Annotated in this window: 52 protein-coding genes and 1 pseudogene (1 of these 53 running past the window's edge); 28 read left to right on the top strand and 25 right to left on the bottom strand. The window is 63.2% G+C overall.

All coding sequences use genetic code 11. The annotated features are described in order from the left end of the window. Positions 1-247: the 3' portion of a DUF1491 family protein gene (locus FJ934_RS18925; protein WP_140611233.1), read on the top strand. The gene continues 101 nt to the left of window position 1, outside the view; 247 of the gene's 348 nt are visible here — the last part of the coding sequence; the start codon falls outside the window, past its left edge; the stop codon is at positions 245-247. Here the strand turns inward: FJ934_RS18925 and FJ934_RS18920 are convergent. Continuing rightward, complete coding sequence (locus FJ934_RS18920) at positions 225-1,253, bottom strand: hypothetical protein (protein WP_140611231.1); 1,029 nt, start codon at positions 1,251-1,253, stop codon at positions 225-227. The two genes, FJ934_RS18925 and FJ934_RS18920, sit on opposite strands and share 23 nt — an antisense overlap. Positions 1,254-1,465: 212 nt before the next feature. On the opposite strand from FJ934_RS18920, the gene FJ934_RS18915 reads away from it, so the two are divergent. After that, positions 1,466-1,651 carry a hypothetical protein gene (locus FJ934_RS18915; protein ID WP_140611229.1) on the top strand — a complete coding sequence of 62 codons (186 nt, stop codon included), beginning with the start codon at positions 1,466-1,468 and terminating at the stop codon, positions 1,649-1,651. 49 nt (positions 1,652-1,700) lie between these two features. Here the strand turns inward: FJ934_RS18915 and FJ934_RS18910 are convergent, their stop codons facing one another. From FJ934_RS18910 to FJ934_RS18890, 5 genes are all read right to left on the bottom strand, one after another. Further along, positions 1,701-2,270 (bottom strand): DUF1254 domain-containing protein, encoded by a 570-nt coding sequence (locus tag FJ934_RS18910; protein ID WP_140611227.1) that lies wholly within the window; start codon positions 2,268-2,270, stop codon positions 1,701-1,703. Then, positions 2,263-2,847, bottom strand: a complete 585-nt coding sequence (locus FJ934_RS18905) for a DUF1214 domain-containing protein (protein ID WP_140611225.1) — start codon at positions 2,845-2,847, stop codon at positions 2,263-2,265. Before FJ934_RS18905 ends, FJ934_RS18910 begins: the two co-directional genes overlap by 8 nt. A gap of 111 nt (positions 2,848-2,958) precedes the next feature. Beyond that, the gene (locus FJ934_RS18900; RefSeq protein ID WP_140611223.1) at positions 2,959-5,112 is read right to left on the bottom strand and encodes a penicillin-binding protein 1A; all 2,154 of its coding nucleotides are present in this window, start codon (positions 5,110-5,112) and stop codon (positions 2,959-2,961) included. A 225-nt stretch (positions 5,113-5,337) separates the two neighbouring features. Beyond that, entirely contained in the window at positions 5,338-6,270 is a 933-nt protein-coding gene (locus FJ934_RS18895; RefSeq protein ID WP_140611221.1) for a dimethylarginine dimethylaminohydrolase family protein, read from the bottom strand. Between the two features lie 36 nt (positions 6,271-6,306). Next, positions 6,307-7,896, bottom strand: coding sequence for an amidohydrolase (locus FJ934_RS18890; protein ID WP_181165680.1), 1,590 nt, complete (start codon positions 7,894-7,896; stop codon positions 6,307-6,309). A gap of 83 nt (positions 7,897-7,979) precedes the next feature. On the opposite strand from FJ934_RS18890, the gene FJ934_RS18885 reads away from it, so the two are divergent. From FJ934_RS18885 to FJ934_RS18795, 19 genes are all read left to right on the top strand, one after another. Then, complete coding sequence (locus tag FJ934_RS18885) at positions 7,980-8,876, top strand: LysR substrate-binding domain-containing protein (RefSeq protein WP_140611217.1); 897 nt, start codon at positions 7,980-7,982, stop codon at positions 8,874-8,876. 139 nt (positions 8,877-9,015) lie between these two features. Continuing rightward, on the top strand, positions 9,016-10,110 hold the full coding sequence (locus FJ934_RS18880; RefSeq protein ID WP_140611215.1) for an ABC transporter ATP-binding protein: 1,095 nt from the start codon (positions 9,016-9,018) through the stop codon (positions 10,108-10,110). Positions 10,111-10,177: 67 nt separating this feature from the next. Further along, entirely contained in the window at positions 10,178-11,293 is a 1,116-nt protein-coding gene (locus FJ934_RS18875) for an ABC transporter substrate-binding protein (RefSeq protein ID WP_140611213.1), read from the top strand. A gap of 11 nt (positions 11,294-11,304) precedes the next feature. Beyond that, positions 11,305-12,138 carry an ABC transporter permease gene (locus FJ934_RS18870; protein WP_140611211.1) on the top strand — a complete coding sequence of 278 codons (834 nt, stop codon included), beginning with the start codon at positions 11,305-11,307 and terminating at the stop codon, positions 12,136-12,138. A 5-nt stretch (positions 12,139-12,143) separates the two neighbouring features. After that, positions 12,144-12,947 (top strand): ABC transporter permease, encoded by an 804-nt coding sequence (locus FJ934_RS18865; protein WP_140611209.1) that lies wholly within the window; start codon positions 12,144-12,146, stop codon positions 12,945-12,947. 167 nt (positions 12,948-13,114) lie between these two features. Beyond that, positions 13,115-13,522 (top strand): DUF3168 domain-containing protein, encoded by a 408-nt coding sequence (locus FJ934_RS18860; protein ID WP_140611207.1) that lies wholly within the window; start codon positions 13,115-13,117, stop codon positions 13,520-13,522. 173 nt (positions 13,523-13,695) lie between these two features. Next, positions 13,696-13,995, top strand: coding sequence for a hypothetical protein (locus tag FJ934_RS18855; protein WP_140611204.1), 300 nt, complete (start codon positions 13,696-13,698; stop codon positions 13,993-13,995). Between the two features lie 72 nt (positions 13,996-14,067). Continuing rightward, on the top strand, positions 14,068-14,733 hold the full coding sequence (locus tag FJ934_RS18850; protein ID WP_056563567.1) for a response regulator transcription factor: 666 nt from the start codon (positions 14,068-14,070) through the stop codon (positions 14,731-14,733). Beyond that, a complete protein-coding gene (locus FJ934_RS18845; protein ID WP_140611202.1) occupies positions 14,717-16,144 on the top strand; it encodes an ATP-binding protein in 1,428 nt (475 codons plus the stop codon). Before FJ934_RS18850 ends, FJ934_RS18845 begins: the two co-directional genes overlap by 17 nt. A gap of 187 nt (positions 16,145-16,331) precedes the next feature. Then, complete coding sequence (locus tag FJ934_RS18840; RefSeq protein WP_140611200.1) at positions 16,332-16,769, top strand: hypothetical protein; 438 nt, start codon at positions 16,332-16,334, stop codon at positions 16,767-16,769. 126 nt (positions 16,770-16,895) lie between these two features. Next, the gene (gene ccmI, locus FJ934_RS18835; RefSeq protein ID WP_140611198.1) at positions 16,896-18,035 is read left to right on the top strand and encodes a c-type cytochrome biogenesis protein CcmI; all 1,140 of its coding nucleotides are present in this window, start codon (positions 16,896-16,898) and stop codon (positions 18,033-18,035) included. A gap of 8 nt (positions 18,036-18,043) precedes the next feature. Continuing rightward, positions 18,044-18,487, top strand: a complete 444-nt coding sequence (gene ccmE / locus FJ934_RS18830; RefSeq protein WP_140611196.1) for a cytochrome c maturation protein CcmE — start codon at positions 18,044-18,046, stop codon at positions 18,485-18,487. 32 nt (positions 18,488-18,519) lie between these two features. Next, positions 18,520-20,505, top strand: coding sequence for a heme lyase CcmF/NrfE family subunit (locus FJ934_RS18825; protein WP_140611194.1), 1,986 nt, complete (start codon positions 18,520-18,522; stop codon positions 20,503-20,505). Beyond that, a complete protein-coding gene (locus FJ934_RS18820) occupies positions 20,502-20,969 on the top strand; it encodes a cytochrome c-type biogenesis protein (RefSeq protein WP_140611192.1) in 468 nt (155 codons plus the stop codon). The genes FJ934_RS18825 and FJ934_RS18820 overlap by 4 nt, the downstream gene beginning before the upstream one ends. Positions 20,970-21,116: 147 nt before the next feature. Next, a complete protein-coding gene (locus tag FJ934_RS18815) occupies positions 21,117-22,661 on the top strand; it encodes a Do family serine endopeptidase (protein WP_140611190.1) in 1,545 nt (514 codons plus the stop codon). Positions 22,662-23,027: 366 nt separating this feature from the next. Beyond that, a complete protein-coding gene (locus tag FJ934_RS18810; RefSeq protein ID WP_027046649.1) occupies positions 23,028-23,702 on the top strand; it encodes a response regulator transcription factor in 675 nt (224 codons plus the stop codon). Between the two features lie 8 nt (positions 23,703-23,710). Next, positions 23,711-25,192 carry an ATP-binding protein gene (locus tag FJ934_RS18805; RefSeq protein ID WP_140611186.1) on the top strand — a complete coding sequence of 494 codons (1,482 nt, stop codon included), beginning with the start codon at positions 23,711-23,713 and terminating at the stop codon, positions 25,190-25,192. After that, on the top strand, positions 25,192-28,152 hold the full coding sequence (locus tag FJ934_RS18800; RefSeq protein ID WP_140611184.1) for a bifunctional [glutamine synthetase] adenylyltransferase/[glutamine synthetase]-adenylyl-L-tyrosine phosphorylase: 2,961 nt from the start codon (positions 25,192-25,194) through the stop codon (positions 28,150-28,152). Before FJ934_RS18805 ends, FJ934_RS18800 begins: the two co-directional genes overlap by 1 nt. 51 nt (positions 28,153-28,203) lie before the next feature. Further along, entirely contained in the window at positions 28,204-28,680 is a 477-nt protein-coding gene (locus FJ934_RS18795) for a hypothetical protein (protein WP_140611182.1), read from the top strand. Positions 28,681-28,725: 45 nt separating this feature from the next. Here FJ934_RS18795 and FJ934_RS18790 read toward each other — a convergent pair whose 3' ends face one another. After that, positions 28,726-31,047: a PAS domain-containing sensor histidine kinase gene (locus FJ934_RS18790; RefSeq protein WP_140611180.1), complete on the bottom strand. Its 2,322-nt coding sequence runs from the start codon at positions 31,045-31,047 to the stop codon at positions 28,726-28,728. A gap of 206 nt (positions 31,048-31,253) precedes the next feature. After that, the gene (pepN, locus tag FJ934_RS18785; RefSeq protein WP_140611178.1) at positions 31,254-33,899 is read right to left on the bottom strand and encodes an aminopeptidase N; all 2,646 of its coding nucleotides are present in this window, start codon (positions 33,897-33,899) and stop codon (positions 31,254-31,256) included. Positions 33,900-34,129: 230 nt separating this feature from the next. On the opposite strand from pepN, the gene FJ934_RS18780 reads away from it, so the two are divergent. Continuing rightward, a complete protein-coding gene (locus FJ934_RS18780) occupies positions 34,130-35,095 on the top strand; it encodes a DMT family transporter (protein ID WP_140611176.1) in 966 nt (321 codons plus the stop codon). Here the strand turns inward: FJ934_RS18780 and FJ934_RS18775 are convergent, their stop codons facing one another. From FJ934_RS18775 to FJ934_RS18765, 3 genes are all read right to left on the bottom strand, one after another. Continuing rightward, on the bottom strand, positions 35,096-35,908 hold the full coding sequence (locus FJ934_RS18775; RefSeq protein WP_140611174.1) for a helix-turn-helix transcriptional regulator: 813 nt from the start codon (positions 35,906-35,908) through the stop codon (positions 35,096-35,098). It lies immediately after the preceding gene. 118 nt (positions 35,909-36,026) lie between these two features. Continuing rightward, positions 36,027-36,947 carry a uracil-DNA glycosylase gene (locus FJ934_RS18770; protein ID WP_140611172.1) on the bottom strand — a complete coding sequence of 307 codons (921 nt, stop codon included), beginning with the start codon at positions 36,945-36,947 and terminating at the stop codon, positions 36,027-36,029. Positions 36,948-36,997: 50 nt separating this feature from the next. Beyond that, on the bottom strand, positions 36,998-37,642 hold the full coding sequence (locus FJ934_RS18765) for a hypothetical protein (RefSeq protein ID WP_140611170.1): 645 nt from the start codon (positions 37,640-37,642) through the stop codon (positions 36,998-37,000). Positions 37,643-37,863: 221 nt separating this feature from the next. On the opposite strand from FJ934_RS18765, the gene FJ934_RS18760 reads away from it, so the two are divergent. Then, positions 37,864-39,543: an electron transfer flavoprotein-ubiquinone oxidoreductase gene (locus FJ934_RS18760; RefSeq protein ID WP_140611167.1), complete on the top strand. Its 1,680-nt coding sequence runs from the start codon at positions 37,864-37,866 to the stop codon at positions 39,541-39,543. 107 nt (positions 39,544-39,650) lie between these two features. Next, the gene (locus FJ934_RS18755) at positions 39,651-40,247 is read left to right on the top strand and encodes a DUF922 domain-containing protein (protein ID WP_140611165.1); all 597 of its coding nucleotides are present in this window, start codon (positions 39,651-39,653) and stop codon (positions 40,245-40,247) included. Positions 40,248-40,288: 41 nt separating this feature from the next. Here FJ934_RS18755 and FJ934_RS18750 read toward each other — a convergent pair whose 3' ends face one another. The 5 genes from FJ934_RS18750 to FJ934_RS18735 form a co-directional block, all read right to left on the bottom strand. Then, a complete protein-coding gene (locus tag FJ934_RS18750; protein ID WP_181165679.1) occupies positions 40,289-41,299 on the bottom strand; it encodes an endonuclease/exonuclease/phosphatase family protein in 1,011 nt (336 codons plus the stop codon). Between the two features lie 131 nt (positions 41,300-41,430). Beyond that, a complete protein-coding gene (locus FJ934_RS18745) occupies positions 41,431-42,891 on the bottom strand; it encodes an AMP nucleosidase (protein ID WP_246671561.1) in 1,461 nt (486 codons plus the stop codon). A gap of 116 nt (positions 42,892-43,007) precedes the next feature. After that, a complete protein-coding gene (locus FJ934_RS18740) occupies positions 43,008-43,202 on the bottom strand; it encodes a hypothetical protein (protein WP_140611161.1) in 195 nt (64 codons plus the stop codon). Positions 43,203-43,243: 41 nt separating this feature from the next. Further along, a complete protein-coding gene (locus tag FJ934_RS28055; RefSeq protein WP_181165678.1) occupies positions 43,244-43,399 on the bottom strand; it encodes a hypothetical protein in 156 nt (51 codons plus the stop codon). 219 nt (positions 43,400-43,618) lie between these two features. Beyond that, positions 43,619-43,960 (bottom strand): DUF2147 domain-containing protein, encoded by a 342-nt coding sequence (locus tag FJ934_RS18735; RefSeq protein WP_140611159.1) that lies wholly within the window; start codon positions 43,958-43,960, stop codon positions 43,619-43,621. Between the two features lie 439 nt (positions 43,961-44,399). Between FJ934_RS18735 and FJ934_RS18730 the strand changes: the two genes are divergently transcribed. Together FJ934_RS18730 and FJ934_RS18725 are read left to right on the top strand one after the other, a co-directional pair. Beyond that, the gene (locus FJ934_RS18730) at positions 44,400-44,666 is read left to right on the top strand and encodes a sel1 repeat family protein (protein WP_140611157.1); all 267 of its coding nucleotides are present in this window, start codon (positions 44,400-44,402) and stop codon (positions 44,664-44,666) included. A 428-nt stretch (positions 44,667-45,094) separates the two neighbouring features. After that, positions 45,095-46,216, top strand: coding sequence for a branched-chain amino acid ABC transporter substrate-binding protein (locus FJ934_RS18725; protein WP_140611154.1), 1,122 nt, complete (start codon positions 45,095-45,097; stop codon positions 46,214-46,216). 68 nt (positions 46,217-46,284) lie between these two features. Here the strand turns inward: FJ934_RS18725 and FJ934_RS18720 are convergent, their stop codons facing one another. The 8 genes from FJ934_RS18720 to FJ934_RS18685 form a co-directional block, all read right to left on the bottom strand. Then, positions 46,285-48,249 carry an acetyl/propionyl/methylcrotonyl-CoA carboxylase subunit alpha gene (locus tag FJ934_RS18720; RefSeq protein WP_140611152.1) on the bottom strand — a complete coding sequence of 655 codons (1,965 nt, stop codon included), beginning with the start codon at positions 48,247-48,249 and terminating at the stop codon, positions 46,285-46,287. A 49-nt stretch (positions 48,250-48,298) separates the two neighbouring features. Further along, entirely contained in the window at positions 48,299-48,673 is a 375-nt protein-coding gene (locus FJ934_RS18715) for a hypothetical protein (protein WP_181165677.1), read from the bottom strand. A 120-nt stretch (positions 48,674-48,793) separates the two neighbouring features. Then, the gene (locus tag FJ934_RS18710; RefSeq protein WP_140611150.1) at positions 48,794-49,324 is read right to left on the bottom strand and encodes an O-acetyl-ADP-ribose deacetylase; all 531 of its coding nucleotides are present in this window, start codon (positions 49,322-49,324) and stop codon (positions 48,794-48,796) included. A gap of 1 nt (position 49,325) precedes the next feature. Next, entirely contained in the window at positions 49,326-50,933 is a 1,608-nt protein-coding gene (locus tag FJ934_RS18705) for a carboxyl transferase domain-containing protein (RefSeq protein ID WP_140611148.1), read from the bottom strand. Between the two features lies 1 nt (position 50,934). After that, positions 50,935-52,098: an isovaleryl-CoA dehydrogenase gene (locus tag FJ934_RS18700; RefSeq protein ID WP_140611146.1), complete on the bottom strand. Its 1,164-nt coding sequence runs from the start codon at positions 52,096-52,098 to the stop codon at positions 50,935-50,937. Further along, positions 52,067-52,711: a TetR/AcrR family transcriptional regulator gene (locus FJ934_RS18695; RefSeq protein ID WP_140611144.1), complete on the bottom strand. Its 645-nt coding sequence runs from the start codon at positions 52,709-52,711 to the stop codon at positions 52,067-52,069. Before FJ934_RS18695 ends, FJ934_RS18700 begins: the two co-directional genes overlap by 32 nt. Positions 52,712-52,778: 67 nt before the next feature. Further along, entirely contained in the window at positions 52,779-53,063 is a 285-nt protein-coding gene (locus FJ934_RS18690; protein WP_140611142.1) for an acylphosphatase, read from the bottom strand. A gap of 192 nt (positions 53,064-53,255) precedes the next feature. Further along, positions 53,256-54,368, bottom strand: coding sequence for a pyridoxal phosphate-dependent aminotransferase (locus FJ934_RS18685; protein ID WP_140611140.1), 1,113 nt, complete (start codon positions 54,366-54,368; stop codon positions 53,256-53,258). 277 nt (positions 54,369-54,645) lie between these two features. Here FJ934_RS18685 and FJ934_RS18680 point away from each other — a divergent pair, with 277 nt between their 5' ends. Together FJ934_RS18680 and FJ934_RS18675 are read left to right on the top strand one after the other, a co-directional pair. Next, on the top strand, positions 54,646-56,325 hold the full coding sequence (locus tag FJ934_RS18680; protein WP_140611138.1) for a sulfotransferase: 1,680 nt from the start codon (positions 54,646-54,648) through the stop codon (positions 56,323-56,325). Between the two features lie 77 nt (positions 56,326-56,402). Beyond that, a pseudogene (locus tag FJ934_RS18675) lies at positions 56,403-56,921 on the top strand (transposase); the annotation flags it as partial. Between the two features lie 396 nt (positions 56,922-57,317). Here the strand turns inward: FJ934_RS18675 and FJ934_RS18670 are convergent. After that, positions 57,318-57,671 (bottom strand): porin (locus FJ934_RS18670; protein ID WP_181165676.1); only part of this gene is annotated, 354 nt, incomplete at its 5' end.

The raw sequence follows: 57,671 nt of genomic DNA, 5'->3' as shown, positions 1-57,671 counted from the left end.
CGCTGTTTTCGTGCTGGCGCGGGGCCGGCTGGGTGAAATGGCCCTCTACGGGCCGGCGCCACAGACAAGTTACGATTCGGCCAAGCCGGACGACCGCTTCTTCAGCCTCCTTGCCGCGGGTGATGATCCAGCCGTGCTCGATACCCGTCTTGAAAGGGAAAAGAAATTCGATCCCGACATCTGGGTGGTCGAGATCGAGGCCGGCACTGTTCCCGTCGAGGAGCTTATTTCCGTGAAGACGCCCTGAGGCCGGGAGCCTCGGCTTTGTCGCTGTTCGAGGCCTTGCGGCGGTCGCTGTTTGCCGGCGCGCCTTCGCGCACCATCTTGGACACCGCTTCGGCTTTCCATGCCCGCACCCTGTCCAGAGCCACGTCACGATGCAGCAGACGGTAGCGGTCGAGATAGGTGCGGATGGCCTGCGGATGCGGGAACAGGCTGGGATAGACGGCGACCGTGATCAGAAATGCCCGGTCTTCGCTCAGATCGAGCGAGCGCAGCGCCTCAAGCAGCGGGGCATAGTTCTGGTTGGCAGTCAGCGATCGCGCGGTCGAGAAATCCATATCGAGGGCATCGGCGAGCGCCGTCTGGAAGAACGCGGCGTTTCCCGTCAGCGCGGTTTCGCGCAGCTTGACATAGGTATCCGAGCCGGGAAACGCATCGACCTTCGCCGCCAATGCTTCGTCGCCGGTGCGCATCATGGAGCGCAGCCTGCGCCGCGCATTCTCTGCGGCAATGCCGGGGGACTGTTTCGCGTGGTGTTCGGCCGCTTCCGCATTCACGGCTGCGACGGTTGGCGGCGTAGGGATATGCGCCTCCGGATCCCGCACCCGCACCAATGTCGGCCTTTCGAGCGCCCTGATCAGATCGGCGATGGTCGGGTTCAGGTCCCTGCGGCGCGCGATGGCCCGGGCGTGCGGCAGCCCATGCCGGCCGATCAGCGCGATCAGGTCGATATCGCTGACGGCACGCGAGCGGATGAGCAACGGCGCGGCGATGTCGACCGGCTCCTCGCACAGGCGACGCACCAGCGCGGCCGGCGCATATTCGCATTCGGAGAGGGCGGCTGCCACATAGCGTCGCGATTCGACCGACACCTCGTCGAACAAAGGCAGCGTCAAATCCTCGAGCTGGCCGATCTCGCGGCGCGACGGACGGGTAAGCGAGCAGAACGCCGACACCGCGGCGCGGAACAGCCTCTCGGCCTTTCCCGATTCCGTTCGTATCGCGATTTGCCTGGAGTCCGAAGATGACACGAAGGATACGCCTGATAACAGATACACAGTCTTGATTATGCTCAACCGGGAACGCGTCGGTTTAGCGATTGCCTCGGTCAGAACTTTCTGACCTGCGAACAAAGATCAAGTTAGCGGCGATCCGTTAGCGCTCCGTTAACCCTCTGCCGGCCTTAATGATATTTGGAGGCGTTGCGTTGTGCTCCGGGGAAACCGAGAGGAATGCGCGAACCATGGGCATGGTACTGTGTTTCGTGCCGCGTGCGGCACCAACCAATCGAGCCAAGCGAACCACCGAAATACCGGCGGCGGTGATCATCTTTCCCGGCATCCGTTATGAACGGTCCAATGCCGGGGAAGCGCGGCCAGCCGGGCCCGACAAGCCGGGGACGCCACGGACGCCGGCGCCGCATCACTGAGCTTTGCGAAAGCTGCGGCCTCGCCTGTCACGCTGGCCACGATCATGGCCTAGAAATCCTGCAGCTCGCAGGAACTCTGATCGAGAAAGCGTGACACGATCGGCTTCCAGCTGGCGTCCGGCACGAAGCTGCGGATGACGAAGATGCCTTCGTCTATGGGCGCTTCGACGAAGATCGCACCCTGCAGATTTTCGGGCAGGTCCCTGCGCACGTCGATCATCTGCGCCGGCGTCAGCACGACGGCATCCAGCTTGCCGCCCGTCGCCGTATGGTCGTTGAAGGAATAGACATTGTGGCCATTGCGGTCATAGACCGACACCGACCAGAAGGGCACGTTTCCCGGCGCCTTGATCCGGACCATGCCTTCCTCGAGGTCGAAACGGCAGGCCGCGGCATAAAACAGCGGATCGACCGATTTCACCACCGGCGCGCCGCCCGCCTCCGCATCGAGCCGGTTCATCCTGTAGAGGTCCGAGGCCATCGACAGTCGCGACCAGGCGTCGCGTTCGGAAAACTCGGGCACCAGAAGCAGCACGACGATGTGCACGATGCCGGCGCCGACGAGGCCGAGCAGGACGGCATGGAAAAGACGGCGTAGTGCGGCCCGGAAATTACGCATCACAGCCGGCCTTCACGATCCTGGGCAGCGAAACGTCCGACAAGCCGGTGCTGCTGGCGATCGGTGTGTCGTAGAAGGTCAGGACGAAATACATCCTTCCGGAACCGTTGGTCAAAAGCCAGTTGCCGGGCATCGGGTGATGGCCGACCGAAATGATCACCGAATTGTCGGGCTTGCGCAGCACCTCATAGGACTGAAGCGCGGCAAGTCTCGGTTTGCCGGTCTCGACGACGCCGAGCGATTGATCGGCGGCATAGAGTGTCCAGAACCGGGCGGTCGGAAATCCGCCCTCGATCTTGTAGGCGCATTCCCGCTTGAGCTGGTTGCCGGCGGCATCATCCTCCGCGACGAAGGACAGGCCCTCGGCGCGGCCGAGCGCAAGCACGCCCTCGCGCGCCACGCGCGCCTTGGAGTAGGGATCGGCGGCCGGGGTGCCGATGTCGGGGAAGGCGGTCCATTGGCCGATCCTGATCGCGCCGACGCCGTCCTGGACCTTCAGCGCATACCATACGCTGGCGCCCCCGCCGCCAATGGCTATGGCAAGCGAAAGCAGCATCAGGAAGGCGTTCTTGAGCATGAAGAGCCGGGTGCATGAAGGATTGCCGTTCGGGGATATCGCGACGCGGGGCCTCGTGGCAAGCGGGCGTGATGGATTTGCCAGTTCGCCTCGCCGGCGCTCGAGTCGATGTCACAGCGCCGAAAGCGTTTCGGGCGCGGGGGGTGCGTCGAGCTTGGGTGCCGCCTGGAACAGCTGCGTCATGTCCCTCAGCGTCTGCGTGGTCCGGCTGGACAGCACTGGCGGCCTCTCGGCGGCGTCGTCGGCCGCGGCCTGGTCCTCGCTCTTCTTCTGCGCTTCTGCCGCCTTGGCCGCGGTCTCCTCGTCGACGAATGGTTTGTCGATGCCGGGTATCGGCTTCAGGTCGATGTTCTGGTGCGCGTAGACCATCAGGCGCTGCCACACCATCGCCGGCAGCGAGCCGCCGGTCATGTTCTTGGTCGGGGTGAAATCGTCGTTGCCCAGCCACACCGCCGCCGTGTAATTGCCGGTGAAGCCGACAAACCAGGCGTCGCGATAGGATTGCGTGGTGCCGGTCTTGCCGGCGACGACGATGTTGGGAATTTGCGCGCGCCGCGCCGTGCCCATCACCGGCACGGCCGCCAGCATGGTATTCATGGATTTCAGCGCCTGCTCCGAGAGCACCCGGTGCGGCGGTGGCGCGTCCTTGGTCCAGTCATACACCACTTCGCCGGTGCGGGTGACGAGCTGGGTGATGCCGTGCCGGGAACCGACGAAGCCGTTCTGGGCGAACACGCTGTAGCCTGTCGCCTGGTCCATCACGGTCATGCCCGAGGTGCCGAGCACCATCGTCTTGTGCCCCTCGAGAGGGGACTCTACCCCCATGGCCTCGGCCATCGCCTTGATCGGAGCGATGCCGAGATGGTCCTTGGCCAGCCGCACCGGCACCGTGTTGATCGACTTGGCCATCGCCATCAGCAGCGTGATGTTGCCCGCCGACTCGCCGCTGTAATTGTGCGGCGACCAGTTGCCCCAGCTGATCGGGCCACCTGAGATGACGGAGTTGGGCGTGAAGCCATGCTCCATCGCCGTGGCGTAGACATAGGGCTTGAACGACGAGCCGGTCTGGCGCAGCGCCTTGGTGGCCCGGTTGAACTGGCTGGCGCCGTAGTCGCGGCCACCCACTATGGCGCGGACCGCGCCATTGGTCTCGATGACCACCACGGCGCCCTCGGTGACGTTATACTCCTTGCCGAACTGGCGTAGGTGGAACTCGACCGACTCTTCCGCCGCCTTCTGGATGTTGGCATCGAAGGTGGTGTGCGCCACCAGCGAGTGCTGGCCGGGCTTGGCGATCTTCTTGACCTCGTCAAAGGCCCAGTCGAGGAAATAGTCGGGGCTCTTCTGTTCGCCGCGGTCGACGACGTCGGCCGGATGCAGCCTTGCCTGCAGCACCTGGCCCTCGGTCATGAAGCCGGAATCGACGAGGTTGGACAGAACCACATTGGCGCGGGCGCGCGCTGCCGGCAGGTTGATGTGCGGCGCGTATTTGGTCGGCGCCTTGAACAGGCCGGCCAGCATCGCCGCCTCGGCGAGGTTCAGGTCCTTGACGCTCTTGCCGAAATAGAAGTCCGCCGCCGCCTCGATGCCGAATGTGCCGCCGCCCATATAGGCGCGGTCGAGGTAGAGCTGCAGGATTTCCTTCTTCGACAGATTGGCCTCGAGCCACAGCGACAGGAAGGCTTCCTTGATCTTGCGCTCGAACGTGCGCTCATTGGTCAGGAACAGGTTCTTGGCCAATTGCTGGGTAATGCTGGAACCGCCCTGGACGACAGAGTTCGCCCGCACGTTCTCGAAGATCGCGCGCGACAGGCCGAGCACGTCGATGCCGTAATGGTCGAAGAAGCGACGATCCTCGGTGGCAAGCACCGCCTTGATGACATGATCGGGCATCTCGTCGACCGGTACGGAATCGCGCTGGATGATGCCGCGCTGGCCGATCTCGTTGCCGTAACGGTCGAGAAAGGTGACGGCGAAGTCGCCCTGGGCGCGCCAGTCGCCGGCCGTATCCTGGAAAGCCGGAATGGCCAGCGCCAGCATCACCACCATGCCGCCGGCGCCAAGCGTGAAGCCCTCGCTCAAAAGTTCGATGATGCCGCGGCGCCAGCCCTTCAGCCGGAAGCGCCGCGAGAAGATCGTCGCTGCTTCCCAGAACTGGCGCGCCTTGAAGCCGATCTCATAGAGGGAGGAATCGAGCCATGCGTCCAGCGCCAGAAGGCGGGAGGCGATCGGACCTCTTCTCTTGCGCGGTTCAGGACGGACCATTCAAAAACCCGGCTCGGCTGTGACGCGACCTGAAAACCGCAAGCGGGCAATTTCAGGGCGGCGCCCTGTCCCGACTATTCGTCCATTTTGCGCACGCTCACAAGGGCGGCGAGGACACAGCTGCAAGGTTTATCGATGGAAAGGGCAGGGCAGCTGCCAAGCGGAGCGCCCGCCCGCCAGATTCTCGATCCGGCGGGCGGGCGTGGTTCTGCCGTTGCCGGGCTGTCAGGCCGCTTCGCGCTTCAGCGCCTGTGCCATGCAATGGATGCCGCCGCCAGTCTTGGAGATTTCGCTCATGTCGACGGCCGCGACCTCGAAGCCACGCGCCTTGAGCTGGGCGATCAACGTCTTGCTGGAGGTCGGCGCGATCACCCGGTCCTTGCCGAGTGACATGAAGTTGCAGCCGAGCGCCATCGTGTCCTGGAAGGGAACGTCGATGATCTCGTGGCCCTTGCCCTTCAGCCAGTCGACAATGCCGGGCTCGGTGCAGGCCAGGCACACCGCGGTGAGCTTCTCGGCGATCGGCACCACCATCAGGTCGATATGGACGTAGTATTCGTCGATGAAGGCGATGCGCGTCTCCCAGCCTTCCCTGTCGAACCAGGCCTGCACCTGGCGCGCGCCTTCCTCCTGGGTGCGGGCGCCGCCGCAGCCGATCAGCACCACGCCGTCCTCGATGACGTTGAAGTCGCCGCCCTCGAAGGTGCCGGCGGTGACCATGTCGTAGATCGGGATGCCGAGCTTTTCATAGGTGCGGATGGCGGCGTAGTTCTCGCCGCGCCGCCACCAATTGGCCATGGCGGTGATGATCGCGCCATAGGGCGTCATGACGCTGGAATCACGGGAATAGACCTGCATCGGCAGCTCCGGCGTCGGCTCGTGCCAGTGGATGTTGACGCCGAAATGCTCATAGGCGGCAACCAGATCCTTGTGCTGGGCCTGCGCGATCTGGATGTTGCACGGCGCTTCGCGCAAATGCTTGCGCGACAGCGAGCTGGTCGACAGATGACGCAGGAAATTCGGCGAGCCGAGCAGAACGTCGGTCAGCACATCGGTTTCGTTGGCGAAGCCCCAGACGGTCAACGGCTTGGTGCCGCCGGCCGGATTGCGGCGCTGCAGCGAAAACGGTTCGGCGACGATGCGGTCATGAACGGTCATGGGGTTCTCCTCGTGCGTTCTCAAGAGTGGATCGGGTCATGCATTGCTTGGGATCCACCAGTCGCGGCCGCGCGCCGTGGTGACATATTCCGGCCAGCGGAAATTGGTCGGCGGTTCGTAGTCGCAGAGCGGCGCGATCCAGTTCGCGCCACCAACACCGCCGCCGGTGCGGGTGGTAAATTCGTTCATCGCCTTGTCGCGGGCGGCTTTGTCCTCGAGCAGGCGGAGCGCCGCCAAAGCCACCGTCTTGGCCGCGCAGGTGACCATGGGGTCGATCGTCGCCGGAATGCCGCCCAGCGCATTCATCACCCAGGCCGGATAGGGGTGGCCATCTGCCGAACGCAGGGCCGGTCGGGCGACGTAGAACCGCGCTGTCGGCGCATGCCAGCTCATGTCCGTGTAGTCGTCGGAGGTCGAATTGACCTGTGATGGCGGCAGGTCGCGGCGCAGGATTGCCTCGGCTTGCCTGGGGTCGACCAAGCGCTCCAGCTCATCGATGAACGGATTCTCGGTCGCGGTGCCGCCGGCATTGACCTGGATCTCGCGCGCGATCGCCCTGGCGGCCTCGTCCCAGCGTGGCGGACCGACCGTCGACAACGCATCATAGGCGATCTCGGCCATGGCGTGATTAGCCAGCCCTGGGCGCGACTTCGACACCCAATGCCGCTCGTAGCGGCAGCCGCTGATCGCGGCCGCAGCCTGCGCATTGCGGTCGAGCACGGCGGTGACCTGTTCGGCCATGCCGATGGTCGGCACGCGGATCATGTACTGGATCTCGGCCAGCCCCGCCGGCAGATTGTCGGCGGTGGCCTGGCCCGCGGTCAGGATCGCCTCGCTGATCGACCAGCCACCCTGGTGCGGCAGCATGGAGTCGCGCAGTGCCTTGGAGGCCATGTACATCGTCATCAGCGCGTCGTTGGCGCCGGGGGCGCGGACCGCCGAATGCGCCTGCGGGATCGGTGCGCCGTCGCCTGCGGCGCGTGCCCAATTCTGAGGCTCGTCGCAGATGAAACGGTAGATCATGGCGTAGGCCGCGCCGCAATGCGTGTCCCAGCGGGCCGTGTTGCAGAGCGGCAGCATGTAGAAGGGATGGAAGGATATCATGCCGGCAAGGCCATCATAGTAGCCCCTGGCTGCGTGGATCGGCTTCGACCCTCGCACTTTCTCGGCCGGCTCGCCGGTGAAGCGCAGCGTGCCTGGAATGCCGTGTCGCTGCATGGCGGCCTTGGTGGCAAGCAGGCCACCGAGGTTTGCCATGCCGAGCCCTGAATGCGGGTCGGTGTGCCCGCCGGCCTCGACGCCAAGGCCGGGCCGGGGCTGCTTGACCGTCATCGCATCCTGGCAGTTGCCGGGCACGGCGTCATATTCGGCATACATGCCGATCGTCGGTCCGGCGCCGTTCGTCCAATGGGCGCAGAACGCGGTCGGCATGCCGCCCGAGCCTTCCTCGACGGAAAAGCCCTCATGCTTCAGCCGCGCCACATACCAGGCGGCCGACTGGTATTCGCGCCAGGCGGTTTCGCCGAAATCGAAGATCGTGCGCGTCCAGGCCGACAGCAGCGGCTGGATGCTGTCGATGCAAACGAGCGCGGTTTCTTGTGGTGACGTCGTCACGGATTTCTCCATGGGGCCAAGAAAGCAGTGAAGCGGCTTATCAAAAAGTGATATGTTTTCCCGGCTCGTGCAAATTCGGTTCACCTGAGGTCCCTTTGCGAATACCTTCGACGCAGGCGCTACGCGCCTTGGACAGCTTCGCCCGTCACGGCAGCATGTGGCGCGCCGCCGACGAACTCTGTTTGACCCGCAGCGCCGTCTCGCATCAGCTTCGGCTGCTGGAACGCGACCTCGGCTTCGATCTGCTGCAGCGCATCGGCAAGGGCGTGGCGTTGACGCCGCGCGGCCAGCGCTACGCCGCCGACGTGCGCAAGGCGCTGACAGTGCTCGGCGACGCGGGCACGCAAAACAGCGGCGCAGGCGTCGGCGGCTCCTTCGCCATCTCCTGCCCGCCGGGCTTCGCCTCGATGTTCCTGTGCTCCCATATCGGCGAGTTCCAGCAGATGTATCCCGACGTTGCGCTCTCGGTGCTGACGCCGCGGCGGCTCGACGACGTCAGCAATGCGGAAGCGGACGCCTTCATCGCCTTCGGCGTCGGCAACTGGCCGAACCGATCGGTGGAGCTGCTGTGCGAAGTCTTCTTCACGCCGCTCTGCAGCCCGACGCTGCTCAACAAGGTCGGCGGCTTTTCCAAACCCGCCGACGTGCTGCGCGCCAACCTGCTCCATCTCGGCGACACCGAGGACTGGGCGCGCTGGTTGGCGTTGTCCAAGGTGGAAAACCCCGACACCGAAGGCGGCATCTTCTTTTCCGACATGAACCTCGTGTTCTCGGCGGCGGTTGCCGGCCAAGGTATTGCCATGGGTGACGAACTGACCGGCCGCCGGGCACTGAGCGAAGGCCGGCTGGTCAAGCCGTTCGAGGCGTCGGTCCCCTCGCCGCGGTCCTACTATCTGGTCTTCGAGCACGCCAAGGCCGGCCATCCGGTGCTCAATGCCTTCAGCGACTGGCTCAGGGCGAAGCTGTCGGAAAACAGACTGGCGAAATATTGAGGCGGGGCGTTGAAACCGCCGACCGCCACCCGCCCATCTACCAGACGTGAATCAAATTTGCCGATCAGGCGAAAACTATTCGGTTGCGGTGAGCCGCGCGCCTGCCTACGATTTCATCCGGGACTGAGGAAGAGGCAGGATGCAGCAACCCGGCCGGGCGGCGGAAATCAAGGCGAACGGGATCGGCAAGAGCTTCGGCTCGTTCCGGGCGCTGGACAATTTGACGCTCGATATCGGTCGCGGCGAGTTCCTGACGTTGCTCGGCCCCTCCGGCTCGGGCAAGACCACCTTCCTGATGATCCTGGCCGGCTTCGTGCAGCCGACCGAGGGCAGGCTTTTCAGCGACGGCACCGACATCACCGATCGTCCGGCCGAACAGCGCGCCGCCGGCATGGTGTTCCAGGGCTACGCGCTGTTCCCGCACATGAGCGTGGAGCAGAACATCGCTTTCCCGCTCAAGGTTCGCAAGAAATCAGCTGCCGAGATCAAGAAGCGCGTCGGGGAGATGATCGAGCGCGTCGGTCTGGTCGGTCACGAGAAGAAATTGCCCGCGCAGCTCTCCGGCGGCCAGCAGCAGCGCGTGGCGCTTGCCCGCGCACTGGTGTTCGAGCCGGGCGTGCTCCTGCTCGACGAGCCGTTTTCCGCCCTGGACAAGAGCTTGCGCGGCCAGATGCAGGCCGAGATGAAGCGCCTGCATCAGGAAACCGGCACCACGTTCGTTTTCGTCACCCACGACCAGAGCGAGGCGCTGGCGCTGTCGTCGCGCGTCGCCATCTTCAACCACGGTAAATTGCTGCAGGTCGGCGCGCCGGACGAGGTCTATGACCGGCCGGCCAACCGCTTCGTCGCCGAATTCCTCGGCGAGATCAATATGTTGCCGCTGAAAGGCGTGCGCCGAGCCGACAACGGCGCCACCGGCCTGTGCGAGGACCGCGCCGTCAGCCTGCGCGGCAACCCCGGTTCCGTCGGTGGGAACGCCATACTGGCGATCCGGCCTGAATACATGTCCATCGCCTGCGAGGCTTCGGCCGGTGAGAACGGCGTCGCCGCGACAGCAACCAACTCGACCTATCTCGGCGCCGCGACGCGGCTCGATCTGACGACAAGGCAAGGCGCCAAGGTCACGGTGTCGGTACCCAATGAAGTCGCCGCCGCCGCGCTCAGCAAAGGCAATTCCGTGTGGCTGACCTGGCCGGCGGAAAAGGGTTTCCTCCTTCCGGACGGAGGGCAATGACGATCGGTGTGGCGAGACGTTCGCACACCACTTTCCGGTACTATCAACGACAATAAGGGGAACTGACATGACCAACGACACCAAGAAACAAGCTATCGCGAGCCTGTCCGCCAGGGCAGGGCGCGGCGAGATCTCGCGCCGGCAGTTCACGCAGCTTGCAGCACTCGTGCTGGCCGGCACGCCGATGCTGCTGCGTTCGGGCGGCGCATTCGCCGCGGCGAAGGAACTGGTGCTGGTGAACTGGGGCGGCGACGCCATCACCGCCTATGACGCCGCCTATGGCCAGGCCTTTACCAAGGAAACCGGCATCGTCGTCAAGATGGACGGCTCGGGCCCGACCGAGGGCGCTATCGCGGCGCAGTTCAAGAGCGGCGCGCCGACCTGGGATCTCGTCGATGTCGATCCGTTCTCGGCCATCACGCTCGGCGGCCAGGGCATGCTCGAGCCGATCGACTACACCGTCGTCGACAAGAAGAAGATGCGGCCGGGTTTCGGCTGGGACTATGCCGCCTCGACCTACTTCTTCTCCTACATCATCGCCTATGATTCCGAGAAATACGGCAAGGACGCGCCGACCGGCATGGCCGATTTCTTCGACGTGAAGAAGTTCCCCGGCAAGCGCTCGCTCTACAAATGGGGTGTTTCGAGCTGGGAGGCTGCCCTTCTCGCCGACGGCCTCGCGCCGGCCTCGCTGTATCCGCTCGACCTCAAGCGCGCGCATGACAAGATCGCCGCTTTCAAGGAAAACGTCGTCGCCTATTGGGGCGGTGGCGCCGAGAGCCAGAGCGTGCTGCTCAACGGCGAGGCCTCGATGGCTATCGTGTGGTCGACACGCGCCTCGCTGATCGAGCAGGACTCCGGCGGCAAGATCAAGTTCATCTGGGACCAGGGCTTGATCTCGCCCGGCGCGCTTGCCGTCCTCAAGGGCAATCCGGGCGGCAAGGACGCGGCCATGAAGTTCATCGCCAGCGCCCAGGATCCGCAAAAGCAGCTGATCATGTTCGACAAGCTCGGCCAGGGTCCGGCTAATCCGGCCACCGACGCTCTGATCCCCGCCGACAAGAAGCGCATCAACCCTGTCGACCCGGAAAACATGAAGAAGCAGATTCCGCTCGACATGGACTGGTACGCCAAGAATTACGGGGCGGCCCTCGACGAATACACCAAGATCATCTCCGCCTGATCAGGGCAGGGATGCGGTCCTCTCTTTCCGACAGGACGGGCGCGGCGCTGTTGATGGCGCCGCTGCTCCTGTTCCTCGTGCTGGCCTATGCTTGGCCTTTCCTTGGCGTCGTCAAATGGAGCTTCACGCTGCCGACGCCGGGGCTTGGGCAATATGACGCGCTGCTGACCGACGATCTGGTGCAATCGGTATTCGTCAGGACGCTGCGCATCGCGGCAATCGTCACGGTCGCCTCGGTGGCCGCCGCCTATGCCATCACCCTTATCTGGGTGCGCGGCACGCCGGCGCAGCGCCTTATCGCCGAGTTCTGCATTCTCGTTCCCTTCTGGATTTCCGTGCTGACCCGCGCCTTCGGCTGGGTGGCGCTGCTCTCCAATCGCGGGCTGATCAACACCTGGCTGCAGGCGATCGGCTTCATCTCCGAACCGCTGACCCTGGTGCGCAATGAATTCGGCGTCATCGTCGGCATGACGCATTTCCTCATCCCCTTCGCCGTCTTTCCGCTGGCATCGGCCATGCGCAGCCTCGACGACCGCGTGCTGCTGGCGGCGCGCGGTCTCGGCTCCAGCCGCATGCGCACCTTCTGGTCGGTCTTCGTGCCGATGACCCGCTCCGGAATCATCGGCTCGGCCCTCATCGTTTTCGTCTTTTCGCTGGGCTTCTTCGTCACGCCGGCGATCCTCGGCGGCGGCCGCAGCGTCATGGTGGCCGAACTCATCTATCTCAGGATTTTCCAGAGCCCGGATTGGGGGCTGGGCGCTGCGATCAGTGTCGTGCTCGTGCTGTTCGTCGGCGCGCTGATGGCGCTGCTGTTCCGCTATATCAGGCCGAAGCAATTGGTGTAGCCGAGATGCCGACCTATCGTCCCGGACCCGTCTCGCTCGTCATCGCCGCCTTCGTGGCGCTGTTTCTGCTGATGCCGCTGCTGGCTGTCATCCCGGTGTCGCTGACGCCAAGCCGCATGCTGGCGATGCCGACGGGTGAACTGTCGCTGCGTCACTACCGCTCGCTGATCGAGGATCCGCGCTGGATCGACTCGATCCTGCTCTCTATCCGGATCGGCGTGGTCAGCAGCGCTTTCTCCACCGTGTTGGCGCTATGCTTCAGTCTCGGCGTCTGGATGTTCCAGCCGCGCTTCACGGCAGCGCTCGTCGGCTTCGTGCTGCTGCCCATGGTGGTGCCGCCAGTGGTCTCGGCGATCACGCTCTACTTCCTGTTGACCTCGATCTCCGGTTTCAGCTCGTTCTTCGGCTATGATACCTGGCTTGGCGTCGCCATGGCGCACTCGGTGATGACGGTGCCTTTCGCCACCGTGCTGATGCTGGTGTCGCTCAGTCAACTGGACAGGCGCATCGACTTAGCCGCTCGGGGCCTCGGTGCCACCGTGTGGGAGCGCGCCACCCGCGTCATCATGCCCAACATCAAGTTCGGCATCATCACCGCGGCGTTGCTGTCCTTCGTGCTCTCCTGGGAAGAGATCGGCGTCACCTTGTTCATCACTTCGGTCAACGCCATAACGCTGCCGAGGCTGATGTGGATGGGCCTGCGCGACAATATCGACCCGGCGATCGCTGCATTGTCCGTGATCCTGATCATCATCACCGTGCTGGTGCTTGCGGTGCGCAGCTTCATCGTCAGGCTACGCACGCGCTGACGGGTGTGCCGGCGAAGTCGTATTTTCGAGATCATCGGCATTCATGATCACGGTGACGAATCGCCATCGCCTTCGCGTGGCGAACCGCTATATCTGGCAAGGCATGCAGACATGGACGGGCTTCGGAAAAGCATTGTCGATGGCGCAACGATTTGAGGAAAAGGACGATGACCGCGCCCGGCGATTTGCAGCAGGCCCTGTTTCTGAGACTGAAAAGCGATGCATCCCTGTCGGCGTTGCTGGGCGGTGCCGGTCTGCTCGAACGGGCGGCCGACAACGCCGCTTTCCCGTATGTGACCTGTGGCCAGACCAGTGCCTTCGACTGGGATACCGGGGTCGAAGACAACGACGATCAGTTGATCACGCTGCATGTCTGGTCGAAAGCTCATGGCGATGCCGAAACGCTTGCCATCATGGACGCCATCAAGGCACGCCTTGCCGACGCGGTGCTGGTGATAGGCCCTCGCGGCCAGACACGGCTGTCGCTTGAGTTCACCGAAGCCCGCTATGACGAGGAACTCCTTGTGCACCACGGGCTGCTGCGGTTTCGGGCGCTGACGCAGGAAAATGCCTGAGGCGCTTTCAATATGACTGAAACGGAGTCTAGACTGGCGTTTCCGTGATTTTGTCGGGTTGGGGCGTCCAAATCGCGATCGGTCGTCGCGCGTTTCAGGGGTGTAGCGGACATGGTTTTTGTATCGATCACCGTTCATTTCACGTTCAGCACCGAAGCGTTACAACGCCGGTCATGAAAACGCTCCGCTCCCATTTCCGAACCGCGACCCTGGCGTTTTGTACCGCCGGGATATTTGCGTCGCAGGCGATGGCGGTGCCGGCCATCGCGCCCGACCAGGCCACCCCGATCGTCCTGGCAGCGTCGGATTGCTACGCGATCGGCCTGCAGGTGGCCTCGCAGAATGGCGGAACGCTGGCCAAGGCCTCGCAGTCGACACGTGGTGGCCAACCGGTCTGCGTCATCGTCGTGCTGGTGCCTGGCAAGGACGGACAGCGACCGCGCCGTTCCGAGATTGTCGTTCCGCAGAACTGACCCCGCCGTTTCCCAGGCCGCGGGAATCGGCCTATATCTGAGCCGAATACTTCAACAGGTATCGATCTCCGCATGCGCGTACTGGTCGTCGAGGATGACAAGGATCTCAACCGGCAGATAGCGGACGCGCTGGTCGACGCCGGCTATGTCGTCGACCGTGCCTTCGACGGCGAGGAAGGTCATTTCCTCGGCGATACCGAACCTTACGACGCCGTCGTACTCGATATCGGCCTGCCGCAGATGGACGGCATCAGCGTCGTCGAGCGCTGGCGCCGCGGCGGCCGCAAGATGCCGGTGCTGATCCTGACCGCGCGCGACCGCTGGAGCGACAAGGTCTCCGGCATCGACGCCGGCGCCGACGACTATGTCACCAAGCCGTTCCATATCGAGGAGGTGCTGGCGAGGGTCAGGGCGTTGATCCGCCGCGCCGCGGGCCACGCTTCGTCCGAACTGACATGCGGACCGCTGCGCCTCGACACAAAGGCCTCGAAGGCCGATGTCGACGGCGTGCCGCTTAAGCTGACCTCGCATGAATTCCGCCTGCTCGCCTATCTGATGCACCATATGGGCGAAGTCGTGTCGCGGACCGAACTGGTCGAACATCTCTATGATCAGGATTTCGACCGCGATTCCAACACCATCGAAGTCTTTGTCGGGCGGCTGCGCAAGAAGATGGGCATCGACATGATCGAAACCGTACGCGGCATGGGCTACCGCATGCGTGAGCCGGAGGCGTAACTCGGAACCGCTCAAACCAACCGCAAGGACGCCGCTTTCGCTGCGTTTGTGGCCGCGTTCGCTGACGTTCCGCGTGATCGCCTTTTCCACCGTGTGGGCGATCCTGACCCTTGTCGTCATCTTCACCCTGATCACCACGCTCTATCGCCAGGCCAGCGAACGCGGTTTTGACAGCCTGCTTTCGGCGCATCTGTTCAACCTGATCGGCTCCGTCGGCGTTTCCGACACCGGCGCTCTCACCGGCGCTCCCGACCTCGGCGACCTCAGGTTTTCGGAGCCGAATTCGGGCTGGTACTGGTCGGTCGAGCCCGCTTCGGAAGGTGTGCATGGCGACCTCCATTCGTCGTCGATGACCACATCGATCCCGTCGCCAAGCGTTGCTGAAGTGCCGTTCAATGCCAGCTTCCAGCGCAGCTATGCGGCCGAAGGCATCGCCGGCGAGCAACTGGTGGTGTTCGAGAGCGAGTTCGTCCTCGATGCGAAGAACCGCGCCGCGCGCTTCCGCGTCATGGGCAACAAGACCGAGCTGGAGCAGGAGATAAGCACCTTTCAGCGCCGCTTGCTGACCTATCTCAGCCTGTTCGGTATCGGCATGATCGCCATCAACGCGATCGCCATCCTGCTCGGCCTGCAGCCGCTGCGCAGGGTCCGCAACGCCCTTGCCATGGTGCGCGAGGGCACCGCGCAGAGGCTTGACGGCCGCTTCCCGGCCGAGATCGAACCATTAGCCAACGAAACCAATGCCTTGATCGAAAACAACAAACGCATCGTCGAGCGTTCGCGGACGCAGGTCGGAAATCTCGCCCACTCGCTGAAGACACCGCTCGCGGTGCTGCTCAACGAAGGCCGCGCGCTTGGCGGTGCCAAGGGACAATTGATCGCCGAGCAGGCCGCTTCCATGCAGATGCAGGTCGACCATTACCTGCAGCGCGCCCGCGTCGCGGCGCAACGCGACAGCGTCGTCTACCGCACGCCGGTAGCGCCGCTGGTGCAGCGCATGGTGCGGGTTCTGCAGAAGCTCCACCCGAGGACCAGCCTGTCACTATCGCTGCCAGCCACCGAGATCGTCTTTGCCGGCGAGCGCGAGGATCTCGAGGAGTTGCTCGGCAATCTTCTCGAAAATGCGATGAAATGGGCGAAGAGTGCCGTCGTGGTGTCGGTCGTGCCCTTGGTCAGCAAGGATGAGAGCCTGTTCGAGATCAGCATCGAGGATGACGGGCCGGGCATTCCCGAGGACAAGGCGCGCGAAGCCCTGAAGCGGGGACGCCGCCTCGATGAGACAAAGCCCGGGACAGGTCTAGGCCTCGCCATTGTCGCCGACCTCGTGAACGAGTATGGCGGCATCCTGGCGCTGGAACGGTCCGGCATGGGCGGATTGAAGGCGGCGGTGCGATTGCGGAGCCTTCAGTGATGCTTTCCATGGCCAATCGACACCGATGGGCGACGCATGGTATGGCGGCGTATCGATTGATCCCGGAGTGGCCGGCAGTGGCCAAATTTCCGACAAATATCAACATTATGGCCACGCCCACTTCTCCGATGACGCGGCCTCCGGCGCATCCATGGCAGGCTCCAACTCAAGAGAACCGGTTGTTGGCATGAAGATTCGCGTCGCGCTTGTTTCCGCACTGCTGGCCGTATCCGGCTGCACCACCTTGAGCGGCAAGGGTCCCACTGTCGCGCCGACACCAGCCTCGACGCCTCCGTCGGCCGGCAAGGTCACCAAGTCGATCATTTCGGCGATGGGCGGCGGCCTCGTCGGCGGGTCGATCGGCAATGGCCTCAGCGACGCGGAGAAGCGCAGCGCGCTGGAGGCAGAATACAAGGCGCTCGAATACACGACGAGCGGTCAGAAGGTGACCTGGAAGGGTGATCAGGCTTCGCATTATGGGGAGGTGGTTCCAGCCCAACCCTATCGGGTCGGTTCGCAGGACTGCCGCCAGTACACGCAGACCGTCTTCACCGGCGGAGCGGGCCTCACGGCCCGCGGAACAGCGTGCCGCAATGCCGACGGCAGCTGGACACCGCTGACCTGATCCTGATCGGCTCCGGTGGGAAGCCGGCCGGTTGATGTCGATCAAGGACTTTCGGCGCGCTTGCCGTCAAAGCGTCGCAGGATGTCTGTGTTGGCAGGGCACGGCTCTGCCGTTATTGGAAGAACCATGCTGTTCTGGGTCATAGCCGCAATACTGACGCTGGGTGCGAGCCTGGCGGTGCTGCTGCCGCTGGCCGGCGGGTCCAGGGGGGCGTCGTCGAGCGGCGATCACGATCTGGAAGTCTATCGCGATCAATTGTCCGAGCTTGACCGCGATGCCGCGCGTGGCTTGATCCAGCCGGCGGAAGCGGCCGAAGCGCGCGCCGAGATCGCGCGCCGCATCCTTCGCCTCGACAGTGCGGATCGAGCCGGCAAGACACCGGCCAGGCAGACGTCCGTCACGGCAAGGCTGATCGCGACCATGACCGTGCTGGCGGTGCCGCTGGTCAGCTGGGGTCTTTACAGCCAGATCGGTTCGCCCGACCTGCCGTCACAGCCGCTCAGCGAACGGCTGGCCAAGAATCCGGCCGACAGTTCGGTCGACGAATTGGTGGCGCGGGCCGAAGCCCACCTTGCCGCCAATCCTTCCGATGGGAGGGGATGGGAGGTTCTGGCCCCGGTCTATCTGCGCATGCAGCGCTTTTCCGATGCTGTGGCCGCCTACCGCAACGCCATCCGCCTCGACGGCGACAGCGCCGTCCGCCAGGCCGGCCTTGGCGAGGCAGTCGCCGGTGCAGCCGGTGGCGTTGTTTCCGCCGATGCCCAGGATGCCTTCGAGGCGGCGCTGAAGCTCGATCCGGCCAACATGAAGGCCCGCTTCTATCTCGCCATGGCTTTGGCGCAGGAAGGGCGCAACAAGGAGGCGATCACGGCCTGGCAGGCGATGCTGGGCACGTTGCCACCGGATTCGCCGTGGCGCGGCGCGGTCGAACAGGCACTGGCCAAATCCGGCACGCCCGAAGTCGCCTCCAGCGCCGCCGCAAAAGGCCCTGATACCGCGGAGATCGACGCCGCGTCCTCCATGTCGCCGCAGGATCGGGAAGCGATGATCAACACGATGGTCGCAAGCCTCGACGAGAAATTGCGTCAAAATCCGCGTGACGCGGAAGGATGGATGCGGCTCGTTCGTTCCTACGTTGTGCTGGGCAAGGCCGATCAGGCGCGCGATGCTCTGGGGCGCGCCATCGCCGTCTTTGGCGCCGGCAGTGACGAGGCCAAGAAATTCACCGCCTTTGCCGCCTCGCTCGGCCTGACGGCGACGGAGTAGAACGTGTCATGACACGCAAGCAGAAACGATTGTCGGTCATCTTGGGAGGATTGGCTTTCCTGGGCGCCGCCACGGGGCTGACCTTCTACGCGCTTGGCCAGAAGGCCTCCTATTTCTACATGCCGGCTGACCTCACCACCGCCAGCATCCAGCCCGGCCAGCGCATCAGGCTGGGGGGGCTGGTCGAAAAAGGCACGATCCAGCGCGGGCAGGGCGCGACCGTCGCCTTTTCAGTCACCGACACGCTTAAATCGGTCAAGGTCACCTATACCGGCATCCTGCCCGACCTCTTCCGTGAACAGCAGGGCGTCATCACCGAGGGCACCTTCGGTCCGGATGGCATATTCGTTGCCGATAGCGTTCTGGCCAAGCATGATGAGCGTTACATGCCCAAGGAAGTGGCCGACGGCCTCAAGGCCAAAGGTGTGTGGCAGGAGAGCAAGAGTGAGTAGCTCTGGCAGGACAGCAAAAGTGAACTGCACGCATGGTTGAAATCGGACATTTCGCCCTGGTCCTGGCGTTTGCGCTTTCCATGGTGCAGACGATCGTGCCGCTCTTTGGCGCGCACCTGAACAACCAGCGCCTGATGGCCGTCGGCGGCCCCGTCGCGGTGACCGGCTTTGCGCTGACGGCGCTGTCCTTCGCAGCACTTGCGAGTGCCTACGCGAACTCCGATTTCTCGGTGGCGAACGTCTGGGAAAACTCGCATTCGCTGCAGCCGCTGATCTACAAGATCACCGGAACCTGGGGCAATCATGAAGGCTCGATGCTGCTCTGGGTGCTGATCCTGACCTTCTTCGGCGCGCTTGTCGCAGCTTTCGGCTCGAATCTGCCAGCCACGCTGCGCGCCAACGTGCTTGCCGTTCAGGGCGCGATCGGTGCCGCCTTCTTCCTCTTCATCCTGGCCACGTCCAATCCTTTCATCCGGCTCAATCCAGCGCCGATCGAGGGTCGCGACCTCAACCCGGTCCTGCAGGATCTCGGCCTCGCCATCCATCCGCCGCTGCTCTATCTCGGCTATGTTGGCTTCTCGATCTGCTTTTCCTTCTCGGTCGCTGCCCTCATCGAGGGCCGCATCGACGCCTCCTGGGCGCGCTGGGTGCGGCCGTGGACGCTGGTCGCCTGGATGTTCCTGACCGGCGGCATCGCCATGGGATCATACTGGGCCTATTACGAACTCGGCTGGGGCGGCTTCTGGTTCTGGGATCCGGTCGAGAACGCCTCTTTCATGCCGTGGCTGGCGGGCACCGCGCTTTTGCATTCGGCCATCGTCATGGAAAAGCGCTCGGCCTTGAAGATCTGGACGCTGCTGCTCGCCATCCTCACCTTCTCGCTGTCGCTGCTCGGCACGTTCCTGGTACGTTCGGGCGTGCTCACTTCAGTGCATGCCTTTGCCACCGATCCGACGCGCGGCGTCTTCATCCTGTGTATCCTGACGCTGTTCATCGGCGGCTCGCTGGCGCTGTTTGCGCTGCGTGCCTCGAGGTTGACGGCCGGCGGCCTGTTCCATCCGATCTCGCGCGAAGGCGCGCTCGTGCTCAACAATCTCTTTCTGACCACGGCGACCGCCACCGTGCTGGTCGGCACGCTCTATCCGCTGGCATTGGAGGCACTCACAGGCGACAAGATCTCGGTCGGTGCGCCGTTCTTCGATCTGACTTTCGGCCCATTGATGCTGCCGCTTCTAGTCCTCGTGCCGCTCGGGCCGCTGCTGGCCTGGAAGCGCGGCGACGTCATCGCCGTGTCGCAGCGCCTGATGGCCGCCTTCGCCCTGGCGCTGGCGGCGATGCTGGTCACCGGTCTGTTCATCGACGGGGCGTCGGTATTCGCCGCACTCGGCATCGGTCTTGCCGTCTGGCTGGTCGCCGGCGCGCTCACCGACCTTGCCGTCAAGTCGGGCGTTGGATCGGTTGCCCCGGCCGTTATGGTCAGGCGCCTCGCCGGCCTGCCGCGCTCGGTGTTCGGCACGGCATTGGCCCATTTCGGCCTCGGCCTGACTTTGCTCGGCATCGTCGCCACGCTCTCCTTCGGTACCGAGAAGATCCTGACGATGCGCGCCGGCGAGACCGTGGAATTGTCAGGCCATACGCTGCGTTTCGTCGGGCTTTATCCGGCGCAGGGGCCAAACTACAGCGAGGATCGCGGCCGTTTCGAACTGATCGGCATCAGTGGCAGCGCTGTCGGCGAAATCAGTTCCGCCAAGCGTTTCTACCCGGTCCGGCAGACGACGACGACCGAGTCCGGCATCAAGACGCTCGGTCTTTCCCAGCTCTACATCTCGCTCGGCGACGAAGGCAAGGACGGTTCGGTCGTGGTGCGCCTGTGGTGGAAACCGCTGGTGACGCTGATCTGGGGCGGCGGCCTGATGATGATGGCGGGTGCGGGCATGTCGCTGATGGATAGACGCCTGCGCGTCGGCGCGCCCTCGCGGCGTCGCAAGCAGGCGGTGGCGCCGGCGGGCCTGCCGTGAAGCCCAGGCTTTCCCTGACCTCGATTGTCCTGCTGCTGGCACTCCTCTTCGCCGGTGCCGCGCACGCGGTGAAGCCCGACGAGATGCTGGCCGATCCGGCGCTCGAGACGAGGGCCCGGGCTCTGTCGGAAGGCCTGCGCTGCATGGTCTGCCAGAACCAGTCGATCGATGAGTCCGATGCAGACCTTGCCCGCGACCTGCGCATCCTGGTGCGCCAGCGCCTCGTCGCCGGCGATAGCGACCAGCAGGTGATGGACTATGTGGTTTCGCGCTACGGCGAGTTCGTGCTGTTGAAGCCTCGCTTCGACCTGCGCAACGCGCTGCTTTGGGGCACGCCTGTTCTTTTGCTCCTGGTGGGCGGCATGTTTATCGCGCTGAACGCCCGCTCGCGTCGGAAGCTGGCGACAAAATCCCTCTCGGCCGACGAACAGGCAGCGCTGGACGCGATCCTGCGCCGCGACTGACAGGCAAGGTCGTCTGGCCGCCAGGCAGCCCGCCAACATTACCAAAGTTTCATGCGTCGGAAATGGCGTTGTAATGTGCGCCGCTCTAATTCTCCTTCTTGAGGATGCCGATCAAGGCGCGTCCCTTTGAAAGAGGATGAAAGACCCATGAATATTGCCCCCAATTCATATTCCCGCACCCGCAAGCGTCTTCTGGCTGCCGTCGCGTCCGTTGCGGTTGCCGGCGCGATCGGCGTTGGCGCGCTGACCAGCGGAACGAGCCCCGTTCTGGCCGACGCGGTGCGCGTCGAGGCCCCGCAGGTTCCGAGCTTCGCCGATGTCGTGGAGCGCGTTTCGCCCGCCGTGGTCAGCGTCAAGGTCAAGGCGAAGGTGCAGTCGACCGCGGACGACGGCTCCGACGGTCAGGACGGTTTCGACAATCTTCCCAACAATCCGCAACTGCGCCGCTTCTTCAAGGAGTTCCGCGGCTTTGGCGACCAGGGTGGTCAGAACGACGAAGGGCACCGCCGCTTCGGGCACCGCAACAATGACCAACCGCGTCCGGTGGCTCAGGGTTCCGGCTTCTTCATCTCCGAGGACGGCTATCTCGTCACCAACAACCACGTCGTCGAAGAGGGCACCGCTTTCACCGTGGTGACCAATGACGGCAAGGAACTCGACGCCAGGCTGATCGGCACCGATCCGCGCACCGATCTCGCAGTGCTCAAGGTCGAAGGCGGCGGCAAGTTCACCTATGTCGACTTCGCAGACGATGCCAAGGTTCGCGTCGGCGACTGGGTCGTGGCCGTCGGCAATCCGTTCGGTCTCGGTGGCACCGTCACCGCCGGCATCGTGTCGGCGCGCGGCCGTGACATCGGCGCCGGCCCCTACGACGATTTCCTCCAGATCGATGCCTCGGTCAACCGCGGCAATTCGGGTGGTCCGACCTTCAATCTCAACGGCCAGGTGGTCGGCATCAACACGGCTATCTTCTCGCCCTCCGGCGGCAGCGTCGGCATCGCCTTCGACATTCCCGCCTCGACCGCCAAGCAGGTCGTCGACGATCTGATGAAGAGCGGCACCGTGCAACGCGGCTGGCTTGGCGTCGAGATCCAGCCGGTCACGTCGGACATCGCCGAATCGCTCGGCCTGAAATCCAACAATGGCGCCTTGGTGTCCAGCGCCCAGGACAATAGCCCCGGCAAGAAGGCCGGCATTGCCGCTGGTGACGTCATCACCCAGGTCGACGGCAAGGACGTTGCGTCGCCGAAGGAACTGGCCCGCCTGATCGGTGCCTATTCGCCGGGCAAGTCTGTCGATGTCACCGTGTGGCGCGACGGCAAGAGCCAGACGGTCAAGGTCGATCTCGGCAAGCTGCCGGCCACCGACAAGCAAGCTTCGAACGACCAGCAGCAGCAGCCCGCCGCTCCGGCAAAGCCCGACACGCTGGCCGATCTCGGCCTGACCGTCACCAAGTCGGAAAACGGCAAGGGTTTGGTGGTGACCGATGTCGATCCAAACAGCGATGCCGCTGACCGCGGCATCCAGCCTGGCGACGTCATCACCGCGGTCAACTCGACCGAAGTGAACGGTACCGAGGACGTCAGCAAGGCGATGACCGAAGCGGTGAAATCCGGACGCAAGGCGGTGCTGATGCAGATCACCCGTGACGACAACAACCGCTTCGTCGCGCTGCCGGTCGCCAAGGGCTGAAAACGACTTTTCCAATGCGGCGGTTTCAACACCCCCGAGCCACCGCATGGGAAAGCATGGAGCCGGGTACGTAGTCAGTCATCGTGCTCTCCTCCAGCGGCAGCGGGCTTCCCATCGCCCGCTGCCGCGGCCATTGTCAGCTTTTCGGAAGCGTGCCGTCGCGCCCGATCCGCTAGCGCGCGACTTTGGAGCAAGACGTCCGGGATTTGGCATATCGGGGGAGTTGGCATGTCCGGCGTATCGACGCCGGAGAACAAGGATTTCATTGCGCCCCCCCGGATCATCTAGATCTCGATGCGCTTACGCAAAGGCTGAATGCACATGCCGGCTACTCAACCTTCCAGCGAAATCGCGTATAACGATCCTATGAAGATTCTCGTCATAGAAGATGATCGGGAGGCTGCGGATTATCTGCAGAAAGCCTTTACCGAAGCCGGTCATACCGCGCATGTCGCCGGTGACGGCGAGACCGGCTTCGCGCTTGCCGACGCCGGCGATTATGACGTGATGGTCATCGACCGGATGATGCCGCGCCGTGACGGCCTTTCGGTCATCGCAGGGCTGCGCTCAAGGGGCAACACCACGCCGGTGCTGATCCTGTCGGCGCTGGGAGAGGTCGATGACAGGGTCACCGGCTTGCGCGCCGGCGGCGACGATTATCTGACCAAGCCCTATGCATTCTCCGAACTTCTGGCCCGCGTCGAGGTGCTGAACCGCCGCGCCAGCGCCAAGGAGGCCGAAACTGTCTACCGGGTGGGCGACCTTGAACTCGACCGGCTGTCGCATTCGGTCCGCCGGGCGGCGCGCGAGATCACGCTGCAGCCGCGCGAATTCCGCCTGCTCGAATATCTGATGCGCCATGCCGGCCAGGTGGTGACGCGCACCATGCTGCTCGAAAATGTCTGGGATTACCATTTCGATCCGCAGACCAATGTCATCGACGTTCATGTGTCGCGGCTACGGGGCAAGATTGAAAAAGGCTTCGACAAGCCCATCCTGCATACGGTTCGCGGCGCAGGCTACATGCTGAAGGGCGGCTAGGCGGCAGCATGGCCCTTTCCGTGCCCGCCATCATGAAGACGACGGCTGCGCGGCTTTCGGCGCTCTATCTTCTGCTGTTCGCGCTCTGCGCCGTGCTGCTCGTCTTCTACATGACCTCACTGTCGGCACGCATGCTGACGACGCAGACGCAGGAGACCATCAACGACGAAGTGCTTGGTCTCGCCCGCGCATATCAGCGCGGTGGTCTGCCGGTACTGGTGCGCGTGGTCGAGGCACGCTCCCGACAGCCTGGCGCCAACCTCTATCTAATTGCCGACGCCAATGGCCAGATACTGACCGGCAATGTGCAGAGCCTGGAACCGGGGGTGATCGACACCGAAGGCTGGACAACCCAGCCCTTCTCCTACAAGCGCTTCGGCGAAGGCGAGCTCGACCGCCTGCGCAGCGGAACGTCCGATCAGACGACGTCTCCTTCAACCGGCGAGAACGCGGCGCCGCAGACCGAAGGCGAGAAAGGTCATAACGCCATCGCGCTGGTGCTGCGGCTGCCCAATCAGATGATCATGCTGGTTGGCCGCGATCTTGGCGAACCGGAGCGCTTTCGCGCCGTCATCCGCCGCGCGCTGACGTTGGCGCTTGGCATGATGGGCCTGGGCGGCATCTTGATCTGGTTCTTTGTCGGCCGCACCGCGCTGAAGCGCATCGACGGTGTTTCGGAGGCCAGCCGCCGCATCATGGGCGGTGATCTCTCCGGCCGGCTGCCGGTGACCGGGGCCGGCGACGAGTTCGACAGGCTTTCGGAAAACCTCAACGCCATGCTGGCCAGGATCGCCACGCTCAACGAGGGCCTGAAGCAGGTATCCGATAATATCGCGCATGATTTGAAGACGCCGCTGACCCGGCTGCGCAACAGGGCCGAAGCAACACTTTCCAGCAAGAACAAGCCTGCCGATTATCGCCAGGCGCTGGAAGGCACCATCACCGAGTCCGACCAACTCATAAAGACCTTCAATGCCATCCTGATGATCTCCAGGCTTGAGGCGGGATATTCCTCGGAGCACACCAACCGCGTCGATCTGGCGGCGGCGGTGCGCGATGTCGTCGAACTCTACGAACCGGTGGCGGAGGAGGCTGGCGTTTCCCTCGAAGCCGAGGTGAACGGCGCCTTTGTCGTCAACGGCAATCGCGAACTGATCGGCCAGGCGCTGTCCAACATCGTCGACAACGCGATCAAATATTCGACCGATTCGACGTCCAAGCCGGCGGTTCGCGTGACGCTCGGTCGCACGCATGGCGAAATCAGGCTTTCCGTTACCGACAACGGGCAGGGCATTCCGGATGACGCCGATCGGGCCCGGGCGACCGAGCGGTTCGTTCGGCTGGAGAAGAGCCGCTCGCAGCCCGGCTCAGGCCTTGGACTGAGCCTCGCCAAGGCGGTCATGACGTTCCACTATGGAAGGCTTGATCTCTTGCCTGGCAATCCGGGACTATCCGTGGTCATGAGTTTCCCCGCACGGGAGGATCACTGATGGCTGCGACCGCGAAACGGACGGTCATGGACTGGCTGCTGAAGCCGGCGGTTGCGCTTGCCCCTCTCGACGAGGGCCGGGCTCGACAGGAACTGGCCGAAATTGCCGCCGTGGCACGCGAAGAAGGGCTGGCGCGGCTGGCCGCGTTCCTGGGCGGCATCGGGGAGGGCCAGGCTTTCCTGGCCGCTGTCTTCGACCTCTCGCCATTCCTGCGCGATACGGCGCGACGCCGGCCGCAGATCCTGGACGGTCTGTTCGACCAGCCGATCGAGGCTCGCCTGAAAGCGATCACCACGGCGATCGACCAGGCGCCGCTGGCCGAGGCGGTTTCCGAATCCAGCCTGATGATGGCGCTGCGCCAATGCAAGGCTGAGGCGCATTTCCTGATCGCGCTCGCCGATCTCTCAGGTGACGCCGAAACGTCGCTGACGGTGCGGCGGCTGAGCGACCTTGCCGAAGCTTGCACCCGTGCGGCGGTGGACTTCCTGCTGCGGGACGCGCATGCCCAGGGCAAGCTCAAGCTGCCGGACCTCGGCAACCCGTCGCGGCAGTCCGGCTGGATCCTGCTCGGCATGGGCAAGCTCGGCGCGCATGAGCTGAATTTCTCCTCCGATATCGATCTCGTCGTTTTCTTCGATCCTGAAGCGGCCGCCATGGTCGATCCGCTCGACGCCACGGAGCTGTTTTCGCGCCTGACGCGACGGCTGGTGCGCATTCTGCAGGACCGCACAGAGCACGGCTATGTTTTCCGCACCGATCTCAGGTTGCGTCCGGATCCAGGTTCGACGCCGCTCGCGATTCCGGTCGAGGCGGCACTGCGCTACTACGAAGCGCGCGGCCAGAACTGGGAGCGTGCGGCGATGATCAAGGCCCGTCCGGTGGCCGGCGATCTGGCCGCGGGCGCTGCCTTTCTCAAGGAGTTGCAGCCCTACATCTGGCGCAAATACATGGACTATGCCGCGATTGCCGACGTCCATTCGATCAAGCGCCAGATCCACGCCCACAAGGGCCACGGCGAGATCGCCGTGAAGGGTCACAACGTCAAGCTCGGCCGCGGTGGCATCCGCGAGATCGAGTTCTTCGTCCAGACCCAGCAGCTCATCGCCGGCGGCCGGTTCCAGGAACTGCGTGGCCGTGAGACCGTGCCGATGCTCGGCCAGCTTGCCGCGCGCAGCTGGATCACCGCCGATGCGCGTGACGCGCTTGCCCGCCAATACTGGTTCCTGCGCCGCGTCGAGCACGCCGTCCAGATGGTGGCGGACGAGCAGACGCACACGCTGCCCGAAGACGAGGAAGGGCTGGAGCGGATCGCCCGCATGCTGGGCTTTGCCGATGCGGCCGGGTTTGCCGGCGCGTTCCGAGCCTCGCTGCAGCAGGTCGAACGCCACTATGCGGCGCTGTTCGAGACCGCGCCGGAGCTTTCGGCGGGCATCGGCAATCTGGTCTTCACCGGCGATGTCGACGATCCCGACACGCTGCGGACCTTGCACGGCCTCGGCTTCCAGCGGCCGAGCGACATCTGCCGTGTCATCCGCGGCTGGCATTTCGGGCGCTATCGCGTCACCCAGTCGGCCGAGGCGCGTGAGCGGCTGACGGAACTGACGCCGGCCTTGCTCAAGGCCTTCGGCCAGACGCGCCGGGCGGACGAGGCATTGGTCCGCTTCGACGAGTTCCTTGCCGGCTTGCCAGCCGGCATCCAGCTGTTCTCTCTGCTGCAGTCCAATCCGGCCTTGCTCAAGCTGATGGCGACGATCATGGGCGCCGCGCCCCGGCTGGCGGCGATCATCACGCGCCGCCCCCACGTCTTCGACGGCCTGCTCGACCCCGCCCTCCTGACCGAGCTCCCCGATCGTGCCTATCTTTCGGCGCGGCTGTCCGCCTTCCTCGAAGGTGACAGGGCCTATGAGGAGGTGCTCGACCGGCTGCGCATCTTTGCCTCGGAGCAAAAGTTCCTGATCGGTGTGCGGCTGCTTGCCGGCTCGATTGACCCGGCCCGGGCCGGCCGCGCCTTTTCCGATCTCGCCGACCTCACCATCAAGGCAGCCCTGCGGGCGGTCATCGCCGAATTCGCGGTGCACCACGGCACGATCGCCGGCGGCGTGGTTGCGCTGCTCGGCATGGGCAAGCTCGGCAGCCGCGAATTGACCGCGGGATCGGATGTCGACCTCATCCTGCTTTATGACCACGATGCAGATGCTGACGAATCGGACGGGGAAAGGCCGCTGGCCCCCTCGCACTACTACACCCGAATGACGCAGAGGCTCATTTCCGCCGTCTCAGCGCCGACGGCCGAAGGGGTGCTCTACGAACTCGACCTGCGGCTGCGGCCGTCGGGCAACAAGGGGCCCGTAGCCACCCATATCGATTCCTTCAAGAAATACCAGCGCCAGGAAGCCTGGACCTGGGAGCACATGGCGCTATCGCGGGCGCGCGCCATTGCCGGCGATGCCGGCCTGTGCGCCGAGCTCGAAGCGGAAGTTGCCGCGGTGCTTGGCCAGCCGCGCGACGCGGCAAAGGTGAAGGCAGAGGCCTGGGATATGCGGGCCATGATCGAGACGGAGAAGCCGCCGCGCGACCTCTGGGACATCAAGCTGATCCCCGGAGGACTGATCGATCTCGAATTCATCGCCCAGGTGGCTGTCATCACCGGGCAGGTCGAGGCCGGGCCGCGTGCGACCGGCACAGCCGAGATACTGGCCCGGTTGGCACCTCGCTTCGCCGACGCCGGGGTCAGGCAAGAACTCGGCGATGCGTACAGCCTCTACCTGGCGCTGACCCAGATGACCCGGCTGTGCCTCACCGGAGCCTTCGAGCGCGACGACGTTCCGCCGGGGCTTTCCGATCTGCTTCTGGCTGTCACCGACCTGCCGGATTTCGGTGTGCTGGAAGCACACCTCAAAGAGACGTCGCAAAAGGTCAGGAAGGACTTTGACCTTTTGCTTCGTGCCGGACGACCGTGACGACCGGTTTTCCGGGCCGCATCGGGGGTGACGATGCAACAGGAGAAGACCATGAAAAAGTCAACCAAGCTTGCCCTTGCCTTCGTAGCCCTGGCCGGAGCCGTCGGCACCACGGCCTACGCGGAAAACAATGCCAGCGCAAAAATGCGCGAGGGCATGATGGCGCGTCTCGACAAGGCAATGAGTGATTCAGGTGGCGCCATCACCTTCGACCAGTTTTCCAACGTGATGGACGCGCGACTGAAGAAGCTCGTTGCCGATAATGGCGGCAAGCTGACCGTCGCTCAGCTCGCGGACGCGCTGGAGAAGGCGCGTTTCGAGCGGATGGCCAAGCGCATCATCGCCCGCTATGACACCAAAGGCGATGGTGCTCTGACCGCCGATGATATCGCCGGTCGCCAGAAGAAGGTGTTCGCCCTGCTCGACAAGAACAATGATGGCAAGATCGATAAGAGCGAACTGCCGAAGGGCGGCCGCTTCGGCCGTCACCACCAATGGGATGACCAAGGCAACGACGGCATGCAGTGAAACTGTCTGGCGCAGGCTCCGGTAGTATCATCCGGAGCCTGTCGTTCAGGCCGCTGCCTTGACCGTTGACGGTGCCTTCTTCACCGGGATGCGCACCGAAACGATAGTGCCGACACCTTCGGTCGAACGGATTTTCAGCGCGCCGCCCTGGAGTTCGGCCAGCGAGCGCGAGATGGCGAGGCCGAGCCCCGATCCGGCGTGGTTCTTGGAGAACTGGTTCTGCACCTGTTCGAAGGGTCGTCCAAGCTTGCCGAGCGCCTCCTTCGGGATGCCGCAGCCATTATCCTCGATGGTCAGCACCAGCGCGCCTGATGTGTTGCGGGCCCTGACCGATATGTGACCGCCCTGGCCGGTGAATTTCACCGCATTGGACAAGAGGTTGATGACGATCTGCTTGATGGCGCGGCGATCGGCGAACAAAGTCAACGCGTCGGCGATGCGTGTTTCCACGGTGATCGCCTTTTGTGCCGCCTGCAGGGAGACGACACGCACCGTCTCGCTGATCAACGGCCCGAGATCGATCTGTTCCTGGTCCAGCGAGAACTGGCCGGCCTCGATCTTCGACATATCGAGGATGTCGTTGATGACGCCGAGCAGATATTTGCCGCTGCTGTTGATGTCGGTGGCGTACTCCTCATAGCGCTCCGAGCCCAGCGGGCCGAACAGGCCCTGTTCCATCAGTTCGGAGAAGCCGATGATGGCGTTGAGAGGCGTGCGCAATTCGTGTGACATGTTGGCCAGGAATTCGGATTTGGCCCGGTTCGCCGCTTCGGCGCGCTCGGTTTCCTTCATGTATTTTCGGTTGAGGTCGACCAGTTCGCGCGACCGTTCCTCTTCGGCCCGACGGGCGAGGCTCAGATCATGGATCGTCGCCATCAGCCGGCGCTCGCTGTCGACCAGCTTCTCCTGATGCAGCTTGATCTGGGTGATGTCGGACCCGACCGAGACGGTGCCGCCGTCCCTGGTCCTGAGTTCATTTACCTGCAGCCAGCGGCCATCGGACAGCTGCCGCTCGAAGGTGGCGCCGCCTTGCGGACCATTGGTGTTGGCAAGCCGGCGCTCGGAAGCAAAGGCCAGCATCCGCTCTTCCAGCGACACACGCGTCACACCAGGCATCACGTCGCGATCCGAGAGGCCATTGTCCAGCTGGTATTTGGAGTTGCACATGATCAGGCGCTGGGCCGAATCCCACAGCACGAAGGATTCATTGATGTTCTCGATGGCGGTCCTGAGGCGAAGGTCGGCCGCTTCCGAGCGCAGCGCCAGATGGCGCTGCTCGGTGACGTCGACGGCGATGCCGATCAGCTGGATCTCCGGAGCTTCGGGGTCCATGACTTGCGCCCGGGCGCGCATCCACACCCATTGGCCATCGGCGTGGCGCATCCGGAACACCTGGTCGATGTGATCGATTTCACGGGCGACAATCTTGTTGGCGAGCTCGAACAGGTCACCATCCTCGGGGTGGATGATCTCGTCGACCTCGCCGAAGGACAGCATCGTCTCGCAGGGCTCGTAGCCTAGCATATCGTACATCGAGCGCGACCAGTACATCTTGCCGCGCACCATGTCCCAGTCCCACAGGCCGCAGCGGCCGCGAACCAGCGCCATGTCGATGCGCTGATGCGCTTCGAGATAAATACGGTCGGCTGCCTGCGCGCGCGCAGCCTGTCCGAAATAGGCATAGAGGATGACGATCAGCACGCCTGCCGTCAGCACGAACAGGGTGACGTTCAGCGAGACGGTCTTGCGCCATGTGTCGAAAACCGCTTCCTGCGGCACGAGAGCCGCAGCAGCGCCCTTCCTGTCCTTGGCGAGGCTGACCGCGGCATACCAGTCCTGCCCGCCGATGTTGACCTCCATGACGCCGGCACGGTCGCCGAACATGAACAGAGGCTGCCCGCCCTGGACGAGGCCGTCGAGCGAATGGCCTTGCCAGGGTATCGAGCGCGGCGTCACCGCGGTGATCTTGAAGGCGCTGTCGGTGATGACGAGCACATGGCTGCGGCCCATGGCGCCCTGACGGCTGGTGGTCTCCAGCAGGTCCTGGATGGCGCCGGGTACGGTATCCGAGGTGGCGGCGAGGGAACTGGCGAGCTGTGCCGCCGCCAGCGTGAGGACCGCCTTGGCGTCACGCTCGACATCGTCTCGCTCGTTCATCAGCGACAGGACACGTAGCGCCGCGATGACGACCAGGAAGATGATGATGAGGGCCGGTATCGAGCGGCGCAGCAACGGCTCGGCGGCCAGAAGCCGCTTGTAGGTCGGTTCGGCGATGAGCCGCGTATTCCCGGCAAGGCCGTCGCTTCGCGTTTCGCGCCGCGCAAAAGCCATCCCTCCGGGCGCGCCCCACGCGTCCGCCTTCGCCATAAATGGCACTCCCCGATTTCAGTATGCCCGCATTTCTATGTGCTGGTGATCCGGCAAACACCGCACTTCCGAATCGCCATTAAAGAATCAAAGGTGATTCGCCTTGTCCAGTGGCCCGGCGAAAAAAGATTAAAATTTGATTGAAATATTGGCTTCTGGACGTACGGCGCCTCCGCCTTCTCCCATGGGAGAAGGCTGGGAAGTGGCTACGCCAGCGTGCGCTCGACGATATCCCTCAGATCGGCTGACAGGTTTTCGGCTCCCGCGATCGCAAGCAGTGCCTCTCTCGCCTTGACCTGCCGGCCCGGCTCGAGTGAACGCCACGATCTCAGTGCCGTCGCCAGCCTTGCCGCCACTTGCGGGTTGCGCTTTTCGACCTCGAGCACTGTTTGTACGAAGAACCGGTAGCCTTCGCCGTCAGGGCGGTGGAAGCCGGTCTGATTGGCGCCGGAGAATGTACCGATCAACGAGCGGACCCGATTCGGATTGCTCATCGAGAAGGCCGGATGAGCGGTCAGGACGCGAACCGTGTCCACCGCCTGGGGCCCCGGCACGCTGGCCTGGATCTGGAACCATTTGTCCATGACCAGCGGGTCAGCGGCATACTTCTTTTCGAAGGCCGCCAGCGCTGTATTAGCCTCCGGCGAAGCGTGGTGACGATGCGCGAGCACCGTCAAGGCGGCCGCACGATCGGTCATGTTGCTAGCGGACTGAAAATGCACGACGGCAAGGGCCGCGCCACCTGGCAACAGTGAGAGATAGTCCAAAAGGATGTTGCGCAGGGCGCGCCGGCCAGCACTTGTCGCGTCAGGACTGAACGCGGCCTTGTCCGCAAGGCGGTCATACAGCGGGGCGAAGAGTTCCCGATTGGCTGTGGCGATGGCGAGCGCAAGGGCCTGTCGAGCCGCGTGGATGGCGTCTGGATCAATGTTCTTGCCGATGTCGCGGGCAATGTCGGCATCGGCGGGCAGCGCCAGAGCCAAGGCCCGGTAGGCGGGCTCCAGCGTCTCGTCGCCGGCGATGCTGCCGGCAAGTTCGGTCAGCCGTGGTGCGAACTCGGGCTGCTTGCCGCCGAGGGTTTCACGGAAGGCAACGATCAGCGCGTCGGTGAGCAGCGTGTTGAACGCCTGCCAGCGCGAGAAGGCATCACTGTCATGACGGGCAAGGAAGAACTGGTCATCGGCCTTCTGCTCGACCGCGAGCGTCACCGGCGCCGAAAATCCGCGGTTGAGCGACACCGCCGGGCGTTCGGCAACGCCTGAGAAGCGCACCAGATGTCGGCGCTTGCGGACATGGATGACGCCGTCCTCAACGCTGGCGCCCTCGACGCCGCTATACGTGACAGGCTCGCCGCCGGCGCCAATCAGGCCGAAGGCGAGAGGGATATGCATCAGCCGCTTGCGGCTTTCCGAAGGTGTTGGCGGCACCGACTGCTCGATCTCGAGCGTGAATTCCTGCGCCGCCGGATTGTGCGTCGAACTGACCGTAAGGTTTGGCGTGCCCGCCTGATGGTACCAGAGCGCGAACTGCGACAGGTCGCGGCCCGACGCCCCTTCGAACACCTTGATGAAATCCTCGATTGTCGCGGCTTCGCCGTCATGCCGTTCGAAATAGAGGTCCATGCCGGCGCGAAAGGCCTCGGCACCGAGAATGGTGCGGATCATGCGCACCACTTCGGAGCCCTTTTCGTAGACGGTCGCCGTGTAGAAATTGTTGATCTCGCGGTAGCGGCGCGGCCGCACCGGATGCGCCAGCGGGCCCTGATCCTCGGGAAACTGGTGCGCACGCAGCGTGCGCACTTCGGCGATGCGCTTGACCGCGCGCGAGCGCTGGTCGGCGGAGAACTCATGGTCGCGGAAGACCGTCAGCCCTTCCTTCAGGCAAAGCTGGAACCAGTCGCGGCAAGTGATTCTGTTGCCTGTCCAATTGTGAAAATACTCATGCGCGATGATCGCCTCGATATTGGCGAAATCGGCATCCGTCGCGGTCTCCTGGTCGGCCAGCACATATTTGTCGTTAAAGATGTTGAGGCCCTTGTTCTCCATTGCGCCCATATTGAAATCGGATACGGCGACGATGTTGAAGACGTCGAGGTCGTATTCCCGTCCAAACGCCTCTTCGTCCCATTGCATCGACCGCTTCAGCGCGTCCATCGCATAGCCGGCAAGCTTCTCCTTGCCGGGCTCGACATAGATGCCGAGTTCGACCTTGCGGCCCGACATCGTGACGAAACTGTCGGCGACCTTGCCGAGATTACCGGCCACCAGTGCGAACAGGTAGGACGGCTTGGGGAAGGGATCGTGCCAGATGGCATAGTGCCGGCCGTCGCCGAGGTCGCCCTTGTCGACCGGGTTGCCGTTGGACAGAAGTAGCGGCGCCTCGTCGCGCAGCGCTTCGATCCGCACGGTGTAGACGGACAGGATATCGGGGCGATCGAGGAAATAGGTGATGCGGCGAAAGCCCTCGGCCTCGCATTGCGTGCAATAGACGTTGTTCGAGCGGTAGAGACCCATCAGGGCTTCATTGCCGGCCGGCGCCACTTCTGTTGCGATCAGCAACCGGAAGCGGCCCGCTGCCGGTGGCTTGAGAATGGTCAACTGGTCGGGGCCGACCAACAGATCCGCCGGCTTCGCTTTCTTGCCGTCGATCTCGATGCGTTTGAGCGTCAGCCCGTCGCCGTCGAGCACCAGCGGCGCCGACGCGGCAACGCCCGCCCGACGCTCGATCGTCAATATTGCGGTGACGATCGTGGCCTGGGGCGAAAGACGGAATTCAAGGTTCGTTTCCGGAATGAGGTAGTCGCTGGGGCGATAGTCTTCCAGTTTGAAGACCTGGCCTGTGTCAGTGCGCATTCCCTGGCTTTTCCTGTCTTTCCGGGGACCAGACATGGTCTGACTGGTCCAAAAAATTCGAAGCCCGCGCTCTTTACACGAAACAGTCCTTCGACAAAACTGTGAGAAGGCCGATTTCCAGGCGCTCCTTCCCAACCATCACGAGGCAGTCATGACCGTCGGGCCGAAAATCGGGACGGGCGGACAACGCGGGGACGGATCTGAGCAATGATCAAGGACGCATCGATAGCGTGACATCAGGAGTGAGGGCGCAAGCAGAGACCACCGGCGGCCACGGCACATCGAGGGGCATCGCGCTGAAGATCGTCTCCGTGGCGGTTTTCGTCGGCATGCAAACCTGCATCAAGGCCGTCGGCGACGTGCCCGCGGGCCAGATCGTCTTCTTCCGCTCCTTCTTCGCCATCTTCCCGATCATTGCTTTTCTGGCATTCAAGAGACAGCTGTCCACGGCATTCGTCACCAAACGACCTTTCAACCATGTCACGCGCGGCATCGTTGGCGTCGGCGCCATGGGACTTGGCTTCTTCGCGCTGACCAGGCTGCCGCTGCCGGAGGCGATCACCTTGAACTATGCGCAGCCGCTGCTGGTCGTGGTGTTCTCCTCGATCTTCCTCGGCGAGACGATCCGCGTCTATCGCTGGAGCGCCGTTGCCGTTGGTCTTATTGGCGTGCTCATCATTTCGTGGCCGGAACTGACCCTGCTCAACTCGGGCGAGGGGCTCGACGATCAGGAGGTCCTGGGCGTGGTGGCCGTGCTGGTGGCCGCGGCCATCTCGGCTGTCGCCATGCTGCTCGTGCGCAATCTCGTGCAGACCGAGAAGACGGCGACCATTGTGCTATGGTTCTCCTCGACGGCGAGCGTGCTCTCGCTGCTGACGCTGCCTTTCGGCTGGCAATCGCTGACGCAAATGCAAGCCGCGCTCCTCGTGCTGGCCGGGTTTTGCGGCGGCCTCGGTCAGATCCTGATGACGGCGGCTTACCGGCATGCCGAAGCGTCGGTCGTGGCGCCCTTCGAATACACCTCGATGATCCTCGGCGTCGTCGTCGGTTATTTCGTTTTCGGCGATGTGACCTCGCTCAGCACCCTGGTCGGTGGTGTGATCGTGGTGGCCGCCGGTATCTTCATCATCTGGCGTGAGCGTCAACTCGGCCTGGAACGCACGAGGACGCGAAAGGCGGCCTTGCCGCAAGGCTGATCACGACCGTTCGGCCCGTTCCTTCGTCAGCCGCACCAGCACCGCTCGTGTCTGTTCGTCCGCCGGGAAAAAGGATTCGATCGCCAGCTCCGACAAGGTCACGTCGAGCGGTGTGCCGAACACCGTTATGGTGCTGATGAACGACAGCACCTGATCGCCATGGGCAAGTCTGAGCGGATGCGCGATGGCATTCGGCTCGACGGGCGCCGGCCGGCTGCCCATGAGGCCGGAAGGGTAGCCACGCAATTCGCGCTCCAACTCGATCAGAACCGGGTCGTCGGTGGCATCGTTCTGGTGCTTCAGGCGCTGGAGCAGATGCGTGCGCCATTCCTGGAGGTTGACGATGCGCGGCGCGATGCCGCCAGGGTGAAGGCTGAGGCGAAGCACGTTGACAGGTGGTGCCAGCAAGGAAGCCTCGCTGACATCGGCGAGCAAGGGCGCAATCGCGGCATTCGCCGAAACCAGGTTCCAGTGCCGGTCGACAGCGAGCGCCGGAAAAGGCTCGTGCCCCTTGAGCACGATCTCGACCGCCGCCATCGCCGGTGCCAGCGTCGCGTCGCTGAGCGGCCGTTCGCTGAAGCTGGGCGCGAAGCCCGCCGCCAGCAGCAATTGGTTGCGTTGCCGAAGTGGAATCGAGAGCTGCTCGGCAAGATGCAGCACCATGTCGCGCGAGGGCGCGGCGCGTCCGCTCTCGACGAAGCTCAGATGCCGCTGCGAAATCTCGGCCTCCGTGGCGAGGTCGAGTTGGCTCATGCGGCGGCGCGTACGCCATTCCCGGATCAGACTGCCGGCGGAGGGCTGGGCTGTTGTCATGGAGGGATGGTTAGGCCGAGGCCAGGCGCATTTCAATTACCTGAGAGGTTATCGCTGGAGCAACTCCAGGAAAAGTGCGTTGCGGTTTTCCGTCCGGAATTGCGTAAGGACAAAGAGTCTAGGACAGCGCCCGCAGCTTCGCCTTCACTTCGAGAAAATCCCGCCAGGCCAGCTTCTTGTGGGCCGGTGTTCGCAGGAGATAGGCCGGGTGCAGTGTCGGCATGGCCGGAATGGCGGTGCCGGAGGCCGTTGTGTGGACGCGCCAATTGCCGCGCAGCCTGAGGATGCCTTCGGAGGTGTTGAGCAAGGTCTTGGCCGACGGGCCGCCGAGATTGACCAACACCTTGGGATTGACCAGCTCGATCTGCCGCTCGATGAAGGGCCGGCAGATCTCGGTCTCATGCGGCGTCGGCGTGCGGTTGCCCGGCGGCCGCCACGGAATGACGTTGGCAATGTAGACGGATGTGCGGTCGAGCCCGATCGCGGCCAGCATGCGGTCGAGCAACTGGCCGGAACGGCCGACGAAGGGTAGCCCCTCGATGTCCTCGTCACGGCCCGGCGCTTCGCCCACCAGCATGACCGCGGCCTCCGGATTGCCGTCGGCGAACACCAGGTTCTTGGCGGTGGCCTTGAGATTGCAGCCGTCGAACGCCGCCATGTGCTGGCGCAGCTCTTCGAGGGTGGAAGCGCGCGCCGCGATTTGCCGGGCGAGGGCGGCCTGCGCCTCGTCGGGCACGGCGGCGGCCACGGTACGCGCCGGCGCATCCGGCACCTTGCTTGCATCCAACCCGGGCGATGCCGTTTGCTGACCTGCAGCTCTGCTTTGGTCGCCGCGGGGGGCCAATGAGGGCCGCTCCTGGGGTCTGTTTTCGTGGGCGGGCGCGACCGGTGCAGGCGCGCGCTCGGATTGCTTCGGACGAGAAGCTTCGGCGAACCGGTTGATGGGTGTGTCCTCCAACGCCTCGTCGACGCCCGTGCTGGCATAAAAGGCGAGCAGCTCGGCGACTTCGGCTGGGGTGTTGGGGGCGGTGGCAGTCATGGCGCCACCATCGTCCGCGCGACCATGATTTGCAAGTTGTTCAGACCGCGCTATCCCGTCGGTATGCGTGGGTCCTGCACCAGATAGAAGGTCCATCGCGGCGTGTAATCGGTCATCAGGAATTCGAAGCTGGCGGTCTTCAGCGGGTCGACCTTGCCATTCCTGAACAGCAGCCGGTCATAGGGTTCGAAGTCGCGGTCGAAATCGGCGAAATTGCTGGACCAGATGTTCTCGGGCGTCTTGTTGCGCTGGTCGAACGAAAGTCCGTCTCCAAACACGCTTGGCTGATCCAGTATTTCCTGAAGCTCGAACTGGAACTCGATCCAGGCCTGGCCGCTGTTGTTGAGCACGTCGATGCGCATATACATGATACCGTTGGCGAACTCACCCGCCTTGCCGAATGGCTGGATCGGCTTTGTCGTGCGGATGGTCAGCGTCACCGGTGTCGCTGAATTCAGCTCTTCGGTGATGACCAGCGGATCGTCCTTCGTTCCGATGCCTGAGGCTCCGGTGATGCGGAAGCCGCCAAGCTCGTCGGAGAAGGAGTAGGCGCCTGTTGCCCAGACCTTCACCTCGTTCGGGGCGGCGTGACCTGGTGCCAACGTCAGAAGAGCAAGAAGAATCGCCCGGCTGGCCCGGCCGGGCGTCGATGGAAAGCGCGTCGAAGAAAAGCCGGCTGGCCCGGGAATGCGCATGGCGGGAAGTATGGCCGATAAGCAAGCCGTCGAACAATTAAAAAACGCTGGGTTGGCGGGCCGCGCTGTGCAGAAACGGCTACGATGCCGCAAGATGCGCGACTTTTTGGCCAAATCCGCATTGTCACGCATGCGCCGGTTTCCTGTCGTCAATTGATGCGCTATGCAGCGCAGGAGCCAGCAAGATGCGCGACCAGCGGCAAGCCAGTGCGGAGGGGTTGATGAGCGATATCGAACGCGAAAGCATGGAATTCGACGTGGTCATCGTCGGTGCCGGACCGGCCGGCCTTGCCGCGGCCATCCGCCTCAAGCAGGTCAATCCCGAGCTTTCCGTCGTCGTGCTGGAAAAGGGCGGCGAGGTCGGCGCCCATATTCTCTCGGGCGCCGTCGTCGATCCGATCGGCATCGACCGGCTGCTGCCTGGCTGGCGCGAAGAGGAAGGTCACCCTTTCAAGACGCCCGTCACCGCGGATCATTTCCTGGTGCTCGGCCCGGCCGGCTCGTTCCGCCTGCCCAATTTCCTGATGCCGCCGCTGATGAACAACCACGGCAATTACATCGTCTCGCTCGGTAATGTCTGCCGCTGGCTGGCGACCAAGGCCGAGGCGCTTGGCGTCGAGATCTATCCGGGCTTTGCCGCCGCCGGGCTGCTCTATAATGGAGAAGGCGCCGTCACCGGCGTCGTCACCGGCGACATGGGCGTCGAGAAGGACGGCACGCATGGCCCGGGCTTCGCGCCGGGCATGGCACTGATGGGCAAATATGTGCTGATCGGCGAAGGCGCGCGCGGCTCGCTCACCAAGCAGCTGATCGCCAGATACAAGCTTTCCGACGGCCGCGAGCCCGGCAAGTATGGCATCGGTCTGAAGGAACTCTGGCAGGTCAAGCCGGAGAACCACCGGCCGGGCCTGGTGCAGCATTCCTTTGGCTGGCCGCTTGACATGAAGACTGGCGGCGGCTCGTTCCTTTACCATCTGGAGGACAACCAGGTGGCGGTCGGCTTCGTCGTCCACCTCAACTACAAAAACCCATATCTGTCGCCCTTCGAGGAATTTCAGCGCTTCAAGACCCATCCGGCGGTCGCGGGGACGTTCGAAGGCGCAAAGCGGCTCGGCTACGGCGCGCGCGCCATCACGGAAGGCGGTTGGCAATCGGTGCCGAAACTGTCCTTCCCTGGCGGCGTGCTGATGGGCTGCGCGGCGGGCTTCGTCAACGTGCCGCGCATCAAGGGCTCCCACAATGCGGTGCTGTCGGGAATGCTGGCGGCCGAGCATGTCGCCGAGGCGATCGGCGCCGGCCGTGCCAATGACGAGCTTTCCTCCTACGAGGCGGCGTGGCGCGCGACCGACATCGGAAAGGATCTGAAGAAGGTGCGCAACGTCAAGCCGCTCTGGTCGCGCTTCGGCACCATCGTCGGCGTCAGCCTCGGTGGCCTCGACATGTGGCTGAACACGCTGTTCGGTTTCTCGCCCTTCGGTACGCTGAAGCATGGCAAGGCCGACTATGCCACACTCGAACCCGCCGCCCAGCACAAGAAGATCGCCTATCCGAAGCCGGATGGCGTGCTGACATTCGACCGCCTGTCCTCGGTGTTCCTGTCCAACACCAATCACGAGGAAAACGAGCCGGTGCACCTCATCGTCGGCGACATGGCGCTGCAGCAGCGCTCCGAGCACGATGTCTTCGCCGGGCCTTCCACACGCTATTGCCCGGCCGGTGTCTACGAATGGGTCGACAAGGACGGCAACGCAGCCGCCGATCCCTCGGCCAAGGACGTGCGCTTCGTCATCAACGCGCAGAACTGCGTCCACTGCAAGACTTGCGATATCAAGGACCCGAACCAGAACATCAACTGGGTGCCGCCGCAGGGCGGAGAAGGCCCGGTCTACCAGAATATGTGAGTGGCGGCCGATCTGCTGCCGCCATCGCGAGACTGGCGGCTTCGCGCAAGCCCGTTGAAGCGCCTCGCCGAGTGTGGTCTGCTTGGCTACCCACAAAGGAGGCGGACATGCGCCTGACCAGCCTGACAATGCTTGCCGCGGCCTGTGCGCTGTCCTGCGTGTCAGCCGCATCGGCGGCCACTAAGCTCATCGTCCGCGTCCGTACCTATGATGTTGCCGGAGAGACCGGGGCCGAGCTTGTCGAGGCGATGGACCGGCAGGGACCCAAGCACGGCTATATGACACGTGCCATCGCCGAAACCGGCTACACCGTCCACTGGGAACTCGATATCAGCCGCCAGGATGGGATTTGTCATTTGCGGCAGGCCAACGGCACCCTTGATCTGACCTACACTTTCCCGCGGTTCTCGCCGGCAAGCCCAGGCCTGCGCAAGCGTTGGGACCGGTTCATGGCTGGCGTCCGCAAGCACGAGCACACGCACGGCAGCATCGCCAAGGCGATGATGCGCGCGACCGAGACCGCGCTTGCCGGCCTGGAACGCCCGGACAACTGGTTCTGCACGGGCACACACTTTGAGGCGAGACGGCGCATCAACGCCATCTATGCCGAATACGAAGCCAAGCAGAACGCTTTCGACGCGCGCGAGCACCGCAACGGCGGCCATGTCGAGCACCTTGTCGACGCTTTGGTGGGGAAGCCCTGAAGGCCGATCCAGTCGTCATCCTGGAGAGGACGAAGGCGCGCTCAGCCGCGCGGCGTGGGAATCGGATTGTTCGAGGCCAACGCGCTCTCATGTTCGTCATGAGGCTGCTTGTCGTCGGGCCGCAGCGTGAACTGGACCAGGACCGGCAGATGGTCGGAGCCGGTATCCTCCATTCGCGTCGACGACAGGATCGTCAATGCGCCCTTGCTGAACACCTGGTCGATAGGCAGGCCCGCATAGCGGCGCAGGACGTCGGGCAGCGTCCGGTGGATCCAGGTCGGGCCGGCCGAAGGCATAAGTGTCAGCCCGCCGAGAGCCGCGACCCGCCGCACAGCCGCGCTCCACGGCACGGCGTTGCAATCGCCGGCCAGGATCGCGGTCTCGCCGAGCGCGACCAGTGGTTCCGTCAGTTCGCCGATCTGCCAGTATTGCTCCTTCGGCCAGGGCCAGCTCAAATGGATCGCGGCGACGTCGACACCGATCCCGCCGAAATCAATGGTGGCGGTCGCCATCGCGCCCCGCGGCTCGCAACGCGGCGCGGTGCCGGCGACGAATGGCCGGCGCGACAGCAGCGCTACGCCGAACATGCCGTTGGGATAGTCGCAAAGAATGCGGTAGGGGTAGGCGCTGGCGATATAGCTGAACTCGGTCGCCCACATCGCCGAGACTTCGTCGAGGGTGATCACGTCCGGATTGGTGCGGCCGATCAGGGAAAGCACTTTCTTCGGTGTCGGGTTGTTGAAGCGCAGATTCATCTGCAACAGGCTGTAAGTCATTTTATCCGCCGGTTTGGCGACGGCCTGCTGCGGCCAGAATCTGGGCAGCGCACTTGCCGTCGTCGCGAGGCTGGCGACGGCAAAGAGTAGGGCCGCCGCGGCCTGCAGCCGAAACGAACTGGCCAGCAGCGGCAGGGCAAGCAACGCGACAAGCACGCCGAGGTGCATGCGGAAATGCGAGAAGGAATCGAAAGCGGGGTGCAGCGAGCCGAAGAAACCGGCCAACAGGGCCGCCGACAAGGCCATCATCGCCAGGAATGCCAACCCAGCAGTCATGTTCGAGCGCGCGCCTGTTGTCATTGGGGTCATATCTGCCGAATGCCGCCTGACGATCGTTCGATCTGCTTATGGGCCAAATCGCGGCCCGGGCAAGACGACGAATTGCCTCGCCGCGGCTTCACGATCGCCTACTGGAATGCCGTCTCGGAAAAGCTCCGGAGCTTGCGTGAATGCAATCGCTCCATCGGCATCTCGGCCAGCTTCTCCATTGCCCTGATGCCGATTGTCAGGTGTTGCGCCACTTGGCGCTTATAGAACTCGGTCGCCATGCCGGGCAGCTTCAGCTCGCCGTGCAGCGGCTTGTCGGAAACGCACAGCAGCGTGCCGTAGGGGACGCGGAAGCGGAAACCATTGGCGGCGATCGTCGCCGATTCCATGTCGAGCGCGATGGCGCGCGACTGCGACAGGCGCTGCACCGGTCCGCGCTGGTCGCGCAGTTCCCAGTTGCGATTGTCGATGGTGGCGACCGTGCCGGTGCGCATGATGCGCTTCAAATCGTAGCCGGACAGGCCGGTGACCTCGGCAACCGCTTCCTGGAGCGCGACCTGGATTTCGGCCAGTGGCGGGATCGGCACCCACACCGGAAGATCGTCGTCGAGCACATGGTCCTCGCGCACATAGGCGTGCGCCAGCACATAGTCGCCCAGCGCCTGGGTGTTGCGCAGCCCGGCACAGTGGCCAAGCATCACCCAGGCATGCGGCCTTAGCACCGCGATGTGGTCGGTGATCGTCTTGGCGTTGGAAGGCCCAACCCCGATATTGACCATGGTGATGCCGCCATGGTTCGGCTTCTTCAGGTGGTAGGCAGGCATCTGCGGCAGGCGGGCGGGTGGGGTGCCCTCGCTTGCCGCGCCGGCGCCGGCCCGGGTCACGACATTGCCCGGCTCGACGAATTCCACATAGCCGCCGCCGCCATTCTCCATCAGGTCGCGCGCGCGGGCGACGAACTCGTCGATGTAGAACTGATAATTGGTGAACAGCACGAAATTCTGGAAATGCTGCGGGCTGGTGGCCGTATAGTGCGTCATGCGGTGCAACGAATAATCGATGCGCTGCGCGGTGAATGGCGCCAGTGGCCGAGGCTCGCCGAAGGCGACCTCGAACGTGCCGTTGGCGATCTGATCGTCGGTGCCGTCGAGGTCCGGCACGTCGAACAGGTCGCGGATCGGCCGCTTGATGCGTTCGGCCGCCGCGCCGTCGACATAGGCGCCCTCCAGGAAGGCGAAATGCAGCGGGATCGGCGTGGTCGATTCCGAGACCGTCACCGCCACACCGTGATTGCGCATGATCAGGCGAAGCTGCTCGACGAGGTAATTCTCGAACAGCCGCGGCTGGGTAATCGTGGTGGCGAAATGACCGGGCGTCGGCATATGGCCGTAGGCCTGGCGTGAGTCGACCTGGGTGAACGAACTCGTGGTGACGCCGATCTCGGGATAGAAGGCGCGGTAGCGCTTGCTGCTGTCGCCGCCGGCGGCAAGCGCGGCGAAGGAATCGCGCAGGAATTTGGTGTTGCGGTCGTAGAGCATCTGCAGTGCTGCGACCGCTTTTTCGGCGCTGTGAAAGCTTTGCCGGCCAAAAGGCTCCGGCATGACGACAGATTCGATGGCTTGGGGGTAGATTCGCTTTTCCATGGCTCAATATAGAGACTTGGACGAGCGGTTGGGAGGGGGCTTGCCGCCGAAGCCGCTCAAAGCTGCATTTTTCTTCATCCCCGCTGCAGGCTGACCAGCAGAACCAACCCCACGCCGGACTTCTTCAGCGCCGGCGCCTCGATCGTCGACCCGGTATCGGCGCGCATCATCGGCACGGCCAGGACCGGGGCGGCCAGAAGTATCAGGATGAGCGCCGCCCGCGGCAGAAGCCGAAGGGTCTTGAGGGCGTTGGCGGTGATACGGTCCATGATGTCCGAGCTTTTCTTTTCGAGGTCCGGATACTCTGGTTTCAATGGCGAAGGTTGGTCGGGCAGGCGAGGCGGCAGAGTCTGGTGGCTTCGTCCCAGGAGCGCGCCGGACGGCCCACTTCGGCGACGAGGATGGCGAAGAACATTCCAAACAGGCTCATCAGCAGGCAGACGATGGTGAAGCGGCGGGCGAGCATGGGGTGGTGTCTCCTTCAATGCGCGGGAGAATGCCCTGATGCCTCTGAACCGGCTCTGATGCCGGCGTTCATCTGCGGTTCAAATTGATTGACGGGATCTCGTCTGGCCGCCGCCTTCGGACGGCGGCAGGCCGCGCATAGAGCGCCGGCGCCAGCGCATCGATCAAACGAAAGCGGGGCCTGCCAGGCCCCGCTTTGAGGTCACAAGGAAATGGTCGATCAGAGCTTGTGCCAGGTCTGGCTCTTGCAGATCAGTCCGCCGAGCACGCAACCGCTCATCTTGAGCGAGGTGCCCGACAATGTCGCCTTGCCCGAATAGGTCTTGTCGTTTGCCGGATCGGTGATGCTGCCGGCATATTTGTTGTCGCCGGCCGCATTGAGCGAGCCGATGGTCTTGCCGGCATATTTGCCGGACTTGAGCGTGATGGAGAATGAGCCGCCGCCTGAAATGGCCGCGGTGTCGCCGGCTTGCGTCTTCCAGTTGCCCTCGATCGGATCGGCCCACGCCGTCCCCGCCATGATCAATGTGGCTGCAAGGACCAGGCTCATTTTTCGAAACATGTTCTTCTCCCTATGGATAGCCGGCCGCATGCTCCGCCTCGCCGGTCTGCCGCTTACGCAAACGTAAGCTAATCCAGCTCCCGCCAAAACAAAAGCGGTGCCGCAACGGAAGACTTTGGGATTCTGAAAACGCCTGAATTCGGCTCGTCGGAGAGGAAATGAAAAACGGTCGGCGCTTCGTGTTTGTTTCCCGTGGTTAGCGGAGTGTTGATTCCGCTCCCGCAAATTTTCGTCAAATTTGGCGCAAACCGGCTGAACTGCTGGCTTCGTATCCTTAACGAATTTTCGCGTTTACCTATTGTTTTAGCTTTGTTTTCCTCAAATTAAGCACGCCATTTAACGACGGATTCAAGCCTGCGCGGCATTCTCGAAAGCATCGAAAGAGCAGCCCGGACAAGACAAATTGAGGCAGCTCTCGGGAGCCAGACAGGGGACTAAAATGGCACGTTTTGAAATGCTGGAAACAGGCTTCGGCGCCATGGGGGCAACTGCCCAGGCCGACATTCTTTTCGAACTGGGCATGATGTATGCGACTGGCCGCGATTGCGAGACCGATGTCGTTGCCGCCCACAAATGGTTCAACATCGCCGCCATCAAGGGTTCGGCCCGCGCCGCGGAACTGCGCTCGGAACTGTCTGCGGCCATGTCGAAGGTCGAGATCGCCAGGGCGCTGCGCGAAGCCCGCGAATGGATGACCATGCACTGAGTTTCCGCCAGACGGGGAGATATTGGCCAAGGCCGCGCAAGATGGCCGGGCCGCAACAGGGAAAGGCTGCGCAGACAGTCGAACGACAAGAACAAGAATGCGGCAGGCGCGACAGGCCCAGCCGCGCGACGGACCATGATCGCCAAAAGCGGACTCCGGCTTTCGGACAAGATCAGGGCCGATAGAAGACAGGGATGGCCAAGGTGGGGTTCACGGCGCGGGGGCGTTGGGGAAGCAGCCGACAGGCAAAAAAGCCACGACCAGCCGGAACAAGGCTGGCGTGGCTTTTTTGCGTGGACGAGGCCATGCAGGCCCAATCGAGTGACGTCAATGCGCCTAGACAGGTTCGATGAAGGATGAAATTGTCCGGCCTCTCTGGAAGAAGCGTGGCCGGGGCGGCCGCGCGCGAGTGGAGGAGTTCTATTGTCATGAAAAGAATGAGTATTTTGGGCGCGGCCATTTTCGGGCTGATGATGAGTGCGCCGGTTGCGCTCGCCGACGACATCACTTTCGCCGTGGTCGGTCCGATGACCGGACAGCTCGCCACCATCGGCGATCAGTTCAAGCAGGGCGCGCAGGCCGCCGCCGACGCCATCAATGCCGCGGGCGGCGTCAACGGTTCGATGATCAAGCTCGACATCGAGGACGACCAGTGTGATCCGAAACAGGCCGTGTCGGTCGCCAACCGCATCGTCGCCAACGGCGTCAAGTTCATCGACGGCCACGCCTGCTCGGGTTCGAGCATTCCGGCGTCCGCCGTCTATGCCGAAGCGGGCGCGCTGATGATGAGCCCGGCGTCCTCGAACCCCGTGCTTACGGACGACGCCGCTAAAAAGGGTTGGTCGACAATCATGCGCCTGTACACACGCGACGACGCGCAGGGCGCCTTCATCGGTCCGTGGATCGCCAAGAAATATGCCGGCAAGAACGTCGTCATTCTGCACGACAAGAGTGCTTACGGCCAGGGCGTGGCGGATGCCGTCAAGTCAACCATGAATGCCGGCGGCCTCAAGGAAGTGTACTACGACGCCATCAACCCCGGCGAGAAGGACTATTCGGCCCTCGTCACCAAGCTGAAGGACCTCAAGGCCGATGTCGTCTATTTCGGCGGCTATCACCCTGAAGCCGGCCTGATCCTGCGTCAGTCGGCTGAGCAGAACCTGAAGTTCCAGCTGATCATGCCCGACTCCATCGCTTCGCCGGAGTTCTGGCAGGTTGCCGGCCCGGCCGGCGAAGGGACCATGTTCGTGTTCCCGTCGGATCCGCAGGCAAAGCCGGAAGCCAAGGCCGCCATCGAGAAGATCAAGGCAGGCGGCTTTGTGCCGGAAGGCTTCACGCTGTTCTCCTACGCCGTGATCCAGGCTTTCGCCGAAGGCATCAAGCGCGCCGGCAGCGACGATCCGGGCAAGGTTGCCGAAGCGTTGAAGAATGGTCAGCCGATCAGCACCGTTGTCGGTGAAGTCACCTTCGACGAGAAGGGCGACCTTAAGAATGCCAGCTACGACATCAATCAGTGGCATAACGGCAAGTACGCGCCGATCGCGCAGTAATCTCGAGTAATGAATCCAACGAAATGGCCGGGTCATCCCGGCCATTTCTTTTGTGCCGGCAATGCGCTCTACGCGTTCTGATCCTCGACGAAGCGGACAAGTACCGTTCCGTCGGTGACCTGTGCACCTTCCGTGGCGATCTCGGCGATCACTCCGTCATGCGGCGCGGCGATGGTGTGCTCCATCTTCATGGCCTCGAGGATCAGCAGCGGTTGCCCCTTGATCACGGTATCGCCCTTTGACGCGCGCACCAGCTTGACCAGACCCGGCATCGGCGCGCGCAGGCTGCCGGAGGCGGCTGCCGCGTCATCGCTTTTGGCCAAGGGGTCCGGCACCGCGAAGGTATAGCCGACAGCGCCTTCGAATACGGTGACGTGGCCAGGCCAGCGGGCGAGGCGAGGAAGGGCCCGCAGGTCGTGCGAATTGGCGCTGTCATAGGGTGCATCGAGCGCCACCTGGAAGCGCCCGTCCGCCCGCACCGAAACCTTGGCCAGAATATCGTCCTCGCCGAATTTCAGCCGCGTGCGCCGCGCCACGCCGTGGAAATGTGCGTAGCCGGAAAGCGACGACCAAGGTTCGTTCGATGGCGGCAATGCCACGGCACCGGAGGCGGCAAGGGCGGCTGCCGAGGTGATTGCGCCGGTTGGCGGTGCGATCTCGGTCAATGCATCATGATGCCTGCCGATCAGGCCAGTGTCGACGTCGCCCGCACAAAAATCCGGATCGGCGGCAAGGGCGGCAAGAAAGGCGGTGTTGACGGTGGAACCGGCAATTTCGGTTTGCGACAGCGCCACGCCGAGGGCTTCCAGCGCCGCTTGCCTGTCCTCTGCATGGACGATCAGCTTCGCGATCATTGGATCGTAATAGGGTGAGATCGCATCGCCGGCCCGCACGCCGGTCTCGATGCGCATCATGGCACCGTCGGGCGCCGTCTCGGGAAATTTCAGATGATGCAGCGTGCCCGTCGCGGGCAGGAACCCTCGTGCCGCATCCTCCGCATAGATGCGCGCTTCGAAGGCATGGCCGGCAAGCGCAATCTCGCTCTGTGTCTTCGGCAGTCTTTCGCCGCTGGCGATCCGCAACTGCCACTCGACCAGATCGGTGCCCGTCACCATCTCGGTGACCGGGTGCTCGACCTGCAGGCGCGTGTTCATTTCCATGAACCAGAAGCGATCGGCTTTCAGTCCTTGCGAGGCGTCGACAATGAACTCGATGGTGCCGGCGCCGGAATAATTGATCGCCTTGGCGGCTTTCACCGCCGCTTCCGTCATCGCCTTGCGCAAAGCCGGCGTCATGCCAGGGGCAGGCGCTTCCTCGATCACCTTCTGGTGCCGGCGCTGCGCCGAGCAGTCACGTTCGTAGAGATGCACGGCATTGCCGAAGTTGTCGCCGAAAACCTGCACTTCGATGTGCCGCGGCTTGTCGACATACTTCTCGACCAGCACGCGGTCGTCGCCGAAAGCGGCCTTTGCCTCGCGCCGGGCGCTGGACAGCGCCTCGGAGAAATCATCGGGATGCTCGACGCGCCGCATGCCCTTGCCGCCGCCGCCCGCGCGCGCCTTGATCAGCACGGGATAGCCGATCTCGCGTGCCTTGGAGGCGAGCAGCACGATTTCCTGCGCCTCGCCATGATAGCCCGGCACGACCGGAACGCCGGCTTTCTCCATCAGCCGCTTGGCGGCGTCCTTCAGCCCCATGGCGCGGATCGAGGCCGCCGACGGACCGATGAAGGTGAGGCCTGCCGCAACCACCTGGTCGACGAAATCAGGGTTTTCCGACAGGAAGCCGTAGCCGGGATGGATCGCCTGCGCGCCCGTCGCCAGGGTGGCCGCGACAATCCTGTCGCCGCGCAGGTAGCTCTCGCCGACGGGCGAGGGGCCGATATGAACCGCCTCATCCGCCATCTCGACATGCAGGGCCTTGGCGTCGGCATCCGAATAGATAGCGACGGTGTGCACGCCCAGCTTCCGGGCCGTGCGAATGACACGGCAAGCGATCTCGCCCCGATTGGCGATCAGGATTTTGCTGAACATGGAGCCTCCCGGATTTGCGTCGGGCGGCGCCATGCTGGTGGGCGCGCGCCTATTTCGAGGCGGCGATCTCGCAGGCGCCGCCATTCGTTACTTTGTAGTGCGCGCGCGTGGCCACGCAGGATTTCATGGCAAGCTCTTCCGCCACCTTTTGCGATGGCGCATTCAGGCGCGCGCCGCACAGGATGTACAGTGAAACCACCCTTGAATATGGCGTGGTGGCGTAGGCGGAATGGCCACTGGCCGCCACATAGGCTTTGTAGGCCTTTGTGCATGGCGACTTCGGATCTCCCGACAAAGTCGGCGGGAAGTGCTTGTCTCCCACGCGTCCCGCTAGCGATCCGGCCGTGCTCGCGCCAGATGCTGCGAATAGAAGCAATGCCGAAAGTATTGAGGTGGAAACCCTCCGAAAATATTTCAGTTTCATTTTTTCCCCATCCCCGCTGCAAAGTGCAGGATGAGCAATAGCGAACTTTTTCCGATGCCACCAGCTCTGCAGGGGTGGCTCGCAATGTCGTGAGTGGACGAAAAGTCTGGCTTGTAAAGTTCAATTGTCACCCAATGCAGCAAGGGCCCGCCGGTATATTTCCGCCATTGGTTCGTCGAAGCAGCAGAAAATAACGATTTCGGGAACCGCGCTCCGTTCGATGAAGTCACTGACCGCATCGACGGCGATTCCGGCCGCAGCCTCTTTCGGATAGCGGTAGACACCCGTCGAGATTGCTGGAAATGCTACTGAGCGGCAGTCATTGGCGACGGCTATTTCGAGCGAATGCCGGTAGCAGGAGGTCAGCAGTTCGGCTTCGCCCTTGCCGCCGCCTTGCCAGACTGGCCCGACCGTGTGGATGATATGCCGAGCCGGCAGTTTATAGCCCTTGGTGATCTTGGCCTCGCCAACGTTGCAGCCGTTCAGCATCCGGCACTCGAATTCGAGCTCGCGGCCCGCCGCGCTGTGAATGGCGCCATCGACCCCACCGCCACCGAGAAGCGAGGTGTTGGCGGCATTGACGATGGCGTCGACATCCAGCTTCGTGATGTCGCCGGTGCGGATGCGGATCCTGTCCAGCGCCTGCCTCATCTCACATCCTGAACACGCCGAAGCGCGTCTCCTCGATTTCGGCGTTGAGTGCCGCGGAAAGGCTCAGTGCCAGCACTTCGCGCGTCTTCGCCGGGTCGATGATGCCGTCGTCCCAGAGGCGGGCGGACGAGTAGAGCGGATGGCCCTCATGTTCGTATTTCATCAGGATCGGCTTCTTGAACTTAGCCTCATCCTCCGCGCTCCACGCGCCGCCCTTGCGCTCGATGCCTTCGCGCTTGACCATGGCGAGCACGGTTGCCGCCTGTTCGCCGCCCATCACCGAGATGCGCGCGTTAGGCCACATCCACAGGAAACGCGGCGAGTAGGCGCGGCCGCACATGCCGTAATTGCCGGCGCCGAACGAACCGCCGATGATGACGGTCACCTTCGGCACGCTGGCGGTGGCAACGGCCATGACCAGCTTGGCGCCGTCCTTGGCGATGCCGCCAGCCTCGTATTTCCTGCCGACCATGAAGCCGGTGATGTTCTGCAGGAAGACCAGCGGAATCCTGCGCTGGCAGCACAGTTCGATGAAATGCGCGCCCTTCAGCGCGCTTTCGGAAAACAGCACGCCGTTGTTGGCGATGATCCCGACCGGCATGCCATGGAGATGGGCGAAGCCGGTGATCAGTGTCGTGCCGTAGTTCTGCTTGAACTCATCGAACTCGGAGCCGTCGACAAGGCGGGCAATGACCTCGCGCACATCATAAGGCTGGCGCAGGTCGGTCGGCACCACGCCATAGAGCTCGTCCGTCGGATGAAGTGGCGGAATCGGTTTGTGTAAGTTCAGGCTTACGGCCTTGTTCCGATTCAGGTTCTTGACGATGCGACGGCAGATGGCGAGGGCATGTTCGTCGTCCATCGCATAATGGTCTGCGACGCCGGAAAGCCGTGTGTGCACGTCCGCGCCGCCCAGATCCTCGGCGCTGACATCCTCGCCGGTGGCCGCCTTCACCAACGGAGGGCCGCCAAGGAAGATGGTCGCCTGGTTGCGCACCATGATCGTCTCGTCCGACATCGCCGGCACATAGGCGCCCCCGGCCGTGCAGGAACCCATGACGCAGGCGATCTGAGGGATGCCGGCCGCCGACATATTGGCCTGGTTGTAGAAGATGCGGCCGAAATGCTCGCGGTCGGGAAACACCTCGTCCTGGTTGGGCAGATTGGCGCCGCCGCTGTCGACCAGATAGATGCAGGGCAAATTGTTCTGCAGCGCGATCTCCTGCGCGCGCAGATGCTTTTTTACCGTCAGCGGATAATAGGTGCCGCCCTTCACCGTGGCATCGTTGACGACGACCATCACCTCGGTGCCTTCGACACGGCCGATGCCGGCGATGATGCCGGCCGAGGAGATGTCCTCGCCATACATCGACCACGCGGCGAACTGTCCGATCTCGAGGAAGGGCGACCCGGTATCGAGCAATTGTGCGAGGCGTTCGCGAGGCAACAGCTTGCCACGGAAGATGTGCCGCTCGCGCGCCTCGTCCGAGCCGCCGCGCTCGACGGCGGCGGCTTTTTCGGCGACGTCGGCGACCAGTTCGCGCATGCGTTCGGCATTGGCGCGAAAAGTTTCGGAAGAGGGTGAAATCTGGGTTTGAAGGACGGCCATATCACACCCCTTCCGCCATGATCTCGCGGCCGATCAGCCAGCGGCGAATTTCGCTGGTGCCGGCACCGATCTCGTAGAGCTTGGCGTCGCGCAGCAGGCGGCCGGTCGGATAGTCGTTGATATAGCCATTGCCGCCGAGCAGCTGGATGGCATCGAGCGCCATCTGCGTTGCCCTCTCGGCGGCGAACAGCACGCAGCCAGCGGCATCCTTGCGGGTTGTCTGGCCGCGGTCGCAGGCCGCGGCCACGGCATAGACATAGGCGCGCGCGGCGTTCATAACCGTGTACATGTCGGCAAGCTTGCCTTGCACCAACTGGAACTCGCCGATCGGCTGGCCGAACTGCTTGCGCTCATGCACGTAGGGGATAGCCACGTCCAGGCACGCGGCCATCAGGCCGATCGGGCCGCCGGCGAGCACCGTGCGCTCGTAGTCGAGGCCCGACATCAGCACTTCGACGCCGCGCCCTTCCTCGTGCAGGACATTGTCGAAGGGAACCTCGACATTCTCGAACACGAGCTCTCCGGTGTTGGAGCCGCGCATGCCGAGCTTGTCGAGCTTTTGCGCCACGGAGAATCCGGCCATCGCCTTTTCGACGATAAAGGCGGTGATGCCGCGCGATTGCCGTTCGGGATCGGTCTTGGCATAGACGACCAGCGTTTCAGCGTCCGGGCCGTTGGTGATCCACATCTTGGTGCCGTTGAGCACATAGCGGTCATTGCGCTTCTCGGCGCGCAGCTTGAGCGAGACAACGTCGGAGCCGGCGCCGGATTCCGACATGGCCAGCGCGCCGACACGCTCGCCCGAGCACAGCGGCGGCAGGAATTTCTCCTTTTGCGCCGGCGTTGCCCAGCGGTTGATCTGGTTGACGCAGAGATTGGAGTGAGCGCCATAGGACAGGCCGACCGATGCCGAGGCCCGCGAAATCTCCTCGACCGCGATCACATGGGCGAGATAGCCCATGCCGCTGCCGCCAAAATCGGGGTCGGCGGTGATGCCGAGCAGGCCGAGTGAGCCGAGTTCGCGCCATAGATGCGCCGGGAATTCATTCGACCGGTCGATGTCGGCGGCAACAGGCGCGATCCTGTCCTGGGCAAAGCGCCGCACCATGTCGCGCAGCGCTTCGATCTCCTCGTCATGCCCGAAGCTGAGCGTGTTCGTATACATGCCGTTCCTCCGCACCGCCGATCCTGGCGCCGACCAGGCGCATTGTCATTGAAAGATATGTCGCCGTCACTTCAGTGATCGATAGCCGCTCGCCCGGGCGAAACCAGACGATGACGCCGGTCATCATCTGGATCAGCGCCATGGCCGTCAGCCCGGTGTCCTCGACATTGAAGGTGCCCGCCTCGGCGCCGTCGCGCAGGATGGCGCGCAGCTCCTTTTCGTAGGCTGTGCGCAGGCGCAGGATCTGCGTCAGCCTGTCGGGCGACAAGCTGCGCAACTCCATGTTCGACACATGCGTGGCGTGCCGGCGCTCGATGTGGAAAGTGATGTGATTGCGCACATAGGCAGCAAGCTGCGCGATCGGATCGGCATGGTCCGGCCTGGCGTTTTCCCAAGCCTGGCTAAGCCCTTCCATATGCTCGCGCATCAGCGTGAACAGCAGGTCTTCCTTGGTCGGGAAATAGCGGTAGAGCGCGGCGGCCTGCACGCCGACCTCGGCGGCCAGCCGGCGCATCGACATCGCCTCATAGCCGTAGCGTGCGATCAGGTTGACCGCCGCCTCGCGGACTGCCGCCTCGGTTCGTTCGCCGTCCGATCCTGTGGTGCGCGCCATGGTTGCCTCGTCAGGGCGGCAATAATAAAACGAACGTTCAATTAATTCAAGGATAACTTAAGACTGCCTATGCGACAATCCTGAAGTCTCCAGGCGCGGTCCATCTCTCGAGTTCCTCCACATCTACCCTTGAGACCGCTGAGCCTGCCGGGCCTTGCCAAAGCCGTTCGACCATGGCTGAAATCGCCGCGTCAGCCCCGGAAAGCCACGCCGTCACCGAGCCGTCTCTTTCGTTGCGAACCCAGCCCAACAGCCCAAGTCCAGTCGCTTCACCTCGCGCCCAGATCCTGTAGCCGACACCTTGCACCTTGCCGTACACGCGCGCCTGCACTGCTCTTGTCCGGTCATCCATTGCTCACTCCCTTGCCTAGAGTCTGGCGCAGGATCGAACGAAGGCAACTGCTGACGGGATTATGGCCATCAAATTGATGAGCCATGGGACGCGGGCGGGCCGCCCGGCCGGCCATCAGGGAAGCCGCGGAGTTTGTCGCATATACCAGCACATCTGCCCGGCAGCGATGGCTTCCGGGCGCTTGGAAACGCGCTAGTTTCCGTGCGCCGCCGCCAGCGCGCCGGGCAGTTCCTCGGCGAAAATGTCCAGTTCGTGGTCGAGGCCGACACTGACGCGGATGCAGCGGTCGAGCCTTGGCGCCATCGGCTTGCGGATAAACACGTCGCGCGACAGCAGCCCCTGCAGCACTTTCAGCGCGAAGGCACCGTCATGGCCGCAGTCGATGGTGACGAAATTGGTGGCCGAGGCAAGCGGCTTCAAGCCGTTCTGCTCGGCGATGGCCGCGATGCGGCGGCGCCCGGCAGCCACCCGCGCCACTACCGTCTCGAGATAGGCCTGATCGGCAAGCGCCTCGACACCGGCGATCTGCGCCATGCGGCTGACGCCGTAATGGTTGCGGATCTTCTCGAAGTCGCGGATGACCTCGGCTTCCGCCACGGCGTAGCCGCAGCGTATGCCGGCAAGCCCATATGCCTTTGAAAAGGTACGCATGCGGATGACGTTCGGGCGCGAGACATCGATCGGCGGCAAAGCCGAGGCCGGCCCCAATTCGCCATAGGCCTCGTCGAGCACCAGCATCGTGGTTTCCGGCAGCGCCTCGATGAAGCGGATGATCTCATCGGCTTCCCACCAACTGCCCATCGGATTGTCGGGATTGGACAGATAGACCAGCGGCGCCTTCTGCTTGACGACCGCCGGCAGCAGGCCATCCAGGCTTTCCCTGTCGTCCTCATAAGGGACCGTGACCAGCCGCCCGCCGACGCCGGCAACATGGAAGTTGAAGGTTGGATAGGCGCCGAGCGAGGTGACCACGGCATCGCCTGGCGCCACATACATGCGCGCCACCAGGCTGAGCAGCCCGTCTATGCCTTCACCGACAACGACATTCTCGACTGCCACGTCGTGATGCGCCGCGGCCGCTACCTTGAGATCGTAATTGTCGGGGTCACAATACATCCACTGATCACGCGCGACCCTCTCCATGCGAGCGATCACACGCTGCGAAGGGCCAAAACTGCTCTCATTGGCGCCGATACGGGCGCGGAAAGCCCGCCCGCGCTCACGCTCCTGTGCTTCCGGGCCGACGAACGGCACGGTCGAGGGAAGCGCGGCAATGACCGGCGAGAGGGGAGGGCGCAAGTGCATGACGGAAGCTCGCGTGGAAAGGGAGCTTCTTGCTAGCGTGAGTGAAAGGTGGGTGCAAGTTGCATAAGAAGCGGAAATGGACATAGTTGACGGGGCTACGCCGCCTGTCGATGTGCTCGGCGAATGCCGCCTAGGCGTGTCTCGATGAACGGAACCCAAGACGTGGCTGCCCAGCCTACCTGACGATACCGTTTTTCGCCATGGGCGATGTCTCGTCCGCGACACAAACTGCATGCTCCGACTGGATTCCTCCTGCCGCTTTTGCTAGCGAAATACAATGAGCAATCGATTGCCGCCCGCTTGGGCAAAGCACCTCAAAACCCAGTCTACATCGCGCAAGGTCGTATCGCCGAAAACTGCACCACCGCAAAGGCAGCCAAAAGCCGGTTCAGCTCGCGGCCATTCCGACGATATGGCACTGCGGCAGGCGCTAGAACTCCAGAAAGCTGAACGATTGGCTGAGGCAGAGGAACTCTGCCAGCACGTGTTGGCGCGCACGCCGAACCATCCGTTGGCTCTCTATATCCTGGGAACGCTCGGCCTCGGCTACGACGACGAGAAAGCTTTGCGATATTTCGCCAGGGCGGTCGGCGAAGAGCCTGGAAACCCTTACTACCACCTTAGCCTCGGCGAGATTTATTTGAAGCTCAGCGAATTTACGCCGGCGATTAAGCACATTCAGCAGGCCTTGGCATTGAAGCCGGATCTGGTGGAAGCGCTTTGTGCCTTGGGTAATGCTTACAATGCGTTTGACAAAGGAGAAATGGCGCTGCCGCTCTTCGAGAAGGCGCTCAAGATCAATCGTGATCATCCTCTCGCCCGGATGGGGCTGCCCCACGCGCTCGCAAGTCTCGGTCGTATGGACGAAGCCGCGGTTCATCTGAAAGAGGCAGTAGAAAGGCGCATTGCCGTGCCAAACGCGTACAACGCACTTGTACACACGCGCAAATTCACCGAAGAGCCGCCGGAACTCACGGCAATCCTGACGGAACTTCGAGACCCGGCCCATGGAGCGCAAGGAGCGGCAGCGCTCCATCACGCGGCTGGAAAGTTGCTCAACGACCTCCGTCACTACAATGAGGCGATGGACCACTTCAAGAAAGGAAATCAAGCCGGAGGCCAAAAATTCGATCTGGAAAACTACCGCCGGTGGGTGGATGCCATGATCGAAACTTTCACTCCGGAAATGGTGGCCTCAATGGCGGCTCATGGCAGCCCGTCGGAGGTGCCTGTATTCGTTGTCGGCATGCCTCGCTCGGGAACGACACTGACCGAACAGATCTGTGCCAGCCATCCCAATGTTCATGGCGCCGGCGAACTCAGCAAGCTCAGACGGATGGCCAATGGGATCGGCCTCAAGGGCAGCTCCGAGACAGACCCCGGCAAATCGGTCACGACGATTACTCCCGAACTGACCAAGATGCTGGCAGCAGAACATCTTGCCTACCTACGTCGGCGAGCGCCTGACGCGCTTCGAATCGTAGACAAGATGCCCCACAATTTCGAGCTGATCGGCCTGGTCGGCATTCTTTTTACCAATGCACGCATCATTCATTGTCGTCGCGATGCCATCGACAATTGTGTCTCCTGCTTTGTTCTGCAATTCAGTACAGCGCACAGCTACAGCGCCGACCTTCAGACGCTAGGTCTTTACTACCGCGAGTATGATCGTCTGATGCGGCATTGGACAAAAGTTCTTCCGGGTCGCATCTTTGAAAATCGCTATGAGACGTTGATTGAAAACCAAGAGGAGCAGTCGCGTCGTCTCATAGATTATCTTGGCTTGCCATGGGACAACGCCTGCCTGCGCTTCTTTGATAGGGACAGCTCGGTAAATACCTACAGCCGCTGGCAGGTTCGCCAGCCGATCTACAAGTCCTCCGTCAAGCGATGGAAGAATTACGAAAGCGAGATTCAGCCGTTGATCGACGCTTTGGGAGATTTGGCTGAGGTTTAACAAACATTTGCATCGCTTCATCATCCTAGGGTCTAGACCCAAACAAGGTTCATCTGATTCAATGGCTTGATCGAAAGTTGGGGGATCAAGGCGGTGGATGCGAGCTTGTTTTGGTCAACGATGAGCAGTGGGCGAAGATTGTCTGGCATTTGCCGACAAACGTCATGACGATCGGCTGCCGCTGGCAGGATTCCCCGAAGGACTGGTCCGCACAAGACGGTCTACAACCGCTTTGCGCGGTGGAGAGAGGGAGTTTGGCAAAAGATATTCGAAAGCGTCGCCACGCCTGACGATCCGCCTGAACAGGCGGCCTTGGATTCCAGCCGTGTAAAGGTTCACCGCTGCGCTCACGGCGGAAAAGGGAGCCGATTTTCAGGCGATAGGCCTCACGAAAGGCGGCCAAACAGCAAGATTCACGCGATAATCGACGAATCCTGCCGACCTTGGGCGCTCATCCTCACGCCCGGCAACACTGCTGATTGCATGATGGCTTACAAGAACCGCAACGCCGTCGAGCGCTGTTTCTGCAGGCTCAAGACTGGCGTCGCATCGCCACGCGATACGACAAGCTCGCGCAAAACTTCTTTTCGGGCCTTTGCTCCGTCGCTACCCTGCCGAGTCCGGACCCCAAGCGAAGCGGAGCGCAGACCCTGGATCCTGTGACTTTGCCGAACGGCCCAGTGGTCCAGAACCGGGTACCCTGCGTCGAGTTCCTTCTCGCCCCTTCGCAGCAGCTGCGCCGCCGCTGCGGAGGGCGGGCAGGCCAGAGGGGCTGTCCCTCGGGCGCCGCGCAATATCCCGTGCCGCGGCTGCACTCGCGGGCCAAGGCATGAACTGCCGGGCCTGCGCGGTTCGCGTCGCTACCGCTCCGCGCTAGGATGACGAAGCCCTGGACTGTCGCTCGCGCGACCTCGATCCAGATAATCGCGTCGCCTAATATGAAAAAACCCGGCGGTTGCCCGCCGGGTTCGATTTCAGTCAGACGCTGCTGATTAGAACGAGCGCTGGAAGCGGAGCATGCCGCCGACGCTGTTCTTTTTGTCGGCGCCGGTCCAGTTGACGTTGGTGAAGCTGGCCGGATCGTCGAAGCGACCATAGTGGTCGTAGTCAACTTCGGCCGTGACCGTGAAGCCTTTAACGATGTCGTAGGTAACGTTCGCCGCAACGCCGTAGTTCTTGTCGTCGTCACCCGACACCTGGAGGTTGAACGCGGTCTTCTCGTTGAACTTGTACGTGCCGCCGGCCCACCAGGCCCAGTTGCCGCCCCATTGCTTGTAGAAGCCGCGATCATAACCCGAGTCGGTCAGGTGGCTGTCGGTACCGTAGCCGCCGATGACAAACAGCGA

The organism is Mesorhizobium sp. B2-4-12, assembly GCF_006441575.1.
GTDB lineage: Bacteria > Pseudomonadota > Alphaproteobacteria > Rhizobiales > Rhizobiaceae > Mesorhizobium.
Note: the sequence above shows the minus strand (reverse complement) of the source record. Positions and strands in the feature narration are given on the sequence as shown.

Bases quoted from the DNA above. Each gene is read 5' to 3' on its own strand.
- FJ934_RS18755 (WP_140611165.1), top strand. From the start codon at position 39,651: ATGCGCCTGACCAGCCTGACAATGCTTGCCGCGGCCTGTGCGCTGTCC.
- FJ934_RS18860 (WP_140611207.1), top strand. From the start codon at position 13,115: ATGACCGCGCCCGGCGATTTGCAGCAGGCCCTGTTTCTGAGACTGAAA.
- FJ934_RS18850 (WP_056563567.1), top strand. From the start codon at position 14,068: ATGCGCGTACTGGTCGTCGAGGATGACAAGGATCTCAACCGGCAGATA.
- FJ934_RS18865 (WP_140611209.1), top strand. From the start codon at position 12,144: ATGCCGACCTATCGTCCCGGACCCGTCTCGCTCGTCATCGCCGCCTTC.
- FJ934_RS18695 (WP_140611144.1), bottom strand. From the start codon at position 52,711: ATGGCGCGCACCACAGGATCGGACGGCGAACGAACCGAGGCGGCAGTC.
- FJ934_RS18880 (WP_140611215.1), top strand. From the start codon at position 9,016: ATGCAGCAACCCGGCCGGGCGGCGGAAATCAAGGCGAACGGGATCGGC.
- FJ934_RS18870 (WP_140611211.1), top strand. From the start codon at position 11,305: ATGCGGTCCTCTCTTTCCGACAGGACGGGCGCGGCGCTGTTGATGGCG.
- FJ934_RS18725 (WP_140611154.1), top strand. From the start codon at position 45,095: ATGAAAAGAATGAGTATTTTGGGCGCGGCCATTTTCGGGCTGATGATG.
- FJ934_RS18795 (WP_140611182.1), top strand. From the start codon at position 28,204: ATGAAAAAGTCAACCAAGCTTGCCCTTGCCTTCGTAGCCCTGGCCGGA.
- FJ934_RS18710 (WP_140611150.1), bottom strand. From the start codon at position 49,324: ATGAGGCAGGCGCTGGACAGGATCCGCATCCGCACCGGCGACATCACG.
- FJ934_RS18800 (WP_140611184.1), top strand. From the start codon at position 25,192: ATGGCTGCGACCGCGAAACGGACGGTCATGGACTGGCTGCTGAAGCCG.
- FJ934_RS18745 (WP_246671561.1), bottom strand. From the start codon at position 42,891: ATGCCGGAGCCTTTTGGCCGGCAAAGCTTTCACAGCGCCGAAAAAGCG.
- FJ934_RS18700 (WP_140611146.1), bottom strand. From the start codon at position 52,098: ATGTATACGAACACGCTCAGCTTCGGGCATGACGAGGAGATCGAAGCG.
- FJ934_RS18750 (WP_181165679.1), bottom strand. From the start codon at position 41,299: ATGACTGCTGGGTTGGCATTCCTGGCGATGATGGCCTTGTCGGCGGCC.
- FJ934_RS18760 (WP_140611167.1), top strand. From the start codon at position 37,864: ATGAGCGATATCGAACGCGAAAGCATGGAATTCGACGTGGTCATCGTC.
- FJ934_RS18730 (WP_140611157.1), top strand. From the start codon at position 44,400: ATGGCACGTTTTGAAATGCTGGAAACAGGCTTCGGCGCCATGGGGGCA.
- FJ934_RS18875 (WP_140611213.1), top strand. From the start codon at position 10,178: ATGACCAACGACACCAAGAAACAAGCTATCGCGAGCCTGTCCGCCAGG.
- FJ934_RS18790 (WP_140611180.1), bottom strand. From the start codon at position 31,047: ATGGCGAAGGCGGACGCGTGGGGCGCGCCCGGAGGGATGGCTTTTGCG.
- FJ934_RS18855 (WP_140611204.1), top strand. From the start codon at position 13,696: ATGAAAACGCTCCGCTCCCATTTCCGAACCGCGACCCTGGCGTTTTGT.
- FJ934_RS18915 (WP_140611229.1), top strand. From the start codon at position 1,466: ATGGGCATGGTACTGTGTTTCGTGCCGCGTGCGGCACCAACCAATCGA.
- ccmE (WP_140611196.1), top strand. From the start codon at position 18,044: ATGACACGCAAGCAGAAACGATTGTCGGTCATCTTGGGAGGATTGGCT.
- FJ934_RS18770 (WP_140611172.1), bottom strand. From the start codon at position 36,947: ATGACTGCCACCGCCCCCAACACCCCAGCCGAAGTCGCCGAGCTGCTC.
- FJ934_RS18735 (WP_140611159.1), bottom strand. From the start codon at position 43,960: ATGTTTCGAAAAATGAGCCTGGTCCTTGCAGCCACATTGATCATGGCG.
- FJ934_RS18715 (WP_181165677.1), bottom strand. From the start codon at position 48,673: ATGAAACTGAAATATTTTCGGAGGGTTTCCACCTCAATACTTTCGGCA.
- FJ934_RS18890 (WP_181165680.1), bottom strand. From the start codon at position 7,896: ATGGAGAAATCCGTGACGACGTCACCACAAGAAACCGCGCTCGTTTGC.
- FJ934_RS18810 (WP_027046649.1), top strand. From the start codon at position 23,028: ATGAAGATTCTCGTCATAGAAGATGATCGGGAGGCTGCGGATTATCTG.
- FJ934_RS18910 (WP_140611227.1), bottom strand. From the start codon at position 2,270: ATGCGTAATTTCCGGGCCGCACTACGCCGTCTTTTCCATGCCGTCCTG.
- FJ934_RS18685 (WP_140611140.1), bottom strand. From the start codon at position 54,368: ATGCACTTGCGCCCTCCCCTCTCGCCGGTCATTGCCGCGCTTCCCTCG.
- pepN (WP_140611178.1), bottom strand. From the start codon at position 33,899: ATGCGCACTGACACAGGCCAGGTCTTCAAACTGGAAGACTATCGCCCC.
- FJ934_RS18905 (WP_140611225.1), bottom strand. From the start codon at position 2,847: ATGCTCAAGAACGCCTTCCTGATGCTGCTTTCGCTTGCCATAGCCATT.
- FJ934_RS18680 (WP_140611138.1), top strand. From the start codon at position 54,646: ATGAGCAATCGATTGCCGCCCGCTTGGGCAAAGCACCTCAAAACCCAG.
- FJ934_RS18895 (WP_140611221.1), bottom strand. From the start codon at position 6,270: ATGACCGTTCATGACCGCATCGTCGCCGAACCGTTTTCGCTGCAGCGC.
- FJ934_RS28055 (WP_181165678.1), bottom strand. From the start codon at position 43,399: ATGCTCGCCCGCCGCTTCACCATCGTCTGCCTGCTGATGAGCCTGTTT.
- FJ934_RS18805 (WP_140611186.1), top strand. From the start codon at position 23,711: ATGGCCCTTTCCGTGCCCGCCATCATGAAGACGACGGCTGCGCGGCTT.
- FJ934_RS18775 (WP_140611174.1), bottom strand. From the start codon at position 35,908: ATGACAACAGCCCAGCCCTCCGCCGGCAGTCTGATCCGGGAATGGCGT.
- FJ934_RS18720 (WP_140611152.1), bottom strand. From the start codon at position 48,249: ATGTTCAGCAAAATCCTGATCGCCAATCGGGGCGAGATCGCTTGCCGT.
- FJ934_RS18840 (WP_140611200.1), top strand. From the start codon at position 16,332: ATGAAGATTCGCGTCGCGCTTGTTTCCGCACTGCTGGCCGTATCCGGC.
- ccmI (WP_140611198.1), top strand. From the start codon at position 16,896: ATGCTGTTCTGGGTCATAGCCGCAATACTGACGCTGGGTGCGAGCCTG.
- FJ934_RS18825 (WP_140611194.1), top strand. From the start codon at position 18,520: ATGGTTGAAATCGGACATTTCGCCCTGGTCCTGGCGTTTGCGCTTTCC.
- FJ934_RS18815 (WP_140611190.1), top strand. From the start codon at position 21,117: ATGAATATTGCCCCCAATTCATATTCCCGCACCCGCAAGCGTCTTCTG.
- FJ934_RS18705 (WP_140611148.1), bottom strand. From the start codon at position 50,933: ATGGCCGTCCTTCAAACCCAGATTTCACCCTCTTCCGAAACTTTTCGC.
- FJ934_RS18900 (WP_140611223.1), bottom strand. From the start codon at position 5,112: ATGGTCCGTCCTGAACCGCGCAAGAGAAGAGGTCCGATCGCCTCCCGC.
- FJ934_RS18740 (WP_140611161.1), bottom strand. From the start codon at position 43,202: ATGGACCGTATCACCGCCAACGCCCTCAAGACCCTTCGGCTTCTGCCG.
- FJ934_RS18690 (WP_140611142.1), bottom strand. From the start codon at position 53,063: ATGGATGACCGGACAAGAGCAGTGCAGGCGCGCGTGTACGGCAAGGTG.
- FJ934_RS18765 (WP_140611170.1), bottom strand. From the start codon at position 37,642: ATGCGCATTCCCGGGCCAGCCGGCTTTTCTTCGACGCGCTTTCCATCG.